Genomic DNA, 57,671 nt, shown 5'->3' with positions numbered 1-57,671 from the left:
TGATGATGGTCTCGGTGGCGCTCGGGCAGTGGTGGTTATTCCGTCGTTTGCGTTGGGTCTGACGATGCGTCATGTGACCCGGGCAAATTTGATCGCGTCTTTCACAGACATCACGAGAGGTGCGTATGCACGATCCGTTTGAACAGTCTTTGCGCGACATGCTCAAGGCATCACCGTCCACCCGGGACGACGATGCGTGCCTTGGGCGTGTACTGAAAACCGCCAACCGCCAGGTCGGCGCCGGTGATCTGTTCAGCCTGCTGGGCCGCTGGTTGCCCGCGCTGATGATCGCCCTGAATAACGGATCGGCCCATGTCTCGCCGGTTTCCCGTCACCGTAAACCTACCGTTCGCACTGCTGATAAGGCTGATTGAATATGGAACTTGATCTCTGGACTCAGAGCCTCGTCACTGCAATGACAGCGTTATGGACCAAGGTTGCAAACTTCATCCCGAACCTCTTTGGCGCACTGGTGGTGCTGCTCCTGGGTTTCGTGGTGGCCAAGCTGCTCGACACGTTACTGTCCAAATTGCTGGCCAAGCTGGGTCTCGATCGCCTGATGGGCGGCACCGGTCTGACCAAATTGTTGTCCCGCGCCGGGCTGCAGGTGCCGATCTCGACATTGATCGGTAAAATCGTTTATTGGTTCGTCCTGCTGATTTTTTTGGTTTCAGCTGCGGAATCTCTTGGACTTGAGCGAGTCTCAGCTACTCTAGACATGCTCGCGCTGTATTTGCCGAAGGTTTTTGGCGCCGCGCTGGTGTTGCTGGTGGGTGTGCTTCTGGCGCAATTGGCAAATGGGCTGGTGCGCGGAGCCGCCGAAGGTGTAGGGCTGGATTACGCGTCGGGCCTGGGGCGAATCGCCCAGGGCCTGGTGATCATCATCAGTATTTCGGTCGCGATCAGCCAGTTGGAGGTCAAGACTGACCTGCTCAACCATGTGATCGTCATCGTTTTGATTACCGTTGGTCTGGCTGTAGCGCTGGCCATGGGATTGGGAAGCCGGGAAATTGCCGGTCAGATTCTTGCGGGAATCTATGTGCGTGAGTTGTATCAGGTTGGGCAACAAGTGCGTGTTGGCGAGGTCGAAGGCCAGATCGAAGAGATCGGCACGGTTAAAACCACATTGCTGACCGACGAGGGTGAGCTGGTCTCGCTCTCCAATCGGATCCTCCTGGAGCAGCATGTGAGTAGCCGCTAACCCGGCAAACCCTGCTAATGTATGCCGCCGCAAATGGCCCTGGAAAGGGCTGCGGCGGACATTGACCTGACTGTCGGCCCGACTTGTTTTGAATAAAGCTCAATCGCTCTCCACGCGCTACGACCCCCGCGAGCTCTCTGATGAGGAGCTGGTCGCGCGCTCGCATACCGAGCTGTTTCACGTAACGCGCGCCTATGAAGAACTGATGCGGCGTTACCAGAGAACATTATTTAACGTCTGTGCACGATATCTTGGGAACGATCGCGACGCAGACGATGTCTGTCAGGAAGTGATGCTGAAGGTGTTGTATGGCCTGAAGAACTTCGAGGGGAAATCGAAGTTCAAGACCTGGCTCTACAGCATCACGTACAACGAATGCATCACACAGTATCGTAAGGAACGGCGTAAGCGTCGCTTGATGGACGCTTTGAGTCTGGACCCCCTCGAGGAAGCATCTGAAGAAAAGATGCCCAAAGCCGAGGAAAAGGGTGGACTTGATCGCTGGCTGGTGTATGTGAACCCGATTGACCGCGAAATTCTGGTGCTACGATTTGTCGCAGAGCTGGAATTTCAGGAGATCGCAGACATCATGCATATGGGTTTGAGTGCAACAAAAATGCGTTACAAACGTGCTCTAGATAAATTGCGTGAGAAATTTGCAGGCGTAGCTGAAACTTAGTTCGACGCAAATATCTCTTACGTGTAGGCAAGTTCTGATAGACTTGCCGCCGAGTTGTCCCCCGGTTTGCGGGACTGCTTCACAATCACCAGATGGGGATTTAACGGATGAAACTGAAAAACACCTTGGGCTTGGCCATTGGCTCTCTTATTGCCGCCACTTCGTTCGGCGCTCTGGCACAAGGCCAAGGCGCAGTTGAAATCGAAGGCTTCGCTAAGAAAGAACAATTCGACAGCGCTCGTAACTTCAAGAATGACGGCAACCTGTTCGGCGGTTCCGTAGGTTACTTCCTGACTGACGACGTTGAACTGCGTCTGGCCTACGACGAAGTGCACAATGTCCGTTCCGACAGCGGCCAGAACATCAAGGGCGCTAACACCGCTCTGGACGCTCTGTACCACTTCAACAACCCAGGCGACATGGTTCGTCCATACGTTTCGGCCGGTTTCTCCGATCAGAGCATCGATCAGAACGGCTCGAACGGTCGTAACCGTTCCACCTTCGCCAACGTTGGCGGCGGTGCCAAGCTGTACTTCACCGAGAACTTCTACGCCCGTGCTGGCGTTGAAGCTCAATACAACATCGACCAGGGCGACACCGAGTGGGCTCCTAGCGTCGGTATCGGTGTGAACTTCGGTGGCGGCTCCAAGCCTGCTGCTGCTCCAGTTCCAGCACCAGCTGAAGTCTGCTCCGACAGCGACAACGACGGCGTTTGCGACAACGTTGACAAGTGCCCGGACACCCCAGCCAACGTAACTGTTGACGCTGACGGCTGCCCAGCAGTTGCTGAAGTTGTTCGTGTAGAGCTGGACGTTAAGTTCGATTTCGACAAATCTGTTGTTAAAACCAACAGCTACGGCGACATCAAGAACCTGGCTGACTTCATGAAGCAGTACCCATCGACCAGCACCACTGTTGAAGGTCACACTGACTCCGTCGGTCCTGACGCTTACAACCAGAAGCTGTCTGAGCGTCGTGCAAACGCCGTTAAGCAAGTTCTGACCAACCAGTACGGTGTTGAATCGTCCCGCGTTCAGTCTGTTGGCTACGGCGAATCCCGCCCAGTTGCTGACAACGCGACTGAAGCTGGCCGCGCTGTAAACCGTCGCGTAGAAGCGCAGGTTGAAGCTCAAGCTAAGTAATTAGCTCGCAGCTCTGAGGAAAGCCCGGCTTAGGCCGGGCTTTTCTTTGCCTGCGATTTGGGTTTTATCCGGATTTTGCGGTGGCCCCAAAGATCGTCCGCCCGCGGCCCCAATCACCAGAATCGCCGGGCTTTTCAGTTCAAACGCACTCGCATCCTGTTCCATGGCGCTCAGGTCGCTGCGGCATTCGCGCCGATGCGCCAGGGAGGCGTTCTCGATCATGGCCACCGGCGTATCCAGGACCTGCACCCACCAGCCAGACTTTTGCGCTCATCGTATTTTCCTCATCAGATAACGGCGACTGGCTGAGCCGTGGCGGCCAGCAGTCGCTTGATTTCCGGGACGCATGAACCGCACTGCGTGCCGCAACCCAATTGCTGTTTAAGACCCTGCAAGTCCAGGCCTCGACTGATTCCCGCGCAAACCGCGCTGTGGCTGACATTGCGGCAGTTGCACAGGGTTTTGTTGCCGGTGCCAATGGCGGCGCCGTCGCCGGGTGGTGCACTCAAGGGGGCCAGCATCCAGCGCCGCAGTGGTTCATCGGCGCGCCCTTCGAGCCACAGGTTTTGCAGCCAGTGCTGGGCCAGGGTTTCCCCGGCCAGGCGGATGGCGGTGATCCTGCCGTGTTCGATGCGTACGCGTTTGCCGATCGAGCGGCGCACGTCCTCGTAGGCCAGCACCGGGCCTTCATCCACGCCCAGGCACTGGTCGATGTCGCGCAATAACTGGGCGTCGGGCGCCGAGGCGCTGGCAGCCCGTATAAGCAGCGCCGGGCGCTCACGGCCAGCCAGGCTCAGGCTGGCGTAGGAAAATTCCTCACAGAGGGGTCGCAGGCGCTCCAGTTGCTGTTGAACGTTACCTTCGACCAGGGCAAACAGCCGCCACGGCAGGTTTATCGGCTCCAGTCGCACGCCGCTGTGCTTCAGTTCCGGCTGCTTCGACAGGGGATCAAAGGCCGGTTGGGTCAGCGAATTGACCCCGCCTTTGAGAAACCGGTCGCCCCAGTGCATGGGCAAAAACGCCTGGCCTGGCCGAACGTTCTCGTCACGGGTCACCGGCAGCACCACCGCGCCACGGCGACTGTTCAGGCTGACCAGGTCGCCGGACTGCAAGCGATGGCGGCGTAGCTCATCCGGGTGCAGGCTCAACACCGCTTCACTGACGTGACCGAACAGCTGCGCAGCGGTGCCGGTGCGGCTCATGCCGTGCCATTGATCGCGCAGGCGCCCGGTGATCAGGGTCAGGGGAAACCGCGCATCCCGTTGTTCCTTGGCCGCTTGATACGGGTCGGCAATGAAGTGCGCGCGGCCGTTGGCGGTGGGGAATATTCCGTCACCGTACAGGCGCGCGGTACCTTGGCTGGCGCCGGGCGGGAAGGGCCATTGCTGCGGGCCGATCTGGTCGATCAAGGCATGGCTGAGCCCGGAAAAGTCCAGGTCGCGGCCTTGGGTCAGTTGCTTGTACTCGTCAAAGATCTGCGCCGGCGTGTCGAGGACAAACAGGCTGGCGTGCTCTGGACGCAGATGTCTTTCCAGGCGCTGTGCGAAATCCACCGTGATGGCCCAGTCCGGCCGTGCCTCGCCAGGGGCGATGACAGCCTGGCGCACGTGGGAAATGCGCCGCTCGGAGTTGGTCACAGTGCCCTCTTTTTCACCCCAGCTCGCGGCGGGTAGCAGCAGGTCGGCAAAGGCTGCGGTTTCAGTGGTGCGAAAGGCTTCCTGCAACACCACGAACGGGCATGCCTGCAGGGCCTCACGCACGGCACTCTGGTCGGGCATCGATTGCGCGGGGTTGGTGCAGGCGATCCACAAGGCCTTGATACGGCCGCTGCGCACCTGTTCGAACAACTCGATGGCGCTCAGCCCGGTGGTGTGCGGCAGTTGCTCAACGCCCCAGTAGGCCGCCACTTCCGCACGATGCTCGGCATTGGCGGCGTCGCGATGGCCTGGCAGCAGGTTCGACAGGCTGCCGGTTTCGCGTCCGCCCATGGCATTGGGCTGACCGGTCAGCGAGAAAGGTCCTGCGCCTGGGCGGCCAATTTGCCCGGTGGCCAGGTGCAGATTGATCAGCGCGCTGTTCTTGGCGCTGCCCGCCGTGGACTGGTTGAGCCCCATGCACCACAACGACAGGAAAGTCGGCGAAGTGCCGATCCACTGCGCGCACTGCTGCAGCTGTTCGACACTGATCCCGCACAGTTGCGAGACCCTCTGCGGGCTGTAGTCGCGCACCAGGCTTTTCAGCTCTGGCAGCCCCTGGGTGTGCGCGTCGATAAAGTCATGATCAACCTGGTCCTCCACCAGCAACAGGTGCAGGATCCCGTGGAACAGGGCGACATCGGTGCCCGGCAGTATCGCCAGGTGCAAGTCGGCGAGGTCACAGGTGTCGGTGCGGCGCGGGTCGATAACGATAACTTTCATCTGCGGTCGGCGGGATCTGGCCTCTTCCAGCCGCCGGAAAAGTACCGGGTGGGCGTAGGCCATGTTGCTGCCGACGATCATCACGCAATCGCTCGACTCCAGGTCTTCGTAGCTGCACGGTGGGGCATCCGCCCCGAGGCTGCGCTTGTAGCCGACCACCGCCGAAGACATGCACAGGCGTGAGTTGCTGTCGATGTTGTTGGTGCCCACCAGCGCCCGCGCCAGTTTGTTGAAACTGTAGTAATCCTCGGTCAGCAATTGGCCGGAGATGTAGAACGCCACACTGTCCGGGCCGTGTTCGGCGATGGTGCGGGCGAATACGCTGGCGGCGTGATCCAGGGCGGTGTCCCAGTCCGTGCGGCCGCGGGCCAGGGTTTTGCCCAGGCGCAGTTCCGGATAGAGCGCCCTTGCCGCAAGGTCGCCCGTCAGGTGCAGGGTCGAACCCTTGCTGCACAACTTGCCGAAGTTGGCGGGGTGGGCCGGATCGCCGCTGACGCCGAGAATGCGCTCGCCGTCATGTTCGATCAGCACGCCGCAGCCGACCCCGCAGTAACAGCAGGTTGAAGCGGTGATCTGCCGGTCCATCAACTTGCTTCCCGCAGGGCCGGCAAGCAGGCGTCGCCGAACATCAGGTGGTCACGGATTGGCTCAATGTCGTGGTTCTCCCGGATCTGGCGGAAATACCAGCCGCCGTCTGCGGTATCGCCGTACAGGCAGGCGCCTACGAGGACGTCGTCCTTGATCACCAGTTTTTTGTAGATCCCGCTAATCGGGTCCGAGAGGGTGATGGTCTCGGTACCTTCACCGCCCATGAAGTCGCCAGCGGAGAACAGGTCGATGCCGGTGACCTTCAATTTGGTCGAGGTCACCGAGCCCTTATAGGTGGCGAAACCCAGCTGGGCCAGGTGGTTGGCGCAGACCTTGGCCTGTTCGAACAGGGGCGCGACCAGGCCGTAGGCGATGCCGCGGTGGCTGGCACATTCGCCAATCGCGTAGATGCGCGGGTCGTAGGTTTGCAGCGTGTCGTTGACCAGGATCCCGCGCTTGCAGGGTAGGCCGGATTTTTCCGCCAGTTCGGTGCGGGGCCGAATACCGGCCGCCATCACCACCAGGTCGGCCGGGATCACGTCGCCATTGCTGAATTGCACCGAGCCGACCCGGCCATTGCCGGCATCGTGCAGCGCCTGGGTCTGTTCGCGCAGGCGAAAGTGCAGGCCGCGACCTTCCAGGGCGGTCTGCAGCAGCTGGCCGCTGGTCTTGTCCAGCTGTCGATCCAGCAGCCATTCGCCTATGTGCACCACGGTGACGTGCATGCCGCGCAGCATCAGGCCGTTGGCCGCTTCAAGGCCGAGCAGGCCGCCGCCGATGATCACGGCATGGGTGTGGGTCCTGGCGGTGTTGATCATCGCCTGGGTGTCGGCGATGTCGCGGTAGCCGATCACGCCCTGCAGCGTGTTGCCCGCAATGGGCAGGATGAACGGCGTCGAGCCGGTGGCAATCAGCAGGCGGTCGTACTCGGCTTCGGTGCCGTCATCGGCAATCACCCGGCGCCTGATCCGGTCGATCTGCACCACTTTGCGGTTAAGCAGCAGCTTGATGTTGTTGTCGAGGTACCAGTCCAGGTCGTTGAGCACGATCTCTTCGAACGTCTGCTCGCCCGCCAGTACCGGCGACAGCAGGATGCGATTGTAGTTGGTATGGGGTTCGGCGCCGAAGACGGTGATGTCGTACAGGTCGTTGCTCAGCTTGAGCAATTCCTCCAGGGTGCGGACCCCGGCCATGCCGTTGCCGATCATCACCAGTTTCAATTTGTTCATCAGGTTCTCCGGGGAGCTGGGACCCGCCGCATCTGGGCGTTTCAGGTCGTACTTGAACATTTCGCGCAAACAAAAAAAGGCGTCCCGCCAGTTGCCTGGCGGGGACGCCTTTGTCCTTGTCCCGTTCTATCGGGAAGCGCAGCCCTCTTCGTTGAGGGTGAGCTTTATGTCTGTTGGGAGCGTTAATGCAGTGGTTGTGCCAAGTCTGGAAGCCGGCACAATTGATGTTTCACAGGTGGTTTTTGAAGGTTGGCAGTGCCGTTCCTGCACCGAATCGAAGCGTGACGCACTCCGTTGGAGCCTGTTCCTCATAGACCAGTGGAGATGCCCTGTGGGAGCGAGCCTGCTCGCGATGGGCGCTCCCCGGTACTAACCACGAAAAACCAAAATCAACAGCACCATATTCACCACCAGCGACACCAGCGCCATGGTCCGCCACACCTTCAGCGGTTCGCGTTCCAGCAAAGGTCGTGGCCGCACGCTCAGGCTGTGCCGCTCGCCCTGTTCCAGGAGCAGCAACCATTCTTCCGCCGTTTCAAATCGATTCGCCGGATCAGCCGCAACGGCCCGCGCCAGGCTCTGCGCGATCCACTCCGGCAGGTCCGGGCGGTAGCGACTGGCACTCACCGGCACACCAAAGCGCGGGCGCTGGAAGGCTTCGATTTCGCCGTGGGGGTAGTGCCCGGTCAACAGGAAGTACAGGGTCACGCCGACCGCGTAAAGGTCCTGTTGCGGGGTGGGTGCCGCGCCGCCAAAGGCTTCCGGCGCGATGTAGCTCGGGGTGCCGGGCAGGGCGCACGGCTGGTCTTCGGACAGACCCGGGCAATAGGCCAGGCCAAAATCCAGCAGGCGCAACTCGCCGTCGTCACCCAGCAGCAGGTTCTCCGGCTTGATGTCGCGATGCAGAATCTGTCGGCGATGCAGCATGCCGACTGCGCGCAACAGGCGTTCGGCCAGGTCCAGCCATTGAGCCAGCGGCAACGGTCCGACGTCGGCATGCAGTGCCGCCAGGGTTGAACCGGAGTATTCACGCATTACGTAGTACAAGTGCTGACGCTGACTGGCGGGATGGACTTCAGGAAAGTGCCGTCCGGCAACGCGCTTGAGAAACCATTCCTCTGCCAGCAATGCCTGCCCGGCCTGGTGATCGTCGTGCAGGCGCCCGGGCAGGGTTTTCAGCAACCAGGGTTGCTGCTGCCCGTCATGCACCCGGTACAGCAGCGACTGCTGGCTTTGTCCTAGTATCGTGTCGACTTGCCAGCCCTCGAACATCTGCCCCGGCTTCAGCGCTGGCGGCAGCGGCCATTGCTGCAAGTGCACCAGGGCATCGCCGATGCTCGACTCTCCCAGGGCATCCACCCGCACCAGTAGTGCGCTGGCATTGTCCTGGCTGCCCGCCAGGTGCGCGGCACTGACCAGGGTTTGCGCGGCACTGTGCAGATCCGGTTGATCGCGCAGGATTGCCGCGATGGCCGTGTCGCCCAATACCGCCCAGACGCCGTCGCTGAGCAGCACAAAGCTCTCGTCCAGGCGTAACTCGCCATCGAGGAAATCCAGCACCAGATGTTGATCCAGGCCCATCGCACGCTTGAGCACGTGCTGCATGCCGGGCTGATCCCAGACGTGGTCCTCGCTGATACGCTGCAAGTGGCCGGCATGCCAGCGATACACCCGGCAATCACCAACGTGCGCCAGGGTGAAGCGCCGGCCGCGCACGACCAGGGCGCTGACAGTGGTCAGCAGCGGCTGCCCGCCGCCATTGGCCTGCAGCCAGCGGTTCTGCGCCAGCAGCAGGCGATCGAGGGCCTGGGCGACCGCCCAGGTTTCCGGCGTCGCGTAGTAATCCTGTGCCAGCGCCTGCAAGGTCGAGCGGGCTGCGAGCCCGCCGTCCGCGCATTGGCTGACCCCATCGGCAATCGCGAACAGATAGCCTTTGCTCGCGGCCAGCGCCGGAGCGGGCGTGACCAGGCGCAGGGCGTCCTGGTTTTCCTCGCGCGGGCCGATGGCGCTGGCTTCAGCGAAACTCAGCTGCAGGCTCATTGCCGGTTCAGACCCGTGCAGCGGTGACGGCAGCAGAGCCCCAGGTGGTTCTCCAGCGACGTTTCACGCCATGCAGGCCGAACCAGGCGAGCACGCCCAGGCTGGCGAACAACCACAACGCCAGCTGGTAGCTGCCGGTGCTTTGCTTGATGGCGCCCATGCCGGCTGCCAGGGCAAAGCCGCCAATGCCGCCCGCCATGCCGATCAACCCGGTCATCACGCCGATTTCCCGGCGAAAACGCTGTGGGACCAGTTGGAACACCGCGCCATTACCTGCCCCTAAACCGAGCATGGTGCACACGAAAAGCGCCAGGGCGGCGTAGGAACTTGGCAGGTTGAAACCGACTGCTGCGATACACACAGCCGCCACGGTATACATCCCCAGCAGCGTGCGGATCCCGCCGAAACGGTCGGCCAGCGCACCACCCAAAGGCCGCATCAGGCTGCCGCCAAACACGCAGGCGGCGGTGTAGTAACCGGCGGTGACCGGGCTCAGTCCGTATTGGTCGTTGAAGTAGCCGGGCAGAGCGCTCGCCAGGCCGATGAAGCCGCCGAACGTTACGCTGTAGAAGAACATGAACCACCAGCTGTCGCGATCGCCCAGGGCCTTGAAGTAGTCGGTGACCGATTTGGCTCTTGGCCGCTCCGGGGCATTTTTGGCCAGCCAGGTGAACACAATGAGCGTCAGGATCAACGGGATCAGGGCGAAGCCGAATACGTTGCTCCAGCCGAATGCCGCCGCCAGGACCGGGGCGATCAATGCGGCCAGCACCGTGCCGGAATTACCTGCCCCCGCAATGCCCATTGCCTTGCCTTGATGTTGCGGCGGATACCACTGCGATGCCAGCGGCAAAGCCACGGCGAACGACGCGCCGGCCATGCCGAGGAACAGCCCCAGCAGCAATGCTTGTTCGTAGCTGTGGATGCCGTGCTTCCAGGCCACGAACAGGGCGCAGATGACAATCACCTGGCCAATGATCCCGGCGGTTTTCGGCGATAGGCGATCGGCCAGCATGCCCATGATGAAGCGCAGTATTGCCCCGGCCAGAATCGGCGTGGCAACCACCAGGCCGCGCTGCTGGGTGGTCAGCTGCAGGTCCGTGGCTATTTGTACGGCCAGTGGGCCGAGCAGGTACCAGACCATGAAGCTCAGGTCGAAATAGAGGAACGCCGCGAACAGAGTCGGGGTATGACCGGATTTCCAGAAGCTTGAATTCATCGCGCACCTCAGCTGTGAAGAGTCTCGAGTGGGAACCGTGAGCTAGCAGATGGGGCGCCTTGACGGCCGCACCACCGACCCCGTGCCATGGGGCCAAAACGAAAAAACGCCGCTACCGGATTTGCCAGGGCAAATGGGGTGAGCGACGTCTTTGTCGTAGGTGGGGCAACCGCCGTTGGTTACCTGTGGTGAATTACATAGCCAGATCTGTGCCAACCACTGAAATCGAGGTGCTCCCATCGCGGGCAAGCCCGCTCCCACAGGGTGTTGGTGGTGGACGCAGTATTTGTGTACGGCAGAGATCTCTGTGGGAGCCGGGCTTGCCCGCGATGACGTCCGCGGGGCCAGCACAACACCTCAGCCCAGCAACTCACTCATCGCAATAATCTGCTCCGCCACCTGAATCAGCTTCTGCTGCCGGCTCATCGCCTGGCGGCGCATCAGGGTGTAGGCCTCTTCCTCGTTGCAGTCTTTCATCTTCATCAACAACCCCTTGGCCAGCTCGATGCGCTTGCGTTCCGCCAGTTGTTGGTCGCGGGCATGCAATTGAGCGCGCAGTGCCTGGTCGCTCTCGAAACGCGCCATGGCCACGTCGAGAATCGGTTGCAGGCGCTGTGCGTGAATGCCTTCGACAATGTAGGCACTCACCCCGGACTTGATCGCCTGGCGCATCACGCCCGGGTCATGCTCGTCGGTGAACATCACAATCGGCCTGGGTTGATCACGGCTCACCAGCACCACTTGCTCCATGACATCGCGGCTGGGTGACTCGGTATCGATCAGGATCACGTCCGGGCGCACCGTTTCGACGCGTGCGGGCAGGTCGATGGTCAGGCCGGACTCGTCGATCACCTCGAAGCCGGCTTCGGTCAAGGCGGCCTTGAGGCGTCCGACTTTCTTCGCCGTGTCGTTGATCAGCAGGATACGCAACATGTTCGCAGTCTCCTGTCAGCGGCTGGCGAGTAGGGCAGAGGAGTCGTGCAGGGCATGCAGCTTGAAACTGCGTGCATACCCGGCCGGGTCCGAGCCGTCCCAGATCTTGCCGTCGATCAACTGGCTGCGGCGCATGTCCCCGGGCTGGCTGGCAACTCCCACGGCGCTGGCGGCTTCGCGGTACAGGTCCAGTTGCTGAACCTGTCGGGCGACCGCCAGATAATCCGGATCGTCGCGCAGCAACCCCCAGCGACGAAATTGGGTCATGAACCACAGGCCATCGGACAGATAAGGCAAATTGACCTCGCCATCCCCGTGGAAGCGCAGGGCATGCGGGTCCTGCCAGCGATTGCCCAGCCCGTCGGCGTAGTCGCCCAGCAGCCGCGGTTCGATGCAATCGAGCGGCGCATCGAGATATTGCGCAGCACTGAGCAGCTGCGCGGTGCTGCGACGGTTCTCGCTACTGGCTTCAATAAAACGACTGGCCTCGAGAATCGCCATGACCAGGGCGCGGGCGGTATTGGGATACTGCTCGACGAAGGCGCGGGTGCAGCCCAGGACTTTTTCCGGGTGATCGGGCCAGATTGCCTGGGTGGTCGCCAGGGTGAATCCCAGATTCTGTTTCACTGCACTGGCGGACCACGGCTCGCCCACGCAGAAACCGTCGATGCGCCCCGCCTGCAGATGCGCGACCATCTGCGGCGGCGGCACCACCACGCTGTCGACATCCTGCAGCGGATGGATACCCTGACTCGCCAGCCAGTAGTACAACCACATGGCGTGGGTGCCGGTGGGGAATGTCTGGGCAAACGTCAGCCGTGGGCGACTTTGGTGCACGTGGCGATCCAGTGCCTCGGGACTGGTCACGCCAAGTGCCTGCAAGCCCGGGGAGAGGTTGATGCTCTGGCCATTCTGGTTCAGGCCCATCAGCACCGCCATGTCGGTGGCGGCGACGCCGCCTATGCCGAGGTGCACCGCATACACCAGGCCATACAGGCTGTGGGCGGCGTCCAGTTCGCCGCTGACCAGTTTGTCCCGCAGGCTGGCCCAGGACGACTGGCGCTTGAGGTTCAGGGTCAGGCCGTAAGGCTGGGCAAAGCCCTGGGTGGCGGCGACGACTACGGAGGCGCAGTCGCTCAGGGCCATGAAGCCGAGATTGATTTCGGTTTTTTCCGGGGCATCGCTGCCATTGACCCAGGCCAATGGGCCGGCGGAGGGTTCGTTCATCGACTGTGCACCTTAAAAAAAAGACGTCGCCACCGGTCCATGCGCGAGCAGAGCCGGGTGGCGACGCCATTGTCCTTGCGCTCATGTCCGACGTTGGTCCGAGCACTGATGTGAGTAGGGCTGCAAGGCATATGCCAGCGGCCATCAGCTTTTCATCAGGATTCAACGCGCCACCTCATCCATCCTCCCGCGATCATCCAATCCACCCTTCGGCCGTGAGGGTTATCGGCGGTTAAAAATCCTACAAGCTGGATCGACATTTCCCCAGGTTGGTAAGCCTGGAGTCCTACGAAAGGCGCCTGCCCGATTCTCTATTGTCGCGCCATTCATCGTTGAGCCTGGCAGCGCACAGGCATAGGGAGTTGTGAACATGAACAGCGCCATTGATCATTCCCCGTCCGAGTCATTCATGTTTGACCGGTGGCGGCTGCAGAGTGACGGCACCCTGATGCACGCGGGCAGGGTCGTACACGTTCCGCCAAAAGAATTATGCGTGCTTCGCCTGTTGCTCGGCTCGGCCGGTCTGGTGGTCAGCAAGGATCAACTGCTGGGCGCGGTCTGGCCCGGGACCGATGCAGCCGAGGAGTCCTTGACACGCTGCATCTACGTGTTGCGCAAGCTGTTGAAGGAGGACCGTGACTTCATCACCACCGTTTATGGCCAGGGGTATCGATTCGACTGCGCCGTGGTCGGGCCTGCTGTGCGAACCGAGCTGTCGAACTCGATTTAACCGGTCTCTCGCACGCCAGCCTCCACCCCGGCTATAATCGGCGCCACTTTTCGCCGCCCAGAGTCAAAGCCGCCCATGTACACCCTGGCCCGTCAGCTGTTGTTCAAACTTTCCCCGGAAACCTCCCACGATCTGTCCCTGGACCTGATCGGCGCGGGCGGACGCCTGGGGCTCAACGGCATGTTGTGCAAGGCGCCGGCGAAAAAGCCGGTGACCGTCATGGGCCTGGATTTTCCCAATCCCGTAGGCCTGGCAGCGGGCCTGGACAAGAATGGCGCGGCCATCGACGGTTTTGCCCAACTGGGTTTCGGTTTCGTCGAAATCGGCACCGTGACCCCGCGTCCGCAACCGGGCAATCCGAAACCACGGATTTTCCGTCTGCCGGAAGCCGAGGCCATCATCAATCGCATGGGCTTCAACAACCTTGGCGTCGATCACCTGCTGGCCCGGGTGGCTGCGGCGAAGTACAAGGGCGTGCTGGGCATCAATATCGGCAAGAACTTCGATACGCCCGTCGAGCGCGCCGTGGACGATTACCTGATCTGCCTGGACAAGGTGTATGCCCACGCCAGCTATGTCACGGTTAACGTCAGTTCGCCGAACACACCAGGGCTGCGCAGCCTGCAATTTGGTGATTCGCTCAAGCAATTGCTCGCCGACCTGGCCACCCGCCGTGCGGAACTGGCCTTGCGTCACGGCAGACATGTGCCACTGGCGATCAAGATTGCCCCGGACATGACCGACGAAGAAACCGCCCAGGTCGCCCAGGCCCTGGTTGAGACCGGCATGGACGCCGTCATCGCCACCAACACCACCCTGAGTCGCGTTGGCGTCGAAGGCATGGAGCATGGGGACGAGGCAGGCGGCTTGTCGGGTGCCCCGGTGCGGGAGAAGAGCACCCATACGGTCAAGGTGCTGGCAGCAGAGCTGGCAGGGCGTCTGCCGATCATCGCCGCGGGCGGGATCACCGAAGGCAAGCACGCCGCCGAGAAAATCACTGCAGGGGCGAGCCTGGTGCAGATCTACTCCGGTTTCATCTACAAGGGCCCGGCGTTGATTCGCGAGTGCGTGGACGCCATCGCCGCCCTGAGATAACCCCCATGGCCCGGTGATTCCAGCCAATGCCGGCTGCGCTTTGGCGGGAAAGCAGCCATAAAAAAGGGCTCCTCGAAGGAGCCCCTGGGCCGAAGCCCGCCGCCCGGATGGGGCGTGCGTGGTTAATTGATGCAGTGTTCAGATTGTCGTGTCGGAGTGTTTAGCCCTGTAAAATTAGCCGACGGCGTGAAGTTCGTTGAGTCTGTGGATTCCCGCAGTGCCGGTCATACCGTCCCAGTTGTCGCCGCGTCCTTCTCGCCAGCCGTTAATCCAGGCTTGACGTACCGACGGTAGAGTAAATGGGCAAAGCTCACGGGATTTGCCACCAACGCCATATTGATATCCGCGCAAAAATGCTCTTTCCAACGGATCACGCTTAAGTCTTCTCATAGGGTGTTGCCCTCACTTGTTGACTGTATTTATCGCGTTGACCTCAATTGAGGTCTGGCAGAAATAACCTGCCGTTGGCGGCTCGCTGCCGGCGTCGCGAGCCAAGTTGTTGACGTCGTTGCGGCGCCAACCTGTGTTGAGTTCTAACCAATGCGTCACATCGAGGGAATGATCGTTTTGTCATAAGGACGTAACCGTTAAGGTGGTATGGCCATAAGTAACACGATATTTGCCAGCGTTTGTTGGTCAAACCCCGGTATGATCGGCACCCCGCAGGATGATGACGTTAATCCCTTGCTGAGAATGCCTCGCGTTGAGTGAGCGCATTATTCGACGAAGGGTCGAGTTATGACATTTTGTTGCACCAACTTTTTTACCTGTCTTTGCATCTAAGCTCCTTTACACCGAGCAGCAAGGGTGGGTCGGCACACCTTCGTGCCACGCGGGCGTTCTTTTAGAAAAGCGCCTGATTGAAAACCGGACCGGCAATGCGTTGCCCGTTCACTCAGCTAAAGGTTCTGGAATTCCCATGTCCGATCGTTTCGAACTCTTCCTCACTTGCCCAAAAGGCCTTGAAGGCCTGCTCATCGAGGAAGCCGTCGGGCTTGGCCTTGAGGAAGCGCGTGAGCACACCTCTGCCGTGCGCGGCATGGCAACCATGGAAACCGCCTACCGCCTGTGCCTGTGGTCGCGCCTCGCGAACCGGGTGCTGCTGGTGCTCAAGCGTTTCCCGATGAAGGACGCCGAAGATCTCTACCACGGTGTGCTCGACATCGAATGGCAGGACCACATGCTCAGCGACGGCACCCTGGCCGTCGAGTTCAGTGGCCATGGCTCGGGCATCGATAACACCCATTTCGGCGCGTTGAAGGTCAAGGACGCCATCGTCGACAAATTGCGCACCCCGCAAGGCGACCGTCCGTCGATTGATAAACTCAACCCCGACCTGCGTATTCACCTGCGCCTGGACCGCGGCGAAGCGATTCTGTCGCTCGACCTGTCCGGCCACAGCCTGCACCAGCGCGGTTACCGCCTGCAGCAGGGTGCGGCACCGCTGAAGGAAAACCTCGCGGCGGCGATCCTGATCCGTTCCGGCTGGCCACGTATTGCTGCCGACGGCGGCGCCCTGGCTGACCCGATGTGTGGCGTGGGCACCTTCCTGGTCGAAGCGGCGATGATCGCCGCCGACATGGCCCCCAACCTGCGTCGCGAGCAGTGGGGCTTCACCGCCTGGCTCGGCCACGTTCCGGCGCTGTGGAAAAAGCTTCATGAAGAAGCCACCGAGCGTTGCGCCGCCGGCCTGGCCAAGCCGCCGCTGTGGATTCGCGGTTACGAAGCGGACCCGCGCCTTATTCAGCCTGGTCGCAATAACGTTGAACGGGCTGGCCTGAGCGAGTGGATCAAGATCTACCAGGGCGAAGTCGGCACCTTTGAACCGCGTCCGGACCAGAACCAGAAAGGTCTGGTCATCTGCAACCCGCCGTACGGCGAGCGTCTGGGCGATGAGGCGAGCCTGCTCTATCTCTACCAGAACCTTGGCGAGCGCCTGCGTCAGGCCTGCCTGAACTGGGAAGCGGCCGTGTTCACCGGCGCGCCGGACCTGGGCAAGCGCATGGGTATCCGCAGCCACAAGCAGTATTCGTTCTGGAACGGCGCCTTGCCGTGCAAGCTGCTGCTGATCAAGGTCACCCCGGACCAGTTCGTGACTGGCGAGCGTCGCACCCCGGAACAACGCCAGGTCGAGCGCGAGCAGGCTGAAGTCCAGGTCGAAGGCAACGACGTCGCGCCAGGCAAGTACGAGAAGTACAACAAGAACGGCAACCCGATCAAACCGGCGCCGGTGGTGATCGAGCAGCCGCGCTTGAGCGAGGGTGGGCAGATGTTCGCCAACCGCCTGCAGAAGAACCTCAAGGCCCTGAGCAAGTGGGTCAAGCGTGAAGGCATCGACTGCTACCGCGTCTACGATGCCGACATGCCGGAATACTCCATGGCCATCGACCTGTACCAGGATTGGGTCCACGTCCAGGAATACGCCGCGCCAAAATCCATCGACCCGGAAAAAGCTTCGGCGCGCATGTTCGATGCCCTGGCGGCGATTCCCCAGGCGTTGAACGTCGACAGGAGCCGCGTCGTGGTCAAGCGTCGCGAGCGGCAGAGCGGCACCAAGCAATACGAGCGCCAGGCCGCGCAGGGCAAGTTCGTCGAGGTCAACGAAGGTGGCGTCAAGCTGCTGGTGAACCTCACCGACTACCTCGACACCGGTCTGTTCCTCGACCACCGGCCGATGCGTATGCGCATTCAGCAGGAGGCGGCAGGCAAGCGCTTCCTCAACCTGTACTGCTACACCGCGACGGCGAGTGTGCACGCAGCCAAGGGTGGCGCACGCAGCACCACCAGCGTCGACCTGTCGAAAACCTACCTGGACTGGGCGCGGCGCAACCTTTCGCTGAACGGCTTCTCCGACAAGAACCGCCTGGAGCAGGGCGATGTGATGGTCTGGCTGGACGCCTGCCGTGACGAGTACGACCTGATCTTCATCGACCCGCCGACGTTCTCCAACTCCAAGCGCATGGAAGGGATCTTCGACGTGCAACGTGACCAGGTGCAACTGATCGACCTGGCCATGGCGCGCCTGGCACCGGGTGGTGTGCTGTACTTCTCCAACAACTTCCGCAAGTTCGAGCTCGAGCCCAACCTGAGCGAGCGCTACGCAGTCGAGGAGATCACCGCCAAGACCATCGACCCGGACTTCGCCCGTAACGGCAAAATCCACCGCGCCTGGAAAATCATGGCGCGTTGACACCTGGATCCACTGTAGGAGCTGCCGCAGGCTGCGATCTTTTGATCTTGTTTTAAAGAAAAGATCCAAAGATCGCAGCCTCGTTTCACTCGACAGCTCCTACAGGAGCATCAGCAGCAAAGGGTGCAGTTGCAAGTACAGTGCTGGTCAAATTAGTGGCTAATAGCTATAACTCAACCCAGGGCCAGTGGGTTTTCCCGGCACTTGGCGTTTTGAGTCTGCCTATATGTCGTTGCACGTCATGCGCCCAAAGATCCTGGGGTTTATCAGTGAACACGTTTCGGCCTGGCTGGTCGCGCTGCTGGTATTGCTCGTGGGCGGGATTTTTACCGGATTGCTCGCCTGGTCGACACAAAACCAGTTCCACCATCAATTACGGCAACGTTTCCAACTGCTGGCCAGTGAACGCTACAGCCGTATCGAAGAACGTTTCGAAGACCAGGAGCAGCGCCTCGACGGGCTGCGCCGGTTCTTTGCCAATTCCGGTTCGGTGTCCCGAGAGGAATTCGACGGGTATGCCAAACCACTTTTGCATCGCACCCAGGCTTACTCCTGGGCCCCACGCATATCCCGGTCTGAACGGGCGGCGCTTGAGCAGACCGCGCATCAGCAGGGCCTGAGCGAATTCAGCGTGCGCGACATGGATGCCGCAGGCAACCTGCAGATTGCCCCTGAACGCGACGAGTACGCCCCGGTGCTGTACACACAGAGCCAAAGTCGTCTCCCCACGCCGCTGGGTTTCGACTTGCTCGCCCAGCCTCAGCGCCGTGCGACGCTGGAGCGGGCCGATGCCCTTGGCGGCCTGGCGGTGTCGCAACCCCTTTATCTGGTGGGCATCGAACCCACTTATGCCCGTGGAATCCTGCTGGCCGCCCCCGTCAGTCACCAGCCACAACCGGGGGCAGTGCCCGACGGCTACGTCATGGCCGTGATCAGCATGCGTCAGCTGTTGGCGGATGGATTACCCGAGGAGACCCATGATTTTCTCTCGGTACGCATTCTGGACCTGTCCACCGCTGACCAGCATGAAGTGCTCTACGAATCGAGCAATACACCCGCCGCCAGCGAGCTGTCCTCGACCCAACTGATTCGCCTGGCCGACCACGAGTATCAGGTCGAAATGCGACCCAGCGTCGCGTTCACCCAGGCCAACCATTCCTCCCTCAGCAGCCTGGCAGTGCTGGGCGGCATGCTCAGCCTGCTGCTCAGCGCCTTGCTGTACGTGCTGGTGAGCCAGCGCCAACGGGCGCTGAAAATGGTCGAGCAGCGGACCCAGGAGCTGCGCGCCCGCGAGCAGGAATTGCGCGGCACCCATGGCCAGTTGCGCGGCGTGCTGAACGCCGCGACGCAGGTGGCAATTATTGCCACGGACCTGCGCGGGGTCATGACCACCTTTAATGCCGGCGCCGAGCAGATGCTTGGCTACACCAACGCCGAGGTGGTGGGCTGCATGACCCTGGAGAACCTGCACCTGCCCCGGGAGCTCCAGGCTCGCTCGGCGGAACTCAGTGCGCGCTATGGCAAGCCGATTCCAACCTGCCAGGCGATGCTGGTCGAGGGCGGCGAGGAGGGCGGCCACGAAGCGCGGGAATGGACGCTGGTGCGCAGCGACGGCAGTCACCTGGCAGTGAACATGCTGGCCACGCCAGTGCTCGACGAGCAGGGGCTGTGGGTTGGGCACCTGGCGATCTGCATCGACATCACCGAGCGCAAGCGGGTCCACGAGGCCCTGGCGGCGCGGGATTTGTTGCTGAAGAAGCTCAGCGCCCATGTGCCGGGCGGCATTTATCAATTCAAGATGGAGTTCGATGGGCGTTTCAGCGTGATCTACGCCAGTGACGGGATCCGCGAGATCTACGAACTCGAGCCCGACGTCCTGTTGCTTAACGCCGAGGCGATCTTCACGCGCATTCATCCACAGGACACCACCCGGGTGCGCGCCTCGATCCGGGCGTCAGCGGACACCCTCAGCCCGTGGCGCGAGGAATATCGCGTGCAGCTGCCCATCCGCGGGTTGCGCTGGGTGCGTGGCGAGGCTACCCCTGAGGAACTACCGGGTGGCGGGGTGCTGTGGCACGGCTACATCTCCGACATTTCAGACCTCAAGCGCGTGGAAGAGGAGTTGCGGGCGCTGTCGGTGACGGACTCGCTGACCGGGATTCACAACCGCCGCTACTTCCAGGAACGCCTGACCACTGAAATGGACCGGGTCGAGCGCGGTGGCGGTGAATTGTCGGTCATCATGCTCGATATCGACCACTTCAAGCGCATCAATGACCAGCATGGTCACGCGGTGGGCGACCGGGTGCTGCAGGCGGTGTGCGAGCGCATCGGTGATCGGCTGCGGCGCACTGATGTGTTCTGCCGTCTGGGTGGCGAAGAGTTCATGGTGCTGTGCCCGGACATCAGCGGCGAACACGCACACGTGCTGGCGCTGCAACTGTGGCAGGCGTTGCGCATGTCGCCGATCGATGGCGTAGGGACAGTGACCGCAAGCTTCGGGATTGCCAGCTGGCGAGCCGGTGAGGGCGCGGATGCGCTGTTATTGCGGGCGGATTCGGGGGTGTATGCGGCGAAGCAGGCGGGGCGGGATCGGGTCGAGGCGGAGATGAGTTAGGGTGGTTTTGGAAAGATCGCAGCCTCGTTTCACTCGACAGCTCCTACAGGTTGGTATGCACATAACCTGTGCACATAACCCTGTAGGAGCTGTCGAGTGAAACGAGGCTGCGATCTCTTGATCCTGATCTTGATCGATTACAAAACCGAAGCAGTCTGAGGCAGTTTCGGCTGGCGATACAGGTCCAGCAGCACCTGGTCCAGCACCGACGACGCACCAAACGGCGCTTTATCGTTGAGGATCGCCACCACCGCCCAGGTATTGCCGTTGACGTCGCGGCTGAAGCCGGAAATCGCCCGCACGGTGTTCAGGGTGCCGGTCTTGACGTGGGCTTCGCCGCGCATCGCCGTGGTCTTCAGGCGTTTGCGCATGGTGCCATCGGTACCGGCAATCGGCATCGAACTGATGAACTCGGCGGCATACGGGCTGCGCCATGCGGCCTGCAGCATCGCGGCCATTTCACGGGCACTCACGCGCTCGGCGCGAGACAGGCCGGAGCCGTTCTCCATGACCAGGTGCGGCGCGGTAATGCCTTTTTTCGCCAGCCATTGACGCACCACTCGCTGGGCCGCCTTGGCGTCATCGCCGTCGGCGTCGGTGCGATAGCGTTGACCGAGGCTCAGGAACAGCTGCTGGGCCATGGTGTTGTTACTGTACTTGTTGATGTCGCGGATGATTTCCGCCAGGTCCGGCGAGTAGGCCCGGGCCAGCAACTTGGCGCCGCTTGGCGTTGGGGCCAGCACGTCCTTGCCCTGGATGCTGCCGCCCAGTTCCTTCCAGATCGCCCGCACGGCGCCAGCGGTGTAGGTCGCGTGGTCAAGCAGCGACAGGTAGGTCTGCGAGCTGCAGCCTTCACCCAGCTGGCCGCCAACCGTCACGGTCACGCTGCCATCGGGCTGGGTTACCGGGTTGTAACGCACGCCACCGGTGCATTGTTTGGAATTGATGGCCTTGACCTGGTTTTCGATGCGAATCGACGCAATGGGCGGCTCGACCGACACCAGCACCCGGCCATTATCGTTGCGCGCGACAAAGCGCAGCGCCTTGAGGTTGACCAGCAGCGAATCCGGTTTGACCAGGAACGGCTTGTTGTTGTCATTGCCGTCGTCGTTGAACTCGGGCAACTGCGGCTGGGTGAAGAAGTTGCGGTCCAGCACCAGGTCGCCGGTGATCTGGGTCACGCCATTGGCGCGCAGGTCACGCATCAGCAGCCAGAGTTTTTCCATGTTCAGCTTCGGGTCGCCGCCACCCTTGAGGTAGAGGTTGCCATTGAGGATGCCGCCGCTGAGGGTGCCATCGGTGTAGAACTCGGTTTTCCACTGGTGATTCGGGCCGAGCATTTCCAGGGCCGCGTAGGTGGTGACCAGTTTCATGGTCGAGGCCGGGTTGACCGAGACGTCGGCGTTGAAGATGGTCGGCGTGCCCGGGCCATTGAGCGGGATCAGCACCAGGGACAGGGCGTTGTCCTGCAGCTTGCTGGCCTTGAGGGCTTTTTCGACGTTGGGGGTCAGGGCGGTGTTGATGGGGGCTGCGTTGACGGGAAAGGCCAATGGAAGAAGCAAGCCGGCCAGCAACAATGGACGCAAAGATTTGATCATGTGAAATAGAACCCTGCGGTCGAGGGGGAAAAAAGACGAGGGCATGAAGATAAATTCCCTCAGTGGTCATGAAAGTGTCGGCATTATGCCCCAAGGTTTATCCGCTTGTGCCGTGAGCGGGGCACCTAATCCGCTATTTTTTTACCAGCGGTAGGCCGCGCTTCCCATAGAGACGGGCAATCGGCGGCTTAAACTGCTAAAGTGCCGCCCGTTATTACTTATGAGGATTGTTCCAATGGCGACTAACCGTTCCCAGCGTCTGCGCAAAAAATTGTGCGTCGATGAATTTCAAGAGCTGGGTTTCGAGCTGAACCTGGATTTCAAAGAAGATTTGGCTGATGAAGCCATTGATGCTTTCCTCGACGCGTTCCTGAAAGAAGCCATGGAAGCCAACGGCCTGGGTTATGTTGGCGGCGACGACTTCGGTCTGGTATGCCTGCAGAAGCGTGGCTCGGTGTCTGAAGAGCAACGTGCAGCCGTTGAAGCCTGGCTTAAGGGCCGCAGCGAACTGACCGAAGCGACTGTCAGCCCGCTGATCGACGTCTGGTACCCGGAAAAGCCGATCAATCCGGTAGCTTGATGTCATGAAAAACGGCGACCCAAGGGTCGCCGTTTTTTTATGCGAAGATCTTTAGCATTTCAGGCTTTACGCCAATTCAAGATCACCAGCGTCAACACCCCCGCCACAATCCCCCAAAACGCCGAGCCAATGGAAAACAGTGTCAGCCCCGACGCCGTGACCATGAAGGTGATCAGCGCCGCTTCGCGCTCCTTGACCTCGGTCATGGCAATGCTCAAGCCATTGATGATCGACCCGAACAACGCCAGCGCAGCAATCGACAGCACCAGCTCCTTGGGCAATGCTGCAAACAGTGCCGCCAGCGTGGCGCCGAATACCCCGGCAATGCCGTAGAAAATCCCGCACCACACCGCCGCCGTGTAACGCTTGTTGCGATCTTCATGGGCGTGGGGCCCGGTGCAGATGGCCGCGCTGATGGCCGCCAGGTTGATGCCGTGGGAGCCGAAGGGCGCCAGCAGCAACGAGGCGATGCCCGTGGTGGTGATCAGCGGCGAAGCCGGCACGTTGTAGCCGTCGGCGCGCAACACGGCGATACCTGGCATGTTCTGCGAGGTCATCGCCACCACGAACAGCGGGATGCCGATGCTGATGGTGGCGGCCAGGGAAAAGTGCGGGGTGGTCCAGACCGGCGTGGCAATTTCCAGGTGAAAGGCGCTGAAATCCAGCAGCCCCATGAATCCCGAGAGTGCGGTGCCGATCAGCAGAGCGGCCAACACCGCGTAGCGGGGGGACAGGCGCTTGATCACCAGGTAGGTAAAGAACATCCCCAACACCAGCGCGGTGCGATGCTGCGCGGCGACGAAGATCTCACTGCCGATTTTGAACAGAATGCCCGCCAGCAGTGCGGCGGCCAGGGAGGCCGGGATCTTTTTCACCAGGCGTTCGAAGCTGCCAGTCAGGCCGCAGATGGTCACCAGGAGCGCGCAGGTGATGTAGGCGCCAATGGCTTCGCCGTAGCTGACACCGCCCAGGCTGGTGATCAGCAAGGCCGCGCCGGGGGTGGACCAGGCGATGGTGATCGGCGTGCGATAGCGCAGGGACAAGCCGATGGAGCACACCGCCATGCCGATCGAGATCGCCCAGATCCACGACGAAATCTGCCCGCTGCTCAGGCCCGCTGCCTGGCCAGCCTGGAACATCAGCACCAGGGAGCTGGTGTAGCCGGTCATCATGGCGATAAAGCCGGCGACGATGGCCGATGGCGAGGTATCGGCCAGTGGGCGAAGCTGCGTGTGCGTGGCGTCGTTCATGACGGGGTGTTCCTTATTGCGTACGAAATTATCCAAAGCCAAGCGACCCCCCGTACGGGGATCGCATTCCGGCTGCGGATTCTGCGATCAAGCCTAAACTCAAAAGTAACCAATCGTTGCAATACAGCGGCGCCAACAAACAGCCATACAGTCGTGTTGCCACCATCCATTGTGTACAATCGCGGTGTTTTTTACGCGATACTTGCCAGCGACCCACTGTGCCGTATTACAGTCACGGTCTATTCGCCGCAGTTCTCCCGACTCGAGTGCCCATGAACGAACAGTTGCAGCCCCTCAAGAAACAACCGCGAGCAGGCAAAGCCGGCCGCAGCGGAACCCAGGACGATATTGTCTACGCGCATATCTTCGAGGCGATCCTCGAACAGCGCCTGGCGCCCGGCACCAAGTTGAGCGAAGAAGCGCTGGGGGAAATTTTCGGGGTCAGTCGTACTATCATCCGTCGCGCGCTGTCGCGCCTGGCCCATGAAGGCGTGGTGCTGCTGCGCCCGAATCGCGGTGCCGTGGTCGCCAGCCCAAGTGTCGAGGAAGCTCGCCAGGTGTTCCTGGCGCGGCGTCTGGTCGAGCGCGCGATCACCGAGCTGGCGGTACAGCACGCCACGGCCGAGCAAATCGCCGAGTTGCGCCAGATGGTCAACGATGAGCGTGACAGTTTCTCCCGAGGTGATCGCGGTGCCGGTATTCGTTTGTCAGGCGAGTTCCACCTGAAGCTGGCCGAAGCGGCGAAGAATGCCCCGCTGATCAGCTTCCAGCGCAGCCTGGTGTCGCAGACCTCGCTGATCATTGCCCAGTACGAAAGCGGCAATCGCTCCCACTGTTCGTATGACGAACACACCCAGCTGATCGATGCCATCGAGGCGCGCAATGGCGAGCTGGCAGTGGATTTGATGATGCATCACATGGATCACATCGACAGCAAGCTCAATCTCGACGAGGAAAGTGCGTCGGATGATCTGCATGCGGTGTTCTCGCATTTGTTGCAGACCAAGAAGCCGGGGCGGCCTGCGGCGAAAATCTGATGTGTCGTGGTGCGCCTATCGCCAGCAGGCTGGCTCCCACAGGATTTAAGGTCGCACGCAAATCTTGTGAACCCACAAATACCTGTGGGAGCCAGGCTCCCACAGGGTTTGAGGTCGCATACAAATCCTGTGAACCCCACAAATACCTGTGGGAGCCAGCCTGCTGGCGATAGCGGCAGGACAGGCAATAAAAATCCCCCGGGCTGAAAAGCGCCGGGGGATTTTTTATGCATGCAATTTTTTACCGCTGATGCACCTGAGTCCCCGCCGCATAAGTCTGCAGCACCGTGCGGTCATCCCCCAGGGTCATCAGCACAAACAACGTCTCGGCAATGTTGTTGGCCTGTTTCAAGCGATAGCTCAGCAGCGGCGTGGCGTTGTAATCCAGCACCAGGAAGTCGGCGTCGGTGCCGGGCTTGAGCGTGCCGATCTTGTCTTCCAGGCGCAGCGCACGAGCGCCGCCCAGGGTGGCCAGGTACAGCGATTTGAACGGGCTCAGTCGCGCGCCTTGCAGCTGCATCACCTTGTAAGCCTCATTCAGCGTCTGCAACAGCGAGAAGCTGGTGCCGCCGCCGACGTCCGTGCCCAGGCCCACGTTCAACTTGTGCTTTTCCGCCATCGGCAGGTTGAACAGGCCGCTGCCCAGGAAGAAGTTCGACGTCGGGCAGAAGGCGATGGCCGAGCCGGTCTCAGCCAGCCGTGCGCACTCGTCGTCGCACAGGTGCACGCCATGAGCGAACACCGAACGCTCGCCCAGCAGTTGGTAATGGTCGTAGACGTCGAGGTAGCCCTTGCGCTCCGGGAACAGCTCCTTGACCCACTCGACTTCCTTGAGGTTTTCGCTGATGTGGGTCTGCATGTACAGGTCAGGGTATTCGCCGAGCAACTGGCCAGCGAGGGTCAGTTGCTCCGGGGTGCTGGTCGGTGCAAAGCGTGGCGTCACCGCGTAGTGCAGGCGACCCTTGCCGTGCCAGCGCTCGATCAGCGCCTTGCTCTCGACGTAGCTGGATTCGGCGGTGTCGGTCAGATAGTCCGGGGCATTGCGGTCCATCATCACTTTGCCGGCGATCATGCGCAGGTCCAGCTGCTCGGCGGCTTCGAAGAACGAGTTCACCGATTGCGGATGCACGCTGCCAAATACCAGGGCGGTGGTGGTGCCGTTGCGCAGCAGTTCCTTGATGAAAATGTCCGCGACTTCGTCGGCGTGGGCCTTGTCGGCGAACTGGCTTTCGCAGGGGAAGGTGTAGGTGTTAAGCCAGTCCAGCAACTGCTCGCCGTAGGCGCCGACCATGCCGGTTTGCGGGAAGTGGATGTGGGTGTCGATGAAACCTGGGGTGATCAGGGCGTCCTGATAATGGTTGATCTCGATGTCCGCCGGCAGGGTCGGCAGCAGGTCGCTGGCGTGGCCGAGGGCGCTGATCTGGCCGTTGTCCACCACCAGCAGGCCGTCTTCGAAATACTCATAAGAGGCTTCGATGCCAACTTCGGCGGGGTCGGCGATGCTGTGCAAAATGGCGGCGCGGTAGGCTTTGCGAGTCAAAGGCATGTGTATTTCTCAACTGGAGGCTTGGCTGCGACGTGAAGCGGGCAGCAGTTTGGCAATCGATGATCCGGCGCTGGCAGTCTGCTGGCCGAAACTGGCGTTGTACGTGGCGATGATTTCGCCGGCGATGGAGATGGCGATTTCCACAGGCAGTTTGCCTTTGACTTCGCCAATGCCCATCGGGCAGCGCATGCGTTGCAGCACGGCGCTGTCGAAGCCGCGGTCGCGCAGGCGGTGTTCGAATTTCACCCGTTTGGTCTTCGAACCGATCAGGCCGAAGTAGGTGAAATCGTTGCGCTTGAGCAAGGCGGCGGTGAGTTCGAGGTCGAGCTGGTGGTTGTGGGTCATGACGATGCAATAACTGCCAGCGGGCAGGTTATCGATTTCATCCACAGGCTCTTCGCTGACGATCTTGCGCACGCCGTGGGGGATCTGCTCGGGGAATTCCGATTCCCGCGAGTCGATCCAGCGCACCCGGCAGGGCAGGCTGGCAAGCAGCGGTACCAGCGCGCGGCCGACGTGGCCGGCACCGAACACGGCGATCTGAGCCTGCACCTGGCCCATCGGCTCGAACAGCAACACCGTGACGCCGCCGCAGCACTGGCCCAGGCTGGCGCCCAGGCTGAAGCGCTCCAGATGGGTGTCCTGCCGGCCGCTGGCGAGCATCTCGCGGGCAATCTGCATGGCCTTGTATTCCAGGTGCCCGCCACCGATGGTGTCGAAGGACTGGTTGGCGCTGATGACCATTTTCGAGCCGGCGTTACGCGGAGTCGAGCCGAGTTCTTCGATGATGGTGACCAGCACGCAGGGCTCACCCTGGTGTTGCAGGTCGGCGAGGGCGTCGATCCAGTTGTACATGTTTCACCTCAACATCTTTGGTGTCTGTTCGACCGTCATCGCTAGCAGGCTAGCTCCCACAGGTTTTTCTGGTGTTCACAGAATCTGGATTCAGTACAAAATCCTGTCTGAGCCAGCCTGCTGTCTAAATCGCTAGCAGGCTAGCTCCCACAGGTTTTTCTGGTGTTCACAAAATCTGGATTCAGTACAGAATCCTGTGGGAGCCAGCCTGCTGGCGATTAGCCGCGCCTCGGTTTAAAGCGAAGCCAACTCGGCCTCTGCTTCAACCGCTTTCGCCGCCTTCAACTGCCGCATCTGCTCACAGCCCCACAACACCCGCTCCGGGGTCGCCGGTGCGTCGATTTGCGGTTGATGCCTGTAGTCACCCAGGCTCGCTACGGCATCCTTTATCGCGCACCAGGCCGCAATGCCGAGCATGAACGGCGGCTCACCGACTGCCTTGGAATGGAACACCGTGTCTTCCGGGTTCTTGCGGTTTTCCACCAGCTTCACCCGCAGGTCCAGCGGCATGTCCGCCACCGCCGGGATCTTGTAGCTGGCCGGGCCGTTGGTCATCAGCTTGCCCTTGTTGTTCCACACCAGCTCCTCCATGGTCAGCCAGCCCATGCCCTGGATGAAACCACCCTCGACCTGGCCGATGTCGATGGCCGGGTTCAGCGAGGCGCCGACGTCGTGAAGGATGTCGGTGCGCAGCATCTTGTACTCGCCGGTCAGGGTGTCGATGATCACTTCGCAGCAGGCAGCGCCGAAGGCGAAGTAGTAGAACGGCCGACCCCGGGCCTGACTGCGGTCGTAGAAGATTTTCGGGGTCTTGTAGAACCCGGTGCTCGACAGCGATACCTGGGCGAAGTACGCCTGCTGGATCAAGGCTTCGAACGTCAGGATATGGTCGCGTACCCGCACGTGGCCGTTGTGAAATTCCACGTCCTCTTCGCTGACCTTGTACTGGCGCGCGGCGAATTCCACCAGGCGTTTCTTGATGATTTCGGCAGCGTTCTGCGCGGCCTTGCCGTTCAGGTCAGCACCACTGGAAGCCGCGGTCGGCGAAGTGTTCGGGACTTTATCGGTGTTGGTCGCGGTGATCTGCACCCGGTCCATTTCCACTTGGAACACTTCGGCCACCACCTGCGCCACCTTGGTGTTCAAACCCTGGCCCATTTCAGTACCGCCATGGTTCAGGTGGATGCTGCCATCGGTGTAGATGTGGATCAGCGCACCGGCCTGGTTGAGGAAGCTGGCGGTGAAGGAAATGCCGAATTTCACCGGGGTCAGCGCCAGGCCTTTTTTCAGTATCGGGCTGTTGGCGTTGTAGCGCCGGATCGCTTCACGGCGTTCGGCGTACTGACTGCTTTCTTCCAGTTCGGCGGTCATTTCCTCGAGCATGTTGTGCTCGACGGTCTGGTAGTAGTGAGTGACGTTACGCTCGGTCTTGCCGTAGTAGTTGGCCTTGCGCACCGCCAGCGGGTCGAGGCCCAGGTGCCGGGCAATGGAATCCATCACTTCTTCGATCGCGACCATCCCTTGCGGGCCGCCGAAACCACGGTAAGCGGTGTTGGAGGCGGTGTTGGTCTTGCAGCGATGACCGTTGATGGTCGCATCGCCCAGGTAATACGAGTTGTCGGCATGGAACATCGCCCGGTCGACAATCGAGGCCGAAAGGTCCGGCGAGCAGCCGCAGTTGCCGGCCAGTTCCAGGGCGATGCCATGCAGGCGCCCGGTGCTATCGAAGCCCACGTCGTATTCGACATAAAACGGGTGACGCTTGCCGGTCATCAGCATGTCTTCGACCCGCGGCAGGCGCATCTTGGTCGGCTGGCCGGTCAGGTGGGCGACCACCGCGCACAGGCACGCAGGGCTCGCCGCCTGGGTTTCCTTGCCACCAAAGCCGCCGCCCATCCGGCGCATGTCGACCACGATCTTGTTCATCGACACGTCCAGCACCTCAGCCACCAGTTTCTGCACTTCGGTGGGGTTCTGGGTCGAGCAGTAGACGATCATCCCGCCGTCTTCGGTCGGCATCACCGAGGAGATCTGGGTTTCGAGGTAAAAGTGCTCCTGGCCGCCGATGTGCAGCGTGCCCTGGATGCGATGTTCGGCGCTGGCCAGCGCAGTGGTTGAATCGCCGCGTTGATGGGTGTGACTGTCGAGTACAAAGTGGCGCTTGCGCAGGGCCTCGACCACGTCCAGCACCGGCTCGAGGTCTTCGTATTCGATGATCGCCGCCATGGCCGCCTTGCGCGCGGTTTCCAGGTCCCGGGCCGCCACGGCGAGCACCGGTTGGCCGACGAACTGCACGTCATCGATGGCCAGCAAGGGATCACCCGGCAGCAACGGGCCGATGTCTTTGAGCCCCGGCACGTCTTCGTGGGTGATGGCGATGCGCACGCCTTCGAAGGCATAGCAGGGGCGGGTATCAATGCTGATGATTTTCGCGTGGGCACGGTCCGACAGCCGCGCATAGAGGTGCAGCTGGTTGGGAAACTCCAGGCGGTCGTCGATGTACTGCGCTTCACCGGACACATGCTTGGCGGCGCTGTCGTGCTTGACGCTGCGGCCGACGCCGGTGGTCAGGTCCTTGGCGAACAGTTCAGCCAGTTCGGCTTGGGTCTTCTCTACAGCGTGATGATTAGACATAAGCGGTCACCCGAGTCTCGATGTGCGGTGTTTGCAGTTCGATAAAGTATTTGCGCAGCAGGTTTTGCGCGCTGAGCAGGCGGTATTCCTTGCTGGCGCGGAAGTCTGAGAGCGGGGTGAAATCCTGTGCCAGGGCCGCGCAGGCGCGTTCCACCGTGGCGTGGTTGAACGGCGCGCCGAGCAACACGGTTTCGCAGTGACTGGCCCGTTTCGGAATCGCCGCCATGCCACCGAATGCCACGCGGGCATCGGCGATCACACCGTTTTCAATGCGCAGGTTGAACGCGGCGCAGACGGCGGAAATATCATCGTCCAGGCGCTTGGAAACCTTGTAGGCGCGGAACAGCTGTTCAGCGCTGGCACGCGGGATGATGATCTTCTCGATGAACTCGCTTTCCTGCCGCGCAGTCACGCGGTAGTCGATGAAATAATCTTCCAGGGCCAGGGTGCGGCGGGTTTCGCCCTTGCACAGGACGATCTGCGCGCCCAAAGCGATCAGCAGCGGCGGCGAGTCGCCAATCGGCGAAGCATTACCAATGTTGCCGCCCAGCGTGCCCTGGTTGCGGATCTGCAATGAAGCGAAGCGTTGCAGCAATTCACCGAAGTCCGGGTACTCGGCCTTCAAGGCTTCGTAGCAGTCCGACAGGGCGGTGGCGGCGCCGATTTCCAGGCGATCGTCGAAGCGTTCGATGCGCTTCATCTCCGCGACGTTGCCGACGTAGATCATCACCGGCAGGGTGCGGTGGAATTGTGTCACTTCCAGCGCCAGGTCAGTGCCGCCAGCCAGCAGTCGGGCCTGTGGATAAGCATCATAGAGGTCGGCCAGGTCGGCCACGGTCAGCGGTACCAGGCAGCGTTTGTCGCCGCTGTTGAGTTCGCCGATATCGGTCGGCGCGATGGCTTTCAGGCGGGTAATGGTCTCGGCTTCGCGGGCATCGAACTGGTCCGCGGGCTTGCCGCAGCAGGACTGCTCGGCGGCCTCCAGGATCGGCCGATAGCCGGTGCAGCGGCAGAGGTTGCCGGCCAGCGCTTCGTGGGCCTTGTGCGAGTCGGGTTGATCGCTGTTCTTCTGCAGGGCAAACAACGACATCACGAAGCCCGGGGTACAGAAGCCGCACTGCGAACCATGGCATTCGACCATGGCCTTCTGCACGCTGTGCAGCTCGCCCTGATGCTTGAGGTCTTCGACGCTGATCAACTGCTTGCCGTGCAGGGACGAGACGAACGTCAGGCACGAGTTGAGGCTGCGGTAACGAATGTGCTCGCGGCCAGCGTCGTCCGTCTTCAGTTCGCCGACCACCACGGTGCAGGCGCCGCAGTCACCGCTGGCGCAGCCTTCTTTGGTGCCGGGTTTGCCCACATGGTCGCGCAGATAATTGAGCACGGTCAGGTTCGGGTCCAGGGCGTGCTCACTACGGAGTTCCTGGTTTAGTAAAAACTGGATCACGGAAGGCCTCGCAGACTCATTATTGTTGTTAACCGCTTTGCACCGAATTTATCAGGTCTGACTTTTCGGTCAATGATTTTCTGACTTAAAGGTCAGGAAATAACAATTTGGCGATCAACAACGCGTTCCATCAGTATTGACCCTTGCGGGGCGCCTGGTTTGTTTCGGGATTTTTGTTTGGTTTTTTTTTAACGATCCTGCGTGAATCGTGCCAAAAACCGCCGGGTGGGCACTCCGCCATGACCCCTCATGTGCGCTACACTGCGCCGCCTGTGCAGATCGAAAGAGTTTGAAGGACAATCATGACGTTCAAGGCGCCGGACAGCCTCGCCGAGCAAATTGCTCACCACCTCGCCGAACGCATCATTCGCGGTGAAATGAAGCCCGGGGAGCGGATCCAGGAACAGAAGGTCACCCTGGCCCTCAATGTCAGTCGCGGGTCAGTCCGCGAGGCGCTGCTGATCCTCGAGCGCCGCCACCTGATCGCGATCCTGCCGCGGCGGGGCGCGCACGTCACCGAATTGACCGCGCACAAGGTGCAGAGCCTGTGCACGCTGATGTGCGAGCTGTACATCCTGCTCGGCAATGCCGTGGCAACCGGCTGGCAGGTCCAGGCGGACATGGCGCCGTTCGTGCAGATCCAGCAGCGCCTGGCCGACAGTTACGAGCGCCAGGACATCCGCACCTTCGTCGATGACAGTTTTAACGTCATGCGCGCGGCGTATCCCTTCGCCAACAACCCGTACCTGCAGGAAACCGTCGAGAACCTGCAACCGGCCATGAGCCGCGCCTATTTCCTTGCCCTGGACCAACGCAAAGCGTCGATGAGCGAGTTCCTGGAACTGTTCGAACGCCTGCTCGCTGCGGTACTGGCCCGGGACTTCCCGCTGATCCGCACGGTGCTGACGGCCTATGCCCAGCGCAGCAGCGATCTGGTGGTTTCCGCCCTGACGGACGCTTAAGCGTGCGGCTCAAGTGCATCAAGCTGGCGGGGTTCAAATCCTTCGTCGACCCGACCACCGTCAACTTCCCGAGCAACATGGCGGCCGTGGTCGGGCCCAACGGTTGCGGCAAGTCGAACATCATCGACGCCGTACGCTGGGTGATGGGCGAGAGCTCGGCCAAGAATTTGCGCGGCGAGTCGATGACCGACGTCATCTTCAATGGCTCCACCAGCCGCAAACCGGTCAGCCAGGCCAGCATCGAACTGGTATTCGACAACTCCGATGGCACCTTGCTGGGCGAGTACGCCGCCTATGCGGAAATATCCATTCGCCGCAAAGTCACCCGCGACAGCCAGACCACCTACTACCTCAACGGCACCAAGTGCCGGCGTCGCGACATCACCGACATCTTCCTCGGTACCGGCCTGGGGCCGCGCAGCTACTCGATCATCGAGCAGGGGATGATCTCCAAGCTGATCGAGTCCAAGCCCGAGGACCTGCGCAACTTTATTGAAGAAGCCGCGGGCATCTCCAAGTACAAGGAGCGCCGGCGCGAGACCGAAAACCGCATCCGTCGCACCCACGAAAACCTCGAGCGCCTGACCGACCTGCGCGAAGAGCTCACACGTCAACTTGAGCGCCTGCACCGCCAGGCCGAGTCGGCCAAGAAGTACCAGGAACTCAAGGGCGAGGAGCGTCAGCTCAAGGCGCAATTGTCGGCCCTGCGCTGGCAGGCGTTAAATGACCAGGTGGGGCAGCGCGAAGCCATTATCGGCACCCAGGAAATCACCTTCGAGGCGCTGGTCGCCGAGCAGCGCAATGCCGATGCGAGCATTGAACGCTTGCGTGACGGGCACCACGACCTGTCCGAACGCTTCAACCTGGTGCAGGGACGCTTCTATTCCGTCGGCGGCGACATCGCCCGCGTCGAGCAGAGCATCCAGCACGGCCAGCAGCGACTGCGCCAGTTGCAGGACGATCTCAAAGAAGCCGAACGCGCACGCCTGGAGACTGAATCGCACCTGGGGCACGACCGCACGCTGCTGCTGACCCTCGGCGAAGAGCTGGACATGCTTACCCCGGAACAGGAAGTCACCAGCGCGGCCGCCGAAGAGGCCGCCGCAGCCCTGGAAGAATCCGAAACCACCATGCATGGCTGGCAGGAGCAGTGGGACACGTTCAACCTGACCGCTGCCGAGCCGCGGCGCCAGGCCGAAGTGCAACAGTCGCGCATCCAGCAGCTGGAAACCAGCATGGAGCGCCTGGCCGACCGGCAGAAGCGCCTGGGTGAAGAGCGCGCGTTGCTTTCAGCCGACCCGGAAGACGCCGCGATCATGGAGCTCAGCGAACAGCTGGCGGCCAGCGAGGCGACCCTGGAAGACTTGCAGGCCAGCGAAGAAGCCCAGGTCGAACGCCTGGAGCAGTTGCGCCAGGAGCTGCAGCAGGCGCTGTCGGCGCAGCAGCAGGCCCAGGGTGATCTACAGCGGCTCAACGGTCGGCTGGCGTCCCTGGAAGCCCTGCAGCAGGCCGCGCTCGATCCGGGTACCGGCACCGCCGAATGGTTACGTGAACAGCACCTGGCCGACCGCCCGCGCCTGGCCGAAGGCCTCAAGGTTGAAGCAGGCTGGGAGCTGGCGGTAGAGACCGTACTGGGTGCCGACCTGCAAGCCGTGCTGGTGGATGATTTCAGCGACTACGATCTGGCCGGTTTCGCCCAAGGCGACCTGCGCCTGCTGAGCCCGGCCAGCGATGGCCTGCGCGTACCCGGCAGCCTGCTGGACAAGGTCGAGGCGCAAATAGACCTGGCACCCTGGCTGGGGCAGGTCAAGCCGGTCGACAGCCTCGAACAGGCCCTGGCACTGCGCGGTCAGTTGAGCGCCGGCGAAAGCCTGATCAGTCGCGATGGTTATTGGGTCGGCCGGCATTTCCTGCGTGTGCGCCGGGCCAGCGAAGCCGAAAGCGGTGTGCTGGCGCGGGGCCAGGAAATCCAGAACCTTGGCCTTGAGCGCGAAGAGCGCGAAGCCACGGTCGAGACCCTGGAAACCCAGCTGCAGAATCTGCGGGCGCAACAGCGGCAGCAGGAAAACGGCCGCGAACATTTGCGTCGCCTGCTGCAAGACGAAGCGCGCCAGCAAGGCGAATTAAAAGCCCAGTTGTCCGCCGGCAAAGCCAAGGCCGAGCAGCTGTCATTGCGCCGCACCCGGCTCGACGAAGAACTCACCGAGCTTGCCGAACAGCGCGCCCTGGAACACGAAAACATCGGCGAGGCGCGCCTGCAATTGCAGGAAGCCCTCGACAGCATGGCGCTCGATACCGAGCAGCGCGAGTTACTGCTGGCGCAACGGGACAGCCTGCGCGAGCGCCTCGATCGAGTGCGCCAGGAAGCCCGCCAGCACAAGGACCACGCGCACCAGCTGGCCGTGCGCCTCGGCTCGCTCAAGGCGCAGCACGACTCCACGCGCCAGGCCCTGGAGCGCCTGGAGATGCAGTCCGAGCGCCTGACCGAGAAGCGCGAGCAACTGAGCCTCAATCTGGAGGAGGGCGAGGCACCGCTGGAAGAGCTGCGCCTCAAGCTCGAAGAACTGCTCGACAAGCGCATGACCGTCGACGAAGAACTCAAGACCGCGCAGATCGCCCTGGAAGATGCCGACCGCGAACTGCGCGACGCGGAAAAACGCCGCAGCCAGGCCGAGCAGCAGTCGCAGCTGATTCGCAGCCAGCTGGAAACCCAGCGCATGGAATGGCAGGCCCTGACCGTGCGCCGCACCTCCTTGCAGGACCAACTGCTGGAGGACGGCTACGACCTGCACGGCGTGCTCGCCACCCTCACGGCCGAGGCCAGCGAGAAGGACGCCGAGGAAGAACTCGAGCGCATTGCCGCGCGCATTCAACGCCTTGGCGCGATCAACCTCGCAGCCATCGACGAGTACACCCAACAGTCCGAGCGCAAACGTTATCTGGATGCGCAGAACGACGATTTGGTGGAAGCGCTGGACACCCTCGAAAACGTCATTCGCAAGATCGACAAGGAAACCCGTAACCGCTTCAAAGATACCTTTGATCAGATCAATGGCGGATTACAGGCACTTTTCCCAAAAGTTTTCGGTGGAGGGCGCGCCTATTTGGAACTGACGGGCGAAGATCTACTCGATACAGGGGTGACGATCATGGCGCAGCCGCCCGGAAAGAAGAACAGCACCATCCATTTGCTCTCCGGCGGTGAAAAAGCCCTGACTGCACTGGCCCTGGTTTTTGCGATCTTCAAGTTGAATCCGGCGCCGTTCTGCATGCTTGATGAGGTCGACGCTCCACTGGATGACGCTAACGTTGGACGCTACGCCCGACTGGTCAAGGAAATGTCGCAGACGGTGCAGTTCATCTACATCACCCACAACAAGATCGCCATGGAAATGGCCGATCAACTGATGGGGGTGACGATGCACGAGCCGGGCTGCTCCAGGCTGGTGGCAGTGGATGTCGAGGAAGCGATGGCGATGGTGGATGCCTGAGGCGAACTTCCAGAAAGGGGATTGCAGGTGCGAATGACGTGTTCGAGGGGCTTGAGTTACAGCTAATTCGACATATTCGCACTGGGCGGGAAGACAGACGGTGTAAAGTTGCCTTTGGTCGTGCTAGTTTAATATCAATTTTTCGTATACGTGGGCAAAACGCCTGTCAGAACATAGAGTTGGCGCCACGTTTTAAAGCGGTTTGCGAGTTGTAAACCCCTTATTTTTCAGCATTTTTTATAGAGGCACGGGATTACATGGAAATCGGTCTGCGCGAGTGGCTGATCGTCATCGGCATCATTGTCATTGCCGGTATTCTTTTTGATGGCTGGCGCCGTATGCGCGGCGGCAAGGGAAAACTGAAATTCCGTCTTGACCGAAATTTATCCAATCTGCCGGACGAGGACACCAGCGCCGAGCTGTTGGGCCCGCCCCGCGTCCTGGACACCCATAAGGAACCGCAGCTGGACGAGCATGATCTGCCGTCGGTGAGCATGCCGGCCCGTGACGCCCGTGAATCGGGTGCCAAGCGTGGCAAGCGTGGCCACGGCGAGCCGTCCCAGGGCGACCTGAACCTCAACCTCGACCTGGACGGCGGCCCGAGCTTCAGCAGCCGTGACGACGATTTCCCGGACGACACCAAGCCGGCGCACTCCAGCAGCGAGCGCGATCAGCCGCAAGCCGAGGAAGTGCTGGTGATCAGCGTGATCTGCCGTGACGCGGCCGGTTTCAAAGGCCCGGCGCTGCTGCAGAACATTCTTGAAAGCGGTCTGCGCTTCGGCGAAATGGATATCTTCCACCGCCACGAAAGCATGGCTGGCAACGGTGAAGTGCTGTTCTCCATGGCCAACGCCGTGAAGCCGGGGGTGTTTGACCTGGACGATATCGACCACTTCAGCACGCCGGCAGTGAGCTTCTTCCTCGGCCTGCCAGGCCCGCGTCATCCGAAGCAGGCCTTCGAAGTGATGGTGGCGGCGGCGCGCAAGCTGTCCCAGGAATTGAACGGCGAATTGAAAGACGACCAGCGCAGTGTGCTGACCGCCCAGACGATCGAGCATTACCGTCAGCGCATCGTGGAATTTGAACGTCGTGCGCTGACTCAGAAACGATAGAGGCAAAAGATCGCAGCCTCGTTTTACTCGACAGCTCCTACGCAGATCGCATGTTTCCCGTAGGAGCTGTCGAGTAAAACGAGGCTGCGATCCTTTGATCCAGATAAGATTGAGCAGCCTAGGCTGCTCTTTTGCTTTATGAGAGAACACCCATGACCGCCGCCAAAACCCGCATTCTAGAGCTGCGTACCGAGCTCGATCAGCACAACTATCGCTACCACGTGATGGACGAGCCGAGCATTCCGGACGCGGAGTACGATCGCCTGTTCCACGAGCTCAAGGCCCTCGAAGCCGCGCATCCGGAGCTGGTCACCAGCGACTCGCCCACCCAGCGCGTTGGCAGTGCGGCATTGTCGGCGTTTACCCAGGTGCGTCATGAAGTGCCGATGCTCAGCCTCGGTAACGCCTTCGAAGAAACCGACATGCGCGAGTTTGATCGTCGGGTCACCGAAGGTCTGGATCTGCCGGTCGGTGATCTGCTGGGCGGCGGTGCGGCGGTCGAATACAGCTGTGAGCCGAAGCTCGACGGCCTGGCGGTCAGCCTGTTGTATCAGGATGGCGTACTGGTGCGCGGCGCGACGCGCGGCGACGGTACGACCGGTGAAGACATCAGCGTCAACGTGCGCACCGTGCGCAACATCCCGCTCAAGCTGCAAGGCAGCGGCTGGCCGGCGACCCTGGAAGTGCGTGGCGAAGTGTTCATGTCCAAAGCCGGCTTCGAGCGGCTCAACGCCACTCAGCTGGAAGTCGGCGGCAAAACCTTCGCCAACCCGCGCAATGCCGCCGCCGGCAGCTTGCGCCAGCTGGATTCGAAGATCACCGCCAACCGTCCGCTGGAATTCTGCTGTTATGGCATCGGCCAGGTCTCGGCCGATATCGCCGACACCCACATCGGCAACCTCAAGCAGCTGCAACAATGGGGCATGCCAATCAGCCGCGAGCTGAAGCTGGCCCACGGTATCGACGAATGCCTGGATTACTACCGCGACATCGGCGAACGTCGCAACAGCCTGGCTTACGAAATCGACGGCGTGGTGTTCAAGGTCAACAGCATCGCCTCCCAGCGCGAACTGGGCTTCCGTGCGCGCGAGCCGCGCTGGGCCATCGCGCACAAATTCCCGGCGATGGAAGAACTCACCGAATTGCTCGACGTCGAGTTCCAGGTCGGACGCACCGGCGCGGTCACCCCGGTGGCGCGCTTGAAACCGGTCAAGGTCGCGGGTGTCACCGTGGCCAATGCGACCTTGCACAACATGGACGAAGTCGCGCGACTGGGGCTGATGATCGGCGATACCGTGATCATCCGCCGCGCGGGCGATGTGATCCCGCAAGTGGTGCAAGTCGTCACCGAGCGCCGCCCCGAAAATGCCCGGGCGGTGCAGATTCCCGAGCAGTGCCCGGTGTGTGGCTCGCACGTCGAGCGCACCCAACTGGTCAAGCGCAGCAAGGGCCGCGAAACGGTCAGCGAGGGCGCGGTGTATCGCTGCGTCGGTCGCCTGGCCTGTGGCGCACAACTCAAGCAGGCGATCATCCACTTCGTCTCGCGCCGTGCCATGGACATCGAAGGCCTGGGCGACAAGAGCGTCGAGCAGTTGGTCGACGAAGGGCTGGTGAGCTCGCCAGCGGATCTGTATGCCCTCAAGTTCGAGGACATCGTCGACCTCGAAGGCTTTGCCGAGCTGTCGAGCAAAAAACTCCTCAGCGCCATCGAAGACAGCAAGAAACCGAGCCTGGCGCGCTTCATCTACGCCCTCGGGATTCCCGATGTCGGCGAAGAGACGGCCAAGGTCCTGGCGCGCTCCCTGGGTTCCCTGGAGCGCGTGCAGCAAGCCTTGCCGCAAGTGCTCACGTACTTGCCGGACGTCGGCCTGGAAGTGGCACACGAGATCCACAGCTTCTTCGAGGACGGGCACAACCGCCAGGTCATCGCCGAACTGCTCAAGCACGGCCTGGAGATTCAGGACCAGGGCGAACTGGGCGCCGAATTCTCCGCCAGCACCACCCTGGGCGGGTTCCTCGACAAGCTGCACATCCCCTCGGTCGGCCCGGGCGGCGCACAGAAGCTGGCAGACAAGTTCGGCTCTCTGGAAGCGGTGATGAATGCCGACTGGCTGGACATGCGCCAGGCCTTGCCGGAAAAGCAGGCGAACGCGGTGCGGGAGTTTTTCGCCATTGAAGACAATCGCCAGCGCGCGTTGAAGGCCGAGGCGCAGTTGACCGAGTTCGGCATGCACTGGCTGAGCGAGAAAAAAGTCGTCGAAGGCTTGCCGCTGGCCGGGCAAACCTGGGTCCTGACCGGTTCGCTGGAACTGATGAGCCGCGACGTGGCCAAGGACAAGCTGGAAAGCCTGGGCGCCAAGGTCGCAGGCTCGGTATCGGCCAAGACCCATTGCGTGGTGGCAGGACCGGGTGCCGGTTCGAAACTGGCCAAGGCCAACGAGCTGGGGCTCAAGGTGCTGGATGAAGAGGCGTTTGTCGGGTTCCTGAAAGACCACGGCGTACCGATCTGACAAACAGGGTCAAAAGATCGCAGCCTTCGGCAGCTCCTACAGGGCTCACACCACTCGTAGGAGCTGCCGAAGGCTCGGGCCGCGATCGGACGATCTTTTGATCCACCCAACAAAACTCTGGGAACGATATCCCAGCCCCAATGATCTAGTCTTGGCCAGCCCCAGGGAGAGATCGCCATGTACCGCTTCTTCGAACAGCTCAGTTCCCGCATCGCCGCACCTTTTATCAACGAGACGTCCCGCAACAGCAAGGTCTGGCAGTGCCGCTGCGGGCAGTCGCTGTTCTTCAGCAACAGCCAGTGCCTGGCCTGCTCCGCAATGCTGGGCTATCAGCCGGAAAAAAGCCGCCTGTCCTCCCTGCAACCCGGCCCGCAGCCCGACACCTGGCTGCTCGACGCCGAGCCCGAGGCAGGGCTGTTCCGCCGTTGCGCCAACCTCGACTCCCCAGCCGCCTGCAACTGGCTGCTGCCGGCCGATGACCACAACGCCCTGTGCATCGCCTGCAGCCTCAACCACACCATCCCTGACCTGACCCTTACCGAGAACCACGAACGCTGGCGCAAGGTCGAGACGGCCAAGCGCCGCCTGGTGGCGCAACTGGTCAGCCTGGGGTTGCAGGTGATTCCCAAGACAGTCGACGAAGAAACTGGTCTGGCATTCGATTTCATCGGCGTCGATCTCGAAGGGCAGGCGCCCACCACCGGGCACGCCAACGGCCTGATCACCCTGGACATCAAGGAAGCCGACGACGCCCATCGGGAAAAAATCCGGGTGCAGATGCACGAACCTTATCGCACGCTGCTCGGCCACTTCCGCCACGAGGTCGGTCATTACTACTGGGACCGCCTGATCGCCAACAGCCACTGGCTGGAGCCGTTTCGCCATCTGTTCGGCGACGATCGCGCCAGCTACGCCGAGGCGCTCGATCGCCATTACCAGCAGGGCGCCCCCCTGGACTGGCAGCAACACTGCGTCAGCGCCTACGCCACCATGCACCCCTGGGAAGACTGGGCCGAAACCTGGGCGCACTACCTGCACATGATGGATGCCGTGGACACCGCATTGGGGTTTGGCATGAGCGCCCGGGAGATGGATTTCGACTACCAGCCATTTCCGCTCGACACCCTTTACGACCCCCAGCATCCCGGTGGCCCGGCGTTCCTGTCCTTCGTCAACGCCTGGATCGAACTCGCCGGCATGCTCAACGAACTGTCACGCAGCATGGGCCAGCCGGATTTCTACCCCTTCGTCCTGCCACCAGCGGTGATCGCCAAGCTGCACTTCATCCACCTGGTGATCCAGGAGGAGGGTGGCAGGGCGGATGAGGTATTGGCGCAAGCATAATTCCGGCAGGCGCTGCCGAAGGCTCGGGCCGCGTTCGGACGATCTTTAAGGGGCCAACGCATGTCATTGACCGGCCTCATATTTTTTTATCCTGTCGAACGGTTGTAACTTCGTCTCAGATAGGTACAATGGCGCGGCTCGCCGACAGGTGAGTGTCGTTATGGTGACCCCATCGGTCCCCCCGCAACGATTACCCGTGAACCTGGTCAGATCCGGAAGGAAGCAGCCACAGCGGGAACATTGTGTGCCGGGGTGTGGCTGATGGGGTTACCACCTATCTCCAAGTCGTTGCGCCTGCAACGATGCTCCAGTCAAAAACCTCAAAATGCGCCAGCGTCCAGATCACCTCAGCGGTGAACTCTGACGGGCAAGCGTGCTTGCAGTGATTTTTGTGCGACCCGATACAGAGTTGCCTTGGGAGCATTGCATTCTGCAGCAACGCCAAACACCCCAGTCCGTGAATTCAGGCGTCAGGGTTGGATGAATTAGCTGTTGGCGTTTTTACCCCAAACAGGCGATCAGCTATCTGCCGACCCCGCTCAAGCCCTTCCTCCGTCAACCAAATAGACTTGTTCCTGTTTACCGGATCAGTGATTAAACCTTGTTGATGCAATTTGTTCATGATCTCGAAATCGAAACCTTTCCAGGTGTTACCATCGTTGAAACTGAAGGCTGCCAACAGGGCAAGCACAGCGTCTTCAACCAGTTTGTCGTCGTACTCCATGATTGCTGCTCCCCTCATATTCAATGAGTGTCTTCAATGAGCGTCGTCGCGCGGTGACTGGTGCTCCACAATCCGCTTCGACCTCCAAAAGATTAGTGCGGTTAGCAGGGCAACTCCAGCCAGCCAATATTGAACAGGCACTCAACGGCGCATCGCGCGCGCGACGCGTTTGCAGACTTGCTGAAGGATGAGTTCAAGCCGATCTGACAATATCGCGCCCTAGGGCTTGCCGATATACAGCCGAATGATGTCATCGATCTCCCCGGACATTTTCATCCGCAGCAAGGTGCGCAGGATGCGTTGCACTGGCACCTTGGGGTCATTACGTACATAACACCCCACCCGCTGCTCCTGAAGCACAGCAACACTTTGCAATTGTTGCTCGGGCAGCAAGCGCTGGTTGAACCAGTCCATCGTCCACTGGTTGCTCACCGCGTAGCGATAACGTCCCGCCAGCAGTTTTTCCAGTACCTGTTCCTGGTTGCGCGCGTCTTCGCGGTCCAGCTTGTCGGCGTCGAACAGCGGTTGCAGGGTCGGGTAGGTGTAGCCGCGCACCGTGCCGATCGACTGGCGCGGCAGGTGGGCCGGGTGGGCCGGGTCGGCGGAGGTCAGCGGGTCAGGGCGGCTCAGCAGCACATCGGGCTGAACCCACAGCGGAATGCTCCAGATGTAGTCGCCGGACTGATTGGGCAGCCAGGACTGCGCGGCATAACAGCGCACATCGATTTCGCCATGCTCCATGGCGCTCTGCACCCGCGCCCGGGGCAGTACGTGAAATTCCGCAGGCACGCCCACCTGGGTCGCCAGGCTGAGCATCACGTCATACAGGATGCCCTGTGTCGGGCGACCGCGCTCAAACTGCACCATCGGCATGGTCCAGCTGTCGGGCACCACGAAGCGCAACGGCGCGTCTGCAGCCGCGCCGGTCAAGCTCACGAACAACAATGCCCCCAAGGCCAACCGCATAAAAGCTCCGGTACGTCTGAAACCTGAGCCGTTGAAAGCCCCCGCTGTGCATCTTAGCCAGATTAGACGAGGCATCGGATGCAATTTTGGCCTTGCTCCGCTAGCATTAGCCGCTTGTGTTCCTTCGTGGCGACGGTTTTCGATGAGTTATCAGGTTCTTGCACGTAAATGGCGTCCGCGCTCGTTCCGCGAAATGGTCGGCCAGACCCATGTGCTCAAGGCTCTGATCAATGCCTTGGACAGCCAGCGGCTGCATCACGCCTACCTGTTCACCGGCACGCGCGGGGTCGGCAAGACCACCATCGCGCGGATCATTGCCAAGTGCCTGAACTGTGAAACGGGCATCACCTCCACGCCCTGCGGCGAGTGTTCGGTGTGCCGGGAGATCGATGAGGGGCGCTTCGTCGACCTGATCGAGATCGACGCCGCGAGCCGGACCAAGGTCGAGGACACCCGCGAACTGCTCGACAATGTGCAATACGCCCCGAGCCGTGGGCGCTTCAAGGTCTACCTGATCGACGAAGTGCACATGCTCTCCAGCCATTCCTTCAATGCGCTGCTCAAAACCCTCGAAGAACCGCCGCCCTACGTCAAGTTCATCCTGGCCACCACTGATCCGCAGAAACTCCCTGCAACGATTCTTTCGCGGTGCCTGCAGTTCTCCCTGAAGAACATGACCCCCGAGCGCGTGGTCGAGCACCTGACCCATGTACTGGGTGTCGAGAACGTGCCGTTCGAAGACGATGCCCTGTGGTTGCTGGGTCGCGCCGCCGACGGGTCGATGCGCGATGCCATGAGCCTCACCGACCAGGCCATTGCCTTCGGTGAGGGCAAGGTGATGGCCGCCGACGTGCGAGCGATGCTCGGCACACTCGATCACGGCCAGGTCTACGACGTGCTGCATGCGCTGATCGAAGGCGATGCCAGGGCGCTGCTCGAAGGCGTGCGTCACCTGGCGGAGCAAGGCCCGGACTGGAATGGCGTGCTCTCGGAAATTCTCAACGTATTGCACCGTGTCGCCATCGCCCAGGCGCTGCCTGAGGGTGTCGACAATGGCCATGGCGACCGCGATCGGGTGCTGGCCCTGGCCCAGGCGCTGCCGGCCGAAGACGTGCAGTTCTATTACCAGATGGGTCTGATCGGGCGCCGTGACCTGCCGCTGGCACCGGACCCGCGAGGCGGGTTCGAAATGGTTCTGTTGCGCATGCTTGCGTTCAGGCCGGCCGATACGGCGGACGCCCCGAGGCAGCCGCTAAAGCCAGTGGGGATCAGCCAGGCCACAGTTGATTCCGCAAACTCAGTGGCTGCCGCGCCGGTTGTTGCGCCGGTAGTCGCTACGGCAGTTGCGCCTGTTGTTGCTGCACCCGTTGTTGCTCCAGCACCCGTTCCAGCGCCTGAGCCAGTTGCGCCGGTTGCGCCGCCAGAGCCAGTGGTGGAGGCGGTCGCCGTCGAGGAGGTGGTCGACCTGCCATGGAACGACCCGGTCGAGCCCGAGGCCGTGCTGCAGCCCGCCGTCGAGCCGATGCTCGAGACCGCTGGCGAGCAGCCCGAATTGCCACCGATGCCGCTGCCCATGCCAGACAGCGTGGTGCCGGATGCGCCGGAGTGGGCCGCCGCGCCTATTCCGGAGCCGTCCGTGGCAGAAGTCGATGCCGCCACCCCGGGCACTGACCTGGACGACGAGCCGCCGCTGGACGAGGATTACATCGAGCCGGACATCGACTCGGCCTACAGCTACCTGGATGAGCTGGCCAGCGAACACGCTGCCGAGCCTGCGCCCGAGCCAGAACCCGAGCCGGCCGCCATGCCCGCCACCGGCCTGGCCTTGCAATGGCTGGAGCTGTTCCCGAAACTGCCAATCTCCGGCATGACCGGGAGCATCGCTGCCAACTGCACGCTGATTTCCGTCGAAGGCGACAACTGGTTGATGCACCTGGACCCGGCCCACAGCGCCCTGTTCAACGCCACCCAGCAGCGTCGCCTCAACGACGCGCTGAACCAGTACCACGGGCGCACGCTGACCCTGAGCATGGAGCTGATCAAGCCCGAACAGGAAACCCCGGCGCAGGCCGCGTCCCGGCGTCGGGTGAACCGTCAGCGCGAGGCGGAGGAGTCGATCCATGGTGATCCGTTCATCCAGCAAATGATGCAGCAGTTCGGAGCGGTGATCCGTAACGATACTATTGAACCTGTCGAAGCCCTGGCCAGTCAGGGCTAATAACTGAAGGCGTTTGGCCACACGTGCCGGGCGCCGTTTTAATCCAAGTACTTTGAGGTGATTCCCATGATGAAAGGTGGCATGGCCGGCCTGATGAAGCAGGCACAGCAGATGCAAGAAAAAATGGCCAAGATGCAGGAAGAACTGGCCAACGCCGAAGTCACCGGTAAGGCCGGCGGCGATATGGTCACCGTGGTGATGACCGGTCGTCACGACGTCAAGCGCGTGAGCATCGACCCAAGCATGGTTGAAGGCCTGAGCGAAGATGATCGCGAGATGCTCGAAGCCGTATTCGCCGCCGCCGTCAACGACGCCGTGCGCAAGATCGAAGCCAACAGCCAGGACAAGATGTCCGGCATGACCGCTGGCATGCAATTGCCACCGGGTATGAAACTGCCATTCTGATTCGCCAAAGCGCGTCGGATGAGCTACAAAAAAATGCCAGGCGTTGAGCTTGGCATTTTTGTTTCTGCCGGTTGCTCATGCGCGACCGGCCCGCGAAGCAGTCAACTCGGTCTACCTGACGAAACATCGAACGCCCCACCACCAAAAAGGTCTGCTCCCTATACCCCCCATTTAACGATCAAGGAGAAGCTCACATGCCAGATGCATTGACCCTCAACCAACGTATCGTCCTGGCCTCTCGCCCTGTAGGCGCGCCGACCCCAGAGAATTTTCGCCTGGAGCGCGAGGCATTGCCCGACCTGGCCGACGGTCAGATCCTGCTGCAGACCCTCTACCTGTCGCTGGACCCCTACATGCGCGGGCGCATGAGTGACGCACCTTCCTACGCAGCTCCGGTCGAAATCGACGAGGTCATGACCGGTGGCGCTGTGAGTCGAGTGGTGCGTTCGCTTAATCCGAAATTCCAGGAAGGCGATCTGGTGGTCGGCGCAACGGGCTGGCAGAGCCATAGCATCAGCGACGGGCGCAACGTCATCCCGGTGCCCTCCGGCCTCCCAGGCCCGTCGATGGCCCTGGGCGTGCTCGGCATGCCGGGCATGACCGCCTACATGGGCTTGATGGACATTGGCCAGCCACAGGCCGGCGAAACCCTGGTGGTCGCTGCTGCATCGGGCGCAGTGGGCTCGGTGGTCGGCCAGGTTGCGAAGATCAAGGGCCTGCGGGTGGTGGGTGTGGCAGGCGGCGCAGACAAGTGCCGGTACGTGGTCGAGGAACTGGGTTTTGACGCCTGCATCGATCACAAGAGCCCGAGTTTCGCCGAGGATCTGGCATTGGCGTGCCCCCAAGGTGTGGACATCTACTACGAAAACGTCGGCGGCAAAGTCTTCGATGCGGTATTGCCGCTGCTCAACGCCAAGGCGCGCATCCCTCTGTGCGGCCTGATCGCCAGCTACAACGCCCACGAAGCACCGACTGGTCCCGATCGCCTGCCGCAACTGCAGCGCACCCTGCTGACCAAGCGCGTGCGCATCCAGGGCTTTATCGTGTTCGATGACTACGGTGATCGCCAACCGGAGTTCATCAGCGCCATGGCGCCGTGGGTGCGCGATGGCAAGGTGAAGTTCCGCGAGGACGTGGTCGACGGCCTGGAGAATGCCCCTGAAGCGTTCATCGGCCTGCTCGAAGGGCGCAACTTCGGCAAACTGGTGGTGCGGGTCGCTCAGGACTGAGCAATTGACGCTAAAGAGAGGCGCGGGTATAAACCGCGTCTCGTTGATTTGTCGGACGTTTGCCCATGAGCTTCAGCCCTTTGATTCGCCAACTGATCGATGCCCTGCGAACCTTGCCGGGTGTTGGCCAGAAAACCGCACAGCGCATGGCGTTGCAGTTGCTCGAGCGTGATCGCAGCGGTGGCTCGCGCCTGGCATCGGCGCTGAGCCAGGCCATGGAAGGCGTCGGTCACTGCCGGTTGTGCCGCACGCTGACCGAGGACGACCTGTGCCCGCAGTGCGCCGACACTCGCCGCGATGACACCTTGCTGTGCGTGGTGGAAGGCCCGATGGATGTCTACGCCGTAGAGCAGACCGGGTTTCGCGGGCGTTACTTCGTACTCAAGGGCCATCTGTCGCCCCTGGACGGCCTGGGGCCTGAGGCCATTGGCATTCCGCAACTGCTGGCACGGATCGAAGAGGCGGGCACCTTTACCGAGGTGATCCTGGCGACCAACCCGACGGTGGAAGGTGAAGCCACGGCGCACTACATCGCCCAGCTGCTCAACAACAAAGGCCTGATCGCGTCGCGCATCGCCCATGGCGTGCCCCTGGGTGGCGAGCTTGAGTTGGTGGATGGCGGGACGCTGGCGCATTCGTTCGCTGGGCGTAAGCCGATCGCTCTGTAACCTCCGTGATGACGCCATCGCGGGCAAGCTTTGCTCCCATACCGCACGGCACCGAATATCTCCCACACCGCAAACGGCGCCGAATATCTCCCACATCGCCCACGGCGCCGAATATCTGTAGGAGCGAGCTTGCTCGCGATGAACCCGAGGGCGCCGCGGGGTATCAGATTTCCCGCGTCTTCGTTAACGACCATCGCGAGCGAGCTCGCTCCTACATGTTTTGGTTGAAAACCAAGCAAGCGCTCGGTTAACTTCACTGGACCTTCAGTGGAGTTCGCCGATGCCTGCCTTCCAGGAATACTTCGATCCCAGCCACCAATTGGTCCGCGACAGCGTCAGACGATTTGTCGAGCGTGAAATCCTGCCGGACATCGACCAATGGGAAGAAGCCGAAAGCTTTCCCCGTGAGCTCTATCTGAAGGCAGGCCAGGCCGGGATTCTGGGCATCGGTTACCCCGAAGCTTTCGGCGGCTCACACGAAGGTGATCTGTTCGCCAAGGTCGCCGCCAGTGAAGAGCTGATGCGCTGCGGCTCCGGTGGGCTGGTTGCCGGTCTGGGTTCCCTGGACATCGGCCTGCCGCCGATTCTGAAATGGGCCAGGCCAGAAGTCCGCGATCGCGTTGTGCCCCAGGTGCTCAGCGGCGAGAAGATCAGCGCCCTGGCGGTGACCGAGCCGAGCGGCGGCTCGGACGTCGCCAACCTGCAAACCCGCGCCGTCCGCGAGGGCGATGTCTATCGGGTCAACGGCAGCAAAACCTACATCACCAGTGGCATTCGCGCAGACTTCTACACCGTCGCCGTGCGCACCGGTGACCCCGGCTTCGGCGGCGTCAGCCTGCTGCTGATCGAGAAAGGTACCCCCGGTTTTACCGTCGGCCGCCAGTTGAAGAAAATGGGCTGGTGGGCGTCGGACACCGCTGAACTGTTCTTCGATGATTGCCGCGTACCTGCAGGCAATCTGATCGGCGGCGAAAACATGGGGTTCGCCTGCATCATGGGTAACTTCCAGAGCGAGCGCCTGGCCCTGGCCTTGATGGCCAACATGACCGCCCAGCTGGCGTTGGAGGAAAGCCTGAAATGGGCACGTCAGCGCGAGGCGTTCGGCAAGCCCATCGGCAAGTTCCAGGTGCTCAAGCACCGCCTGGCCGAGATGGCCACTGCACTGGAAGTCTCCCGGGAGTTCACTTATCGCCAGGCGGCGAAAATGGCGGCGGGGCAGAGTGTGATCAAGGAAATTTCCATGGCGAAGAATTTTGCCACGGATACGGCAGATCGTATTACGACCGACGCGGTGCAGATTCTCGGCGGGCTGGGGTATATGCGGGAGAGTTTGGTGGAGCGGCTGTATCGGGATAACCGGATCCTCTCGATCGGCGGGGGGACTCGGGAGGTGATGAACGAGATTATCAGCAAGCAGATGGGGCTTTGAGGTTGGCGGTATGGCGACTGACGCCATCGCTGGCAAGCCAGCTCCCACAAAGGTGCGCGCCGTATACAAATCTTGTGCAGGTCAAAGAACCCTGTGAGAGCAAATGGGGATCTGACGCTTGCGGTATGGCGACTGACGCCATCGCTGGCAGGCCAGCTCCCACAAAGATCCTCGCCGTACACAAATCATGTGCATGACAAAGAACCCTGTGGGAGCTGGCAGGCCAGCTCCCACCAAGATCCTCTCCGTACACAAATCATGTGCATGACAGAGAACCCTGTGGGAGCGGGCTTGCCCGCGATGGCGTCGGAACGGGCGACTTACTTATCAGTCAACGCAAACTGCGTCAGGCAAAAAGTCGGTATCCCCATATCTTCCAGCTTCTGCGACCCACCCAGCTCCGGCAAATCAATAATCGCCGCCGCTTCATGCACCCGCGCGCCCATGCGCCGGATCAGGTTGGCCGCTGCAATCAACGTCCCGCCAGTGGCAATCAGGTCATCGAACATCACCACCGAGTCACCCTCGCACAGGCTGTCGGCATGCACTTCCAGGAAGGCCTCACCATATTCGGTGGCATAACCCTCGGCCAGCACATCAGCCGGCAACTTGCCTTGCTTGCGAAACAGCACCAACGGCTTGTTCAACTGATAGGCCAACACCGAGCCGATCAGGAAGCCGCGAGCGTCCATCGCACCGATGTGCGTGAAGTCGGCTTCGACATAACGGTGGGCAAAGCTGTCCATCACCAGGCGCAGGGCCGTGGGCGATTGGAACAACGGGGTGATGTCGCGAAAGATCACGCCCGGCTTTGGAAAGTCGATCACGGGGCGGATCAGGGATTTGATGTCGAAGGAGTCGAAGACCATCGTCGAGGTGTCCTGGCAGGCTGCAAACGTCACAGTATAACGGCGGCTGAACCGTTGCGCTCAACCGCCTTTGCCGTGATCAGCCTTCCAGGGAACCGCCGGCCAGGGCGCACAGCTGAATCGGATCGAGGATATGGATTTCCTTGCCTTCAGCCGCAATCAATTCGTTCTGCTGGAAGCGCGTGAACACCCGGGAGACGGTTTCCACCGCCAGGCCCAGGTAGTTGCCGATTTCATTGCGCGACATGCTCAGGCGGAACTGGTTGGCCGAGAAGCCCCGGGCGCGGAAGCGGGCCGAGAGGTTAACCAGGAACGTGGCGATGCGCTCGTCGGCGGTCTTCTTCGACAACAGCAGCATCATCTGCTGGTCGTCGCGGATCTCGCGGCTCATCACGCGCATCAGCTGGCGGCGCAATTGCGGTAATTGCACGGCCAGTTCGTCCAGGCGCTCGAACGGAATCTCGCACACCGAGGTGGTTTCCATGGCTTGCGCGGAAACCGGGTGTTTTTCAGTGTCCATGCCCGACAGGCCGACCAGTTCGCTCGGCAGATGGAAGCCAGTCAGCTGCTCTTCGCCACCATCACTGAGGCTGAACGTCTTCAGGGCGCCGGAGCGTACTGCATAAACGGAATCGAATGTGTCGCCCTGGCGGAACAGGAACTCGCCCTTTTTCAGCGGGCGGCCACGTTTGACGATGTCGTCCAGCGCATCCATGTCTTCCAGATTCAGCGAAAGTGGAAGGCACAGCGGGGCCAGGCTGCAATCCTTGCAGTGGGCCTGACCATGAGCGCGCAGTTTTACTGGCTCGGACATTTCTTCAATCCTTGTGGGAAAAACACACATAAGACGTAAGGGTAACCCACCAGAGGACTATCCGACCAGCACGCGGCGATTTGACCCAGGTCATTAGATCACCTTGGAAAACCGCTCGCGATTTTGTTGTTCCAGATAACGGTCGAACACCATGCACACCGAGCGCACCAGCAATCGCCCGGCGGGCAGTACGGTGATGCGATCGTTGTCGAGCTCGATCAGGCCGTCCTTGGCCATCGTCTGCAATTGCGGCCACAGTTCGCCAAAGTAGCCGCGAAAATCGATGTTGAATGCCTGCTCGATCTCGGCGAACTCCAGGCTGAAGCGACAAATCAGCTGCTGGATCACCGCACGGCGCACCCGATCATCGGCATTGCACAGCAGGCCGCGGCTGGTCGCCAGTTGAGAAGTGGCGAGAGCGTTCTGGTAGTGATTCAGGTCGCTGCTGTTCTGGGAGTACAGATCGCCGATCTGGCTGATGGCAGACACGCCCAGGCCAATCAGATCGCAGTGACCGTGGGTGGTGTAGCCCTGGAAATTGCGTTGCAGGGTTGATTCTTCCTGGGCGATCGCCAGCTCGTCGTCGGGCAGGGCGAAGTGGTCCATGCCGATGTAGCGGTACCCGGCGGCGGTCAGTTGTTCGATGGTGCGCTGCAGCATTTCCAGCTTCTGCGCCGGGGTCGGCAACTCGTTGCTGTTGATCCGCCGCTGGGGCATGAAGCGTTCTGGCAGGTGGGCGTAGTTGAACACCGACAGCCGATCCGGTTGCAGCGCGATGACTTCCTCGACGGTGCGGGCAAAATTGTCCGGCGTTTGTCTTGGCAGGCCGTAGATCAGGTCGATGTTGATCGAGCGAAACTGCAGGGTGCGCGCGGCGTCGATCACTGCGCGGGTCTCCTCCAGGCTCTGCAGGCGATTGACCGCTCGCTGCACGGCAGGGTCCAGGTCCTGCAGGCCGATGCTGACGCGGTTGAACCCCAGTTCGCGCAGCAGGCCCATGGTTGACCAGTCGGCTTCACGCGGGTCGATCTCGATGCCGTAGTCGCCGGAGTCGTCGTCGAGCAAATTGAAATGCTTGCGCAGTTGCGCCATCAGTTGGCGCAGCTCGTCATGGCTGAGGAACGTCGGGGTACCGCCGCCGAAGTGCAGTTGCTCGACCTTTTGTGTCGGGTCGAGGTGGCAGGCGATCAGCTGGATCTCCTGTTCCAGGCGCTGCAAATAGGCGTGCGCGCGGCCGCGGTCCTTGGTGATGACCTTGTTGCAGGCGCAGTAATAGCAGATGTTCGCGCAGAACGGCACGTGCACATACAACGACAACGGCCGTAGCGCCTTGCGGCTTTCGCGCAGGGCATGGAACAGGTCGAAGCTGCCGATAGTGGCGTCGAATTGCACGGCGGTCGGATAGGAGGTGTAGCGCGGTCCCGCCAGGTCATAACGGCGGATCAGATCGGTGTCCCAACGAATGGCGTCGAGCATCATGCGGGCATTCCCCCGGATAGGCTGGCAGTGTTGGCGAGTCTAGGGGGTGGGGCAATGGGGCATCTTGATTTGCATCAAGAATAGAGAGTTGTGTAGCCAGTGCAGGCCCCATCGCGGGCAAGCCCGCTCCCACAGGGTGTCGGTGTACGCAAAATGTGTGATCACCTGTAGGAGCTGCCGAAGGCTGCGATCTTTTGATCTTAATGCCCCATCAACCAATGCTGATGCGGCCCCGGCAGGGTCCACAGGCCGAACAATATCACCAGCAACCCACCGGTCATGCGCACGCTGCGCTTGCGCAATAACGCCGTGACGCGTTCAGCAGCCAGGCCGGTGGCCAGCAGCATCGGCCAGGTCCCCAGCCCAAACGCAAGCATCAGCCATGCACTGTCCAACGCATTGCCCTGGCTCGCCGCCCACAGCAACGTGCTGTAGACCAGGCCACACGGCAACCAGCCCCAGAGGGCACCCAGCAGCAAAGCCCGGGGCAGGCTGGAGACCGGCAGGAGTTTGTTGGCAACCGGCTGGATATGCCGCCACAGACCGCGACCGAGGCTTTCAATGCGGGTCAGGCCGCTCCACCAGCCGGCCAGGTACAGGCCCATGGCGATCAGCAGCAACCCGGCAAGCACCCGCATGAACATCGCCGCCGGGCTGTTGGCCACCGCCCAGCCCGCCAGGCCGATCAGCAGTCCCGCGGTCGCATAACTTAGGATTCGCCCCAGGTTGTACGCCAATAGCAGCCGAAAGCGCCGGCTGCGTTGCTCCTTGGGGATCGCCAGGGTCAGGGCGCCCATCAGGCCGCCGCACATGCCCAGGCAATGACCGCCACCGAGCAGGCCCAGGATCACCGCAGACACCAGCAGGGGTGCCAATTCAAGCATGGGGCGGGGCCTTGTCTTCAGGCTTGTCCACGTGACCGCTGGCCTCGTCGACTGCAGCGGTGTGCTTGGGGTCTTGGTCGTCGAACAGAATGCTGTGGGCCGGGCCGTCGAGGTCGTCGTACTGGCCGCTGTCCACGGCCCAGAAGAAAATGTAGATCGCAATGCCCACGATCAGCAGCGCGGCCGGGATCATCACGTATAAGGCTGGCATGGGTTCACTCCATGCCCGCGCGGCTCAGGCCGGCAGCGGGCGGGTTTGTGGCGTGGCGCTGATGGCCGGCGCGCTCGGCAGGCGAGTCAGGCGCAGGGCATTGAGCACCACGGTCAACGAACTGATGGACATGCCGACCGCCGCCCACACCGGGGTGATCCAGCCGAGGGCAGCGAAGGGCAACATGAGGCCATTGTACAACCCGGCCCACAATAGATTCTCGATGATCACCCGTCTGGTCCGCCGCGCCAGGCTGAACGCCTGCACCAGCGCGTCCAGGCGGTTGGAGAGCAGCACGGCGTCGGCGCTGGTTTTCGCCAGGTCAGTGGCCGAACCCATGGCGACACTGATGTCGGCGGCGGCCAGCACCGGTACGTCGTTGACCCCGTCGCCGAGCATCAGCACCTTGCGCCCTTCGCGGTGCAGCTGCTGCAGCACCTGCAGTTTGTCATCCGGGCGCAGGCCGCCCCGGGCTTCATCGATGCCCAGCTCGGCGGCGACGCTGGCGACCATCGGCGAACTGTCACCGGACAGCAGCAGCGTTCGCCAGCCCCGGGCTTTGCACGCCGCCAACAGCGCCGGCGCATCGGCGCGCAGGCGGTCGTCGAGGACAAACCAGGCCAGGGGGCCATGCGCGTCGCCAAGCAGTAACCACTGGCCAGGCTCATCAGGCATCGCCGGCACTGCTGCGCCACTCAGTTCGCAGACAAAACCCGGCTGGCCAATGCGCAGGCGCTGCTCGCCGACCAGGCCTTCAAGCCCCAGCCCCGGCGTGCTGTGCACTTCCTCGGCGGCCAGCGGCGCGCGACCAAACGCCCGCGCAATTGGATGTTCGGAACGGTTCTCCAGAGCCGCCGCCAGGCCCAGGCACTGGTCACTGTCGAGCGCACTGAGGGGGCGGATCGAACGCAGCGCCAGGCGCCCTTCGGTGAGGGTGCCGGTCTTGTCGAAAATCACCGTGTCGATTTGATTCAGGCCTTCCAGCACATGCCCGCGAGTCAGCAGCAGGCCCAGCTTGTGCAAGGTGCCGGTGGCCGCCGTGAGCGCCGTCGGCGTCGCCAGGGACAAGGCGCACGGGCAGGTCGCCACGAGCATGGCCAGCACGATCCAGAAGGCCCGCGAGGAGTCCAGCTCCCACCACACCAGGCCGATCACGGCGGCAGCGATCAGCGACAACAGCAAAAACCACTGGGCGGCGCGGTCGGCAATTTCCGCCAGGCGCGGTTTTTCCGCCTGGGCACGGTCCAGCAGGCGGACGATAGCCGACAGGCGCGTGTCCTGGCCGAGTGCCAGGACTTCAACGGTCAGCGCGCCCTCGACGTTAAGTGTTCCCGCCGTGACCGCATCGCCGAGAGTGCGCGGTTGCGGCAGGTACTCGCCGGTGAGCAGGGATTCGTCGACGCTGGACTGACCGTCGAGAATCCTGCCATCGGCCGGCAGGATAGCGCCGGGATGCACCAGCACCTGATCGCCCAGCCGCAATTCGCTGAGCAGGATGCGCTCGCTCTGGCCGTCCGCACCCAGGCGCAGGCACGAGGCAGGCAACAGGTTGACCAGTTGCGCGGTGGCGGCGGCCGTGCGCTCCCGGGCGCGGCGTTCCAGGTAGCGTCCGGCCAGCAGGAACAGGGCGAACATGCCCACCGCATCGAAATACAGTTCGCCGACGCCAGTGATCGATGTCCAGATCCCCGCCAGGTAGGCGCTGCCGATGGCCAGCGAGACCGAGACATCCATGGTCAGGTGCCGGGTGCGCAGGTCGCGCATGGCACCTTTGAAGAATGGCGCACAGCTGTAGAACACGATCGGCGTGGTCAGAAACAGCGCGACCCAGCGCAGGATGGTGTGCAGCTCGGGGCTGAGGTCGATGTTGAATTCGGGCCAGGTGGCCATGGTCGCCATCATCGCCTGGAACCACAGCAGGCCGGCCACGCCGAGTTGGCGCAGGGCCAGGCGGTTTTCGCTGGCCAGTTGTTCACTGGCGCGGTCGGCCTGATAGGGGTGTGCGGCGTAGCCGATGTGGCGCAATTCGCCGAGCACCTGGCTCAGCGGCAACTGCGCATCGGCCCAGCGTACATGCAGGCGATGGTTCGACAGATTGAGCCGGGCCTCGGCGACGCCAGGCAGGGCACGCAGGTGTTTTTCGATCAGCCAGCCACAGGCCGCGCAGCTGATGCCTTCCATCAGCAGAGTGGTTTCGGCCAGCTCGCCCTCGTGACGCACGAACGGCGCCTGCACGTCAGCGCGGTCGTACAGCGCCAGTTCGTCCACCAGTTGCACCGGCAAGGCTTCGGGGTTGGCCGATGCTTCGCTGCGATGCTGGTAATAACTTTCCAGCCCCCCGGCCACAATGGCTTCGGCCACGGCCTGGCAACCCGGGCAGCAGAACTCGCGGGTTTGCCCCAGCACAATGGCGGTGAAGCGGCTGCCGCCCGGGACGGGGAGGGCGCAGTGGTAGCAGGGGGTTGGTGTGGTCATGGGGGAGTCTAAATCGTCTGGGCTGAGCAGATGCCGGTGAGTTGAACCTGTTGCACTTGTTAAACCTGTTGAATTTGTCGAACCCTGTAGGAGCTGCCGAGTGAAACGAGGCTGCGATCTTTTGATCTTGCTCGAAAAAACAACATCAAAAGATCGCAGCCTCGTTTCACTCGACAGCTCCTACGACAGTTCCCACCACAGCTCCTACGGCAGCGCCACAGGCAGCCTGCCCAGGCTTTATTTCTTCAGGTCTTCCGCACCCTGCAGCGGCTCGTCGCCCAGCAGCAGGTCCTTGTCATGGCTGACCTGTTCTTCTTCGAACATGCGCCAGGTCTTGTCGTTTTCAACGCCCAGCAGCTCGACAAACCGACGCCCTTCAACCTTGTCGTTCACCTGGCCAATGTAGCGGCCGGCCTCGGTGTCGCTGTGGGTCAGGGTGATCTTGCGATCCTTTTCCGGCTGAGTCGGCGAGATCAGGTTCAGTTCCAGGGTTTTTGGCTGGCTGTCGCCGGTCAGGTGCAGGTCGACTTCGCCCGTCATCCCGTCCAGGTGCACGCTGGCGCGCAGTTTCAGGGTCTGCGCCAGCAGCTCGCGATCAAGCGAACGGTTGATGCCCTTGCCGGCCTCGTAGTAGTTGTCGTTGACCAGGTTGTCCGGGTTGTTCACCGCAATGGTCACCATCGACAGGGTCAGGGTCACCGAGCAGGCCAGGATGGCGATGATGATCCACGGCCAGAGGTGCTTGTACCAGGGGCTCGTCGTGTTTGCTGCAGGCATGTTCACTTCTCTCAACGAATTTGTGGGCCGATGAATCGGCTCTTGGCTTCAACGTGGACGCTGTCGTCATCGGCATCCTTGAGGATGAATTTCACCTCGTTGGTACTCGATGGCAATTGCTCCGGCGCGCTGGACAGTTCCACCGGCTGGCTGAAAATTTCCCCGGCAGCGACCTTGATCTCACGCTTGCCCTGCAGCCTGAGGTCCGGCAGGCCGGTCGCTTCAAGCAGGTAGGTGTGGTCACGCTGGTCCTTGTTCATGATCTTCAGGCTGTACACGTTTTCGATCCGCCCTTCGGCGTTCTCGCGGTACAGGACGCGGTCCTTGCTGACGTCGAAACCCACCAGCGAACGCATGAAGAAGGCCGCCATCAGCAAGCCGATCATCGCCAGCAGCACCACGGCATAGCCAATCAGGCGCGGGCGCAGCTTATTGGTTTTCTGGCCGGACAGGTTGTGCTCGGTGGTGTAGCTGATCAGGCCGCGCGGGTAGTCCATCTTGTCCATGATGCTGTCGCAGGCATCGATGCACGCGGCGCAGCCGATGCATTCGATCTGCAGGCCGTCGCGAATGTCGATGCCGGTGGGGCACACCTGGACGCACATGGTGCAGTCGATGCAGTCGCCCAGGCCCAGGGCCTTGTAGTCGACGCCTTTCTTGCGCGGGCCACGGCTTTCACCCCGGCGTGGGTCGTAGGAGACGATCAGCGTGTCCTTGTCGAACATCACACTCTGGAAACGCGCATACGGGCACATGTAGATGCACACTTGCTCGCGCAACCAGCCGGCGTTGCCGTAGGTGGCCAGGGTGAAGAACCCGACCCAGAAATACGACCAGCCATCCGCCTGGCCGGTGAAGAAGTCGATGGTCAGCTCGCGGATCGGCGAGAAATACCCGACAAAAGTCATGCCGGTGACAAAACCGATCAACAGCCACAGCGAGTGCTTGCTGAGCTTGCGCAGCAGCTTGTTGGCGCTCATCGGCGCCTTGTCGAGCTTGATGCGCTGGTTGCGGTCGCCTTCGGTGACCTTCTCGCACCACATGAAAATCCAGGTCCAGACGCTTTGCGGGCAGGTATAGCCGCACCAGACTCGCCCGGCGTACACGGTGATGAAGAACAGGCCGAAGGCGCTGACGATCAGGATCCCGGACAGCAGGATGAAATCCTGGGGCCAGAACGTGGCGCCGAAGATGAAGAACTTACGCTCCGGCAGGTTCCACCAGACCGCCTGGTGCCCGCCCCAGTTGAGCCATACCGTGCCGAAGTACAGCAGGAACAGCAGCGCGCCGCCCATCATCCGCAGGTTGCGGAACAGGCCGGTGAAAGCCCGGGTGTAGATCTTTTCTCGAGAGGCGTAGAGGTCGACGCTGTTATTCGCGTTCTTGGTGGGTGGCGTGACGTCGTGTACCGGTATCTGGTTGCTCATCATTGCATCCCACGGCAGTGGAAAAATGCCCGGTCAGTACATGCCGACCGCGGTCAAAAAGAGGTGTTGCAGTGGCGCAATGATACGCCTGTAGCTCTAGTCCGAGGGTGCGACCTTTGGTCACGTTGGGAGAATTTATCCGATGGTGTAATGACTTGAATCAATTGACTTGTGAATCATGGCCGGTTTTCGCAGCGCCAAGGCCCTCCCATGACCGTAAATTCAATCCTCGTAGGAGCTGCCGAAGGCTCGGGCCGCGATCGGACGATCTTTTGATCTTGCCGCTCCCGTAGGAGCTGCCGAAGGCTGCGATCTTTTGATCTTGCCGCTCCTGTAGGAGCTGCCGTGAACTGGTCTAATAATTCCGGACACCTCTTAAGGGCGATATGATTTCGCCAACTTGGAGGTTCCATGAACGATAGA

43 protein-coding genes, 1 other RNA gene and 2 pseudogenes (1 of these 46 running past the window's edge) are annotated in these 57,671 nt (G+C 61.6%); 22 read left to right on the top strand and 24 right to left on the bottom strand.

All coding sequences use genetic code 11. From position 1 onward, the window contains the following. The 5 genes from cmaX to AAEZ05_RS26265 all read left to right on the top strand — a co-directional run. Positions 1-62, top strand: the 3' end of a protein-coding gene (gene cmaX, locus AAEZ05_RS26285; RefSeq protein WP_045060996.1) for a divalent cation transporter CmaX. 934 nt of this gene lie to the left of the window's left edge; only the last 62 of its 996 coding nucleotides appear in the window; the start codon falls outside the window, past its left edge; it ends in the stop codon at positions 60-62. A gap of 63 nt (positions 63-125) precedes the next feature. After that, positions 126-374, top strand: coding sequence for a hypothetical protein (locus AAEZ05_RS26280; RefSeq protein WP_045060997.1), 249 nt, complete (start codon positions 126-128; stop codon positions 372-374). Positions 375-376: 2 nt separating this feature from the next. After that, positions 377-1,201 (top strand): mechanosensitive ion channel family protein, encoded by an 825-nt coding sequence (locus tag AAEZ05_RS26275; protein WP_008048604.1) that lies wholly within the window; start codon positions 377-379, stop codon positions 1,199-1,201. Between the two features lie 88 nt (positions 1,202-1,289). After that, entirely contained in the window at positions 1,290-1,880 is a 591-nt protein-coding gene (sigX, locus tag AAEZ05_RS26270; RefSeq protein WP_045060998.1) for an RNA polymerase sigma factor SigX, read from the top strand. Between the two features lie 107 nt (positions 1,881-1,987). Then, positions 1,988-3,022, top strand: coding sequence for an OmpA family protein (locus AAEZ05_RS26265; protein ID WP_045060999.1), 1,035 nt, complete (start codon positions 1,988-1,990; stop codon positions 3,020-3,022). Here the strand turns inward: AAEZ05_RS26265 and AAEZ05_RS26260 are convergent. From AAEZ05_RS26260 to AAEZ05_RS26230, 7 genes and pseudogenes are all read right to left on the bottom strand, one after another. Beyond that, positions 3,023-3,259 (bottom strand): annotated as a pseudogene (locus AAEZ05_RS26260) (hypothetical protein); the annotation flags it as partial. Between the two features lie 50 nt (positions 3,260-3,309). After that, positions 3,310-6,024: a nitrate reductase gene (locus tag AAEZ05_RS26255; protein ID WP_350649485.1), complete on the bottom strand. Its 2,715-nt coding sequence runs from the start codon at positions 6,022-6,024 to the stop codon at positions 3,310-3,312. A 23-nt stretch (positions 6,025-6,047) separates the two neighbouring features. Next, a pseudogene (locus tag AAEZ05_RS26250) lies at positions 6,048-7,256 on the bottom strand (NAD(P)/FAD-dependent oxidoreductase); the annotation flags it as partial. 369 nt (positions 7,257-7,625) lie between these two features. Continuing rightward, positions 7,626-9,296 carry a bifunctional protein-serine/threonine kinase/phosphatase gene (locus tag AAEZ05_RS26245; RefSeq protein WP_045061002.1) on the bottom strand — a complete coding sequence of 557 codons (1,671 nt, stop codon included), beginning with the start codon at positions 9,294-9,296 and terminating at the stop codon, positions 7,626-7,628. 7 nt (positions 9,297-9,303) lie between these two features. Then, positions 9,304-10,515, bottom strand: coding sequence for a nitrate/nitrite transporter (locus AAEZ05_RS26240; protein WP_045061003.1), 1,212 nt, complete (start codon positions 10,513-10,515; stop codon positions 9,304-9,306). A gap of 357 nt (positions 10,516-10,872) precedes the next feature. After that, positions 10,873-11,448 (bottom strand): ANTAR domain-containing response regulator, encoded by a 576-nt coding sequence (locus AAEZ05_RS26235; protein ID WP_042558507.1) that lies wholly within the window; start codon positions 11,446-11,448, stop codon positions 10,873-10,875. 15 nt (positions 11,449-11,463) lie between these two features. Then, on the bottom strand, positions 11,464-12,675 hold the full coding sequence (locus AAEZ05_RS26230) for a CmpA/NrtA family ABC transporter substrate-binding protein (protein WP_045061005.1): 1,212 nt from the start codon (positions 12,673-12,675) through the stop codon (positions 11,464-11,466). Positions 12,676-13,045: 370 nt separating this feature from the next. Here AAEZ05_RS26230 and AAEZ05_RS26225 point away from each other — a divergent pair, with 370 nt between their 5' ends. Beyond that, complete coding sequence (locus AAEZ05_RS26225; RefSeq protein ID WP_045061006.1) at positions 13,046-13,405, top strand: winged helix-turn-helix domain-containing protein; 360 nt, start codon at positions 13,046-13,048, stop codon at positions 13,403-13,405. Between the two features lie 75 nt (positions 13,406-13,480). Next, positions 13,481-14,500, top strand: coding sequence for a quinone-dependent dihydroorotate dehydrogenase (locus AAEZ05_RS26220; protein WP_045061007.1), 1,020 nt, complete (start codon positions 13,481-13,483; stop codon positions 14,498-14,500). Positions 14,501-14,674: 174 nt separating this feature from the next. Here AAEZ05_RS26220 and rmf read toward each other — a convergent pair whose 3' ends face one another. Further along, the gene (gene rmf, locus AAEZ05_RS26215; RefSeq protein ID WP_003223300.1) at positions 14,675-14,890 is read right to left on the bottom strand and encodes a ribosome modulation factor; all 216 of its coding nucleotides are present in this window, start codon (positions 14,888-14,890) and stop codon (positions 14,675-14,677) included. Positions 14,891-15,419: 529 nt separating this feature from the next. On the opposite strand from rmf, the gene rlmKL reads away from it, so the two are divergent. Continuing rightward, a complete protein-coding gene (rlmKL, locus tag AAEZ05_RS26210; RefSeq protein ID WP_350649482.1) occupies positions 15,420-17,690 on the top strand; it encodes a bifunctional 23S rRNA (guanine(2069)-N(7))-methyltransferase RlmK/23S rRNA (guanine(2445)-N(2))-methyltransferase RlmL in 2,271 nt (756 codons plus the stop codon). A gap of 226 nt (positions 17,691-17,916) precedes the next feature. Further along, positions 17,917-20,307, top strand: a complete 2,391-nt coding sequence (locus AAEZ05_RS26205; protein WP_350649480.1) for a sensor domain-containing diguanylate cyclase — start codon at positions 17,917-17,919, stop codon at positions 20,305-20,307. Positions 20,308-20,444: 137 nt separating this feature from the next. Here AAEZ05_RS26205 and dacB read toward each other — a convergent pair whose 3' ends face one another. Further along, a complete protein-coding gene (gene dacB / locus AAEZ05_RS26200; protein ID WP_350601432.1) occupies positions 20,445-21,905 on the bottom strand; it encodes a D-alanyl-D-alanine carboxypeptidase/D-alanyl-D-alanine endopeptidase in 1,461 nt (486 codons plus the stop codon). A gap of 235 nt (positions 21,906-22,140) precedes the next feature. Here dacB and AAEZ05_RS26195 point away from each other — a divergent pair, with 235 nt between their 5' ends. Further along, positions 22,141-22,485 carry a YggL family protein gene (locus AAEZ05_RS26195; protein ID WP_007896965.1) on the top strand — a complete coding sequence of 115 codons (345 nt, stop codon included), beginning with the start codon at positions 22,141-22,143 and terminating at the stop codon, positions 22,483-22,485. 59 nt (positions 22,486-22,544) lie between these two features. Here the strand turns inward: AAEZ05_RS26195 and AAEZ05_RS26190 are convergent, their stop codons facing one another. Continuing rightward, positions 22,545-23,735 carry a benzoate/H(+) symporter BenE family transporter gene (locus AAEZ05_RS26190; protein ID WP_045060297.1) on the bottom strand — a complete coding sequence of 397 codons (1,191 nt, stop codon included), beginning with the start codon at positions 23,733-23,735 and terminating at the stop codon, positions 22,545-22,547. Between the two features lie 272 nt (positions 23,736-24,007). Here AAEZ05_RS26190 and AAEZ05_RS26185 point away from each other — a divergent pair, with 272 nt between their 5' ends. After that, positions 24,008-24,772, top strand: a complete 765-nt coding sequence (locus AAEZ05_RS26185) for a GntR family transcriptional regulator (RefSeq protein ID WP_045060296.1) — start codon at positions 24,008-24,010, stop codon at positions 24,770-24,772. Between the two features lie 241 nt (positions 24,773-25,013). Here AAEZ05_RS26185 and guaD read toward each other — a convergent pair whose 3' ends face one another. The 4 genes from guaD to xdhA form a co-directional block, all read right to left on the bottom strand. Then, on the bottom strand, positions 25,014-26,318 hold the full coding sequence (gene guaD / locus AAEZ05_RS26180) for a guanine deaminase (RefSeq protein ID WP_350649477.1): 1,305 nt from the start codon (positions 26,316-26,318) through the stop codon (positions 25,014-25,016). A gap of 9 nt (positions 26,319-26,327) precedes the next feature. After that, on the bottom strand, positions 26,328-27,173 hold the full coding sequence (gene xdhC, locus AAEZ05_RS26175) for a xanthine dehydrogenase accessory protein XdhC (RefSeq protein ID WP_045060294.1): 846 nt from the start codon (positions 27,171-27,173) through the stop codon (positions 26,328-26,330). Between the two features lie 234 nt (positions 27,174-27,407). Beyond that, positions 27,408-29,807, bottom strand: a complete 2,400-nt coding sequence (gene xdhB, locus AAEZ05_RS26170) for a xanthine dehydrogenase molybdopterin binding subunit (protein WP_350649476.1) — start codon at positions 29,805-29,807, stop codon at positions 27,408-27,410. Next, positions 29,800-31,254 (bottom strand): xanthine dehydrogenase small subunit, encoded by a 1,455-nt coding sequence (gene xdhA / locus AAEZ05_RS26165; RefSeq protein WP_350649474.1) that lies wholly within the window; start codon positions 31,252-31,254, stop codon positions 29,800-29,802. Before xdhA ends, xdhB begins: the two co-directional genes overlap by 8 nt. A 302-nt stretch (positions 31,255-31,556) precedes the next feature. Here xdhA and AAEZ05_RS26160 point away from each other — a divergent pair, with 302 nt between their 5' ends. From AAEZ05_RS26160 to ffs, 6 genes are all read left to right on the top strand, one after another. Further along, positions 31,557-32,216: a GntR family transcriptional regulator gene (locus tag AAEZ05_RS26160; protein WP_045060291.1), complete on the top strand. Its 660-nt coding sequence runs from the start codon at positions 31,557-31,559 to the stop codon at positions 32,214-32,216. A gap of 2 nt (positions 32,217-32,218) precedes the next feature. Next, positions 32,219-35,707: a chromosome segregation protein SMC gene (gene smc / locus AAEZ05_RS26155; RefSeq protein ID WP_045060290.1), complete on the top strand. Its 3,489-nt coding sequence runs from the start codon at positions 32,219-32,221 to the stop codon at positions 35,705-35,707. A 257-nt stretch (positions 35,708-35,964) separates the two neighbouring features. Next, positions 35,965-36,819, top strand: a complete 855-nt coding sequence (gene zipA, locus AAEZ05_RS26150) for a cell division protein ZipA (RefSeq protein ID WP_045060289.1) — start codon at positions 35,965-35,967, stop codon at positions 36,817-36,819. Positions 36,820-36,971: 152 nt separating this feature from the next. After that, on the top strand, positions 36,972-39,329 hold the full coding sequence (gene ligA / locus AAEZ05_RS26145) for an NAD-dependent DNA ligase LigA (protein ID WP_350649472.1): 2,358 nt from the start codon (positions 36,972-36,974) through the stop codon (positions 39,327-39,329). Between the two features lie 177 nt (positions 39,330-39,506). Continuing rightward, on the top strand, positions 39,507-40,673 hold the full coding sequence (locus tag AAEZ05_RS26140; RefSeq protein WP_350649470.1) for a zinc-binding metallopeptidase family protein: 1,167 nt from the start codon (positions 39,507-39,509) through the stop codon (positions 40,671-40,673). A gap of 170 nt (positions 40,674-40,843) precedes the next feature. Further along, positions 40,844-40,940: signal recognition particle sRNA small type (gene ffs / locus AAEZ05_RS26135), an RNA gene on the top strand. 196 nt (positions 40,941-41,136) lie between these two features. On the opposite strand, the gene AAEZ05_RS26130 is transcribed toward ffs, so the two are convergent. Then, positions 41,137-41,397, bottom strand: a complete 261-nt coding sequence (locus AAEZ05_RS26130; protein ID WP_350649468.1) for a DUF6429 family protein — start codon at positions 41,395-41,397, stop codon at positions 41,137-41,139. A 219-nt stretch (positions 41,398-41,616) separates the two neighbouring features. Next, entirely contained in the window at positions 41,617-42,363 is a 747-nt protein-coding gene (locus AAEZ05_RS26125; protein WP_350649466.1) for a substrate-binding periplasmic protein, read from the bottom strand. Between the two features lie 142 nt (positions 42,364-42,505). Here AAEZ05_RS26125 and dnaX point away from each other — a divergent pair, with 142 nt between their 5' ends. From dnaX to AAEZ05_RS26100, 5 genes are all read left to right on the top strand, one after another. Continuing rightward, a complete protein-coding gene (gene dnaX / locus AAEZ05_RS26120; protein ID WP_350649464.1) occupies positions 42,506-44,581 on the top strand; it encodes a DNA polymerase III subunit gamma/tau in 2,076 nt (691 codons plus the stop codon). Between the two features lie 66 nt (positions 44,582-44,647). After that, positions 44,648-44,986 (top strand): YbaB/EbfC family nucleoid-associated protein, encoded by a 339-nt coding sequence (locus AAEZ05_RS26115; RefSeq protein WP_028621409.1) that lies wholly within the window; start codon positions 44,648-44,650, stop codon positions 44,984-44,986. A 194-nt stretch (positions 44,987-45,180) separates the two neighbouring features. Then, on the top strand, positions 45,181-46,215 hold the full coding sequence (gene curA, locus AAEZ05_RS26110) for an NADPH-dependent curcumin/dihydrocurcumin reductase (protein WP_350649462.1): 1,035 nt from the start codon (positions 45,181-45,183) through the stop codon (positions 46,213-46,215). Positions 46,216-46,280: 65 nt separating this feature from the next. Further along, positions 46,281-46,883 carry a recombination mediator RecR gene (gene recR, locus AAEZ05_RS26105; RefSeq protein WP_045060282.1) on the top strand — a complete coding sequence of 201 codons (603 nt, stop codon included), beginning with the start codon at positions 46,281-46,283 and terminating at the stop codon, positions 46,881-46,883. A 280-nt stretch (positions 46,884-47,163) separates the two neighbouring features. Then, entirely contained in the window at positions 47,164-48,312 is a 1,149-nt protein-coding gene (locus tag AAEZ05_RS26100; RefSeq protein WP_045060281.1) for an acyl-CoA dehydrogenase family protein, read from the top strand. A 320-nt stretch (positions 48,313-48,632) separates the two neighbouring features. On the opposite strand, the gene AAEZ05_RS26095 is transcribed toward AAEZ05_RS26100, so the two are convergent. The 8 genes from AAEZ05_RS26095 to ccoG all read right to left on the bottom strand — a co-directional run bounded on the left by AAEZ05_RS26095 (position 48,633) and on the right by ccoG (position 57,248). After that, the gene (locus tag AAEZ05_RS26095) at positions 48,633-49,181 is read right to left on the bottom strand and encodes an adenine phosphoribosyltransferase (protein ID WP_045060280.1); all 549 of its coding nucleotides are present in this window, start codon (positions 49,179-49,181) and stop codon (positions 48,633-48,635) included. Positions 49,182-49,260: 79 nt separating this feature from the next. Then, positions 49,261-49,995 (bottom strand): fumarate/nitrate reduction transcriptional regulator Fnr, encoded by a 735-nt coding sequence (gene fnr / locus AAEZ05_RS26090; protein WP_045060279.1) that lies wholly within the window; start codon positions 49,993-49,995, stop codon positions 49,261-49,263. A gap of 93 nt (positions 49,996-50,088) precedes the next feature. Further along, positions 50,089-51,471, bottom strand: coding sequence for an oxygen-independent coproporphyrinogen III oxidase (hemN, locus tag AAEZ05_RS26085; protein WP_350649487.1), 1,383 nt, complete (start codon positions 51,469-51,471; stop codon positions 50,089-50,091). Between the two features lie 203 nt (positions 51,472-51,674). Then, positions 51,675-52,358 (bottom strand): sulfite exporter TauE/SafE family protein, encoded by a 684-nt coding sequence (locus tag AAEZ05_RS26080; RefSeq protein ID WP_350649460.1) that lies wholly within the window; start codon positions 52,356-52,358, stop codon positions 51,675-51,677. After that, a complete protein-coding gene (gene ccoS, locus AAEZ05_RS26075; RefSeq protein ID WP_045060277.1) occupies positions 52,351-52,569 on the bottom strand; it encodes a cbb3-type cytochrome oxidase assembly protein CcoS in 219 nt (72 codons plus the stop codon). Before ccoS ends, AAEZ05_RS26080 begins: the two co-directional genes overlap by 8 nt. 24 nt (positions 52,570-52,593) lie before the next feature. Then, positions 52,594-55,044, bottom strand: a complete 2,451-nt coding sequence (locus tag AAEZ05_RS26070; protein ID WP_350649458.1) for a heavy metal translocating P-type ATPase — start codon at positions 55,042-55,044, stop codon at positions 52,594-52,596. A gap of 237 nt (positions 55,045-55,281) precedes the next feature. Then, positions 55,282-55,821, bottom strand: a complete 540-nt coding sequence (locus tag AAEZ05_RS26065) for a FixH family protein (protein WP_045060275.1) — start codon at positions 55,819-55,821, stop codon at positions 55,282-55,284. 11 nt (positions 55,822-55,832) lie between these two features. After that, positions 55,833-57,248: a cytochrome c oxidase accessory protein CcoG gene (ccoG, locus tag AAEZ05_RS26060; RefSeq protein WP_205893298.1), complete on the bottom strand. Its 1,416-nt coding sequence runs from the start codon at positions 57,246-57,248 to the stop codon at positions 55,833-55,835. Positions 57,249-57,671 lie beyond the last annotated feature (423 nt).

This window comes from Pseudomonas sp. HY13-MNA-CIBAN-0226, assembly GCF_040310305.1.
Taxonomy (GTDB): Bacteria; Pseudomonadota; Gammaproteobacteria; order Pseudomonadales; family Pseudomonadaceae; genus Aquipseudomonas; species Aquipseudomonas gregormendelii.
This window is presented reverse-complemented; position numbering and strand designations above follow the sequence as displayed.

Bases quoted from the DNA above. Each gene is read 5' to 3' on its own strand.
- AAEZ05_RS26100 (WP_045060281.1), top strand. From the start codon at position 47,164: ATGCCTGCCTTCCAGGAATACTTCGATCCCAGCCACCAATTGGTCCGC.
- AAEZ05_RS26095 (WP_045060280.1), bottom strand. From the start codon at position 49,181: ATGGTCTTCGACTCCTTCGACATCAAATCCCTGATCCGCCCCGTGATC.
- AAEZ05_RS26230 (WP_045061005.1), bottom strand. From the start codon at position 12,675: ATGAACGAACCCTCCGCCGGCCCATTGGCCTGGGTCAATGGCAGCGAT.
- AAEZ05_RS26130 (WP_350649468.1), bottom strand. From the start codon at position 41,397: ATGGAGTACGACGACAAACTGGTTGAAGACGCTGTGCTTGCCCTGTTG.
- dnaX (WP_350649464.1), top strand. From the start codon at position 42,506: ATGAGTTATCAGGTTCTTGCACGTAAATGGCGTCCGCGCTCGTTCCGC.
- xdhC (WP_045060294.1), bottom strand. From the start codon at position 27,173: ATGTACAACTGGATCGACGCCCTCGCCGACCTGCAACACCAGGGTGAG.
- dacB (WP_350601432.1), bottom strand. From the start codon at position 21,905: ATGATCAAATCTTTGCGTCCATTGTTGCTGGCCGGCTTGCTTCTTCCA.
- AAEZ05_RS26225 (WP_045061006.1), top strand. From the start codon at position 13,046: ATGAACAGCGCCATTGATCATTCCCCGTCCGAGTCATTCATGTTTGAC.
- AAEZ05_RS26240 (WP_045061003.1), bottom strand. From the start codon at position 10,515: ATGAATTCAAGCTTCTGGAAATCCGGTCATACCCCGACTCTGTTCGCG.
- ccoS (WP_045060277.1), bottom strand. From the start codon at position 52,569: ATGCCAGCCTTATACGTGATGATCCCGGCCGCGCTGCTGATCGTGGGC.
- AAEZ05_RS26065 (WP_045060275.1), bottom strand. From the start codon at position 55,821: ATGCCTGCAGCAAACACGACGAGCCCCTGGTACAAGCACCTCTGGCCG.
- AAEZ05_RS26245 (WP_045061002.1), bottom strand. From the start codon at position 9,296: ATGAGCCTGCAGCTGAGTTTCGCTGAAGCCAGCGCCATCGGCCCGCGC.
- AAEZ05_RS26160 (WP_045060291.1), top strand. From the start codon at position 31,557: ATGACGTTCAAGGCGCCGGACAGCCTCGCCGAGCAAATTGCTCACCAC.
- zipA (WP_045060289.1), top strand. From the start codon at position 35,965: ATGGAAATCGGTCTGCGCGAGTGGCTGATCGTCATCGGCATCATTGTC.
- AAEZ05_RS26070 (WP_350649458.1), bottom strand. From the start codon at position 55,044: ATGACCACACCAACCCCCTGCTACCACTGCGCCCTCCCCGTCCCGGGC.
- AAEZ05_RS26220 (WP_045061007.1), top strand. From the start codon at position 13,481: ATGTACACCCTGGCCCGTCAGCTGTTGTTCAAACTTTCCCCGGAAACC.
- ccoG (WP_205893298.1), bottom strand. From the start codon at position 57,248: ATGAGCAACCAGATACCGGTACACGACGTCACGCCACCCACCAAGAAC.
- AAEZ05_RS26185 (WP_045060296.1), top strand. From the start codon at position 24,008: ATGAACGAACAGTTGCAGCCCCTCAAGAAACAACCGCGAGCAGGCAAA.
- AAEZ05_RS26280 (WP_045060997.1), top strand. From the start codon at position 126: ATGCACGATCCGTTTGAACAGTCTTTGCGCGACATGCTCAAGGCATCA.
- AAEZ05_RS26140 (WP_350649470.1), top strand. From the start codon at position 39,507: ATGTACCGCTTCTTCGAACAGCTCAGTTCCCGCATCGCCGCACCTTTT.
- xdhB (WP_350649476.1), bottom strand. From the start codon at position 29,807: ATGTCTAATCATCACGCTGTAGAGAAGACCCAAGCCGAACTGGCTGAA.
- rmf (WP_003223300.1), bottom strand. From the start codon at position 14,890: ATGAGAAGACTTAAGCGTGATCCGTTGGAAAGAGCATTTTTGCGCGGA.
- AAEZ05_RS26255 (WP_350649485.1), bottom strand. From the start codon at position 6,024: ATGGACCGGCAGATCACCGCTTCAACCTGCTGTTACTGCGGGGTCGGC.
- AAEZ05_RS26190 (WP_045060297.1), bottom strand. From the start codon at position 23,735: ATGAACGACGCCACGCACACGCAGCTTCGCCCACTGGCCGATACCTCG.
- curA (WP_350649462.1), top strand. From the start codon at position 45,181: ATGCCAGATGCATTGACCCTCAACCAACGTATCGTCCTGGCCTCTCGC.
- AAEZ05_RS26080 (WP_350649460.1), bottom strand. From the start codon at position 52,358: ATGCTTGAATTGGCACCCCTGCTGGTGTCTGCGGTGATCCTGGGCCTG.
- fnr (WP_045060279.1), bottom strand. From the start codon at position 49,995: ATGTCCGAGCCAGTAAAACTGCGCGCTCATGGTCAGGCCCACTGCAAG.
- AAEZ05_RS26235 (WP_042558507.1), bottom strand. From the start codon at position 11,448: ATGTTGCGTATCCTGCTGATCAACGACACGGCGAAGAAAGTCGGACGC.
- rlmKL (WP_350649482.1), top strand. From the start codon at position 15,420: ATGTCCGATCGTTTCGAACTCTTCCTCACTTGCCCAAAAGGCCTTGAA.
- AAEZ05_RS26195 (WP_007896965.1), top strand. From the start codon at position 22,141: ATGGCGACTAACCGTTCCCAGCGTCTGCGCAAAAAATTGTGCGTCGAT.
- AAEZ05_RS26275 (WP_008048604.1), top strand. From the start codon at position 377: ATGGAACTTGATCTCTGGACTCAGAGCCTCGTCACTGCAATGACAGCG.
- ligA (WP_350649472.1), top strand. From the start codon at position 36,972: ATGACCGCCGCCAAAACCCGCATTCTAGAGCTGCGTACCGAGCTCGAT.
- AAEZ05_RS26125 (WP_350649466.1), bottom strand. From the start codon at position 42,363: ATGCGGTTGGCCTTGGGGGCATTGTTGTTCGTGAGCTTGACCGGCGCG.
- AAEZ05_RS26205 (WP_350649480.1), top strand. From the start codon at position 17,917: ATGTCGTTGCACGTCATGCGCCCAAAGATCCTGGGGTTTATCAGTGAA.
- AAEZ05_RS26265 (WP_045060999.1), top strand. From the start codon at position 1,988: ATGAAACTGAAAAACACCTTGGGCTTGGCCATTGGCTCTCTTATTGCC.
- AAEZ05_RS26115 (WP_028621409.1), top strand. From the start codon at position 44,648: ATGATGAAAGGTGGCATGGCCGGCCTGATGAAGCAGGCACAGCAGATG.
- recR (WP_045060282.1), top strand. From the start codon at position 46,281: ATGAGCTTCAGCCCTTTGATTCGCCAACTGATCGATGCCCTGCGAACC.
- hemN (WP_350649487.1), bottom strand. From the start codon at position 51,471: ATGCTCGACGCCATTCGTTGGGACACCGATCTGATCCGCCGTTATGAC.
- guaD (WP_350649477.1), bottom strand. From the start codon at position 26,318: ATGCCTTTGACTCGCAAAGCCTACCGCGCCGCCATTTTGCACAGCATC.